The sequence below is a fragment of the Micromonospora sp. NPDC050695 genome, assembly GCF_040654415.1.
In the GTDB taxonomy this organism is placed as follows: Bacteria; Actinomycetota; Actinomycetes; order Mycobacteriales; family Micromonosporaceae; genus Micromonospora.
The window spans coordinates 1-49,281 of sequence record NZ_JBFAHZ010000040.1; the positions used below are offsets into that span (position 1 = coordinate 1).

Genomic DNA, 49,281 nt, shown 5'->3' on the forward strand with positions numbered 1-49,281 from the left:
AGAACCCCCAGCAACCCACCGGCTGCGATCACCAGCCTGCCGCACTGGCCCTGACCGCATAACCCCCGAAGGATTTACGGAGCGGACCACTTAGCGATGCAAACCGGCCGCTCAACCCGTGAGCGCACTAAGAGGTTCATGGGTTGAGCGGCCGGCGGCGGCTATCGGCGCGCCTGGCTGGGCGACCGCCGGCACCAGTCCCGGTAGGCGGTGGGGGCGATCACGGCGCCGTCGGGAGCGATGAGGGCGTCGCCGGGTACGGCGGCGAACATGCCGGCGCTGTTGTCGGTGGTGACGGTGCGCTGGTCGCCGTGGGCGGCGAGGGTGATCCGCCCCAGGTCGTCGAGGCCGAAGACGTCCGGGCCGGCGACGTTGCGGACGCCGCCCAGAGGGGCGCCCATGCTGACGTCGGCGACGGCCTGTGCCACGTCGGCGGCGGCCATCGGCTGCACTGGGGTGGCGGGCAGCCGGACGGTGTTCTCGTCGGCGGTCCAGGACAGGATCGCGTCGACGAACTCGAAGAACTGGGTGGCGCGGACGATCGAGTACGGGATGGGGCCGGCCTTGAGGAGGTCCTCCTGCAGGACCTTGGCGCGGTAGTAGGCCAGGTCGGGCACCTCGTCGACGCCGACGATGGACAGCACCACGGCGTGGCCCACGCCCGCGTTCGCGGCGGCGGCGAGCAGGTCGTCCATGGTCGTCTGGAAGAAGGCGGGGGAGGCGTCGTCGAAGGTCGGCGAGTTCGTCAGGTTGACGACGACGTCGGCGCCGGTGAGGGCGTCGGCCAGGCCCTGCCCGGTGAGGAGATCCACTCCGGTGGATGGTGAGAGCGGCACGGCGTCGTGTCCGGCCGTCTGCTCTCCGGAGCGCGGGTCTGCTCGACGTGGTCCGGGCCGTCGACGGCCCCGGCCCCACGTTCGTCTGCACGGAGATCCGCCAGCGCGGCCCGCTGTCCACCCCGGCCGCCGCCTGCACCAGCCCGTGCCCGATCGCCCGCGCCATGTGGGCGGCGGAGGACGCGTGGCGCCAGGCGCTCGCCGGGGTCACGATCGCCGACCTGGCCCGCGACGTCGACGTCGACTCCGGCCCCGAGGCCCTGGTCAGCGTCAGCGCCTGGCTCGGCGGCGACAAGGACGGTTGAGCACGGGTCAGCCCGTGTGGCGTACCTCGGTGTCCCAGATCTGCGCCCACGGACGCCGCAGCCCCCGGCACACGTAGATCGGGCCGCCGTTCTCGTCGTTGTCCACCTCGACCCGCTGGTCCACCCGCCCGGCGAGCGCGCACGCGTCGAACCAGGCGGTCAACCGGTCGGGGCGCTCCCAGCCGACGGCGACCACCACGTCCGCGTCGGCCGGCGGTCGGCCGAAGTCGGCCATGCTGTTGTGCCCCGAATAGGCGCGGGGCAGGCCACGGGCCGGACCGTACCGGGCCACGGCACCGGCCTCGCCGTAGTTGCCGGTGAGGATGACCGCTCGCGAACGCTCCTGCGCCGGCAGGCCACGATGGACGGCGGCGAGAGAGTCGGCGAACGCCGGCCAGCCGATCGTCTCAGCGGCGTCGTAGTTGACGTCGACCACGAAACCGGGCAACCGCTCGGCCGGCAGCACCGGCAGCAGCAGAACCACGGTGGGCAGGAGGAACGGCACCGCGCCCACCGCGAGCAGTCCCCGACGGAGCAGGACCGACCCGCGCGAGGCCCACGCCACCGTCACGACCGCGCCGGCGGCGGTCAGGACCAGCAGCAGCGGCGCGTCGTAGTAACCCTTGCCGCCGGCGATCAGCACGACGCCGATCACGACCAGCCAGGCCCAGCCCACCGCCCGGTACGCCCGCCACACCGGCCGGCGCAGCAGCGCGACGAGACCGGCGATCCAGATCGGCACGGCGTACGGGCTGATGATGACGAACTGGAGGACGAACGCGTCGAGGCGACCGCTGTAGGAGCTGTCGCCCTCGGAGATGGAGGCCGCCACTCCGAGCTGCGGGAAGCCGTGCGTCGCCTGCCAGATCAGGTTCGGTGTGGCCAGCAGCACGGCGACCCCGGCGGCGGCGAGCACCCACCGGTCGCGCAGCAGCCGACGCGGCCCGGCGATGAGCACCCCGGCGATGAGACCCACGGCCAGCAGGGCGGGCAGCAGCTTGTTGAGCATGCCCACGCCGAGCGCCAGCCCGATACCGAGCGCCCAACGGCTGTCACCGGTGCGCAGCAGCCGTACCGCGCACCAGGCCGCGGCCAGCCAGGCCAGCAGGTCGACGGTGGTGGTGCTGAGCAGGTGCCCGCCGGCGAGGACGATGCCGGACAACGCGGCGAGCACCGCCGCGAAACTCTGCCCGCCCCGGCCGGCGCCCAGTTCCCGGGCGATGGCGGCGACCAGGAGCACCGCCACGCCGGCGAGCACCGCCGAGGGGGTACGCAGCAGCACCAGGTTGCCCGGCGCGATCGTGTCGAGCAGCCGGGCCAGCGCCGGAACCAGCGGACCCTGGTCGACGTAGCCCCAGTCGAGGTGTCGGCCGGCGAGCAAAAAGTACAGCTCGTCGCGGTGGTAGCCGTAGCGGCCGGCGAGCAGCAGCAACGTCAGGCTGGTCGCCGCGACCGCCAGCCACGGGCCGAGCGCGCGCGGGCCGGGCTGCGGTGGCCGACCCGGTAAGGGCTGGGCCGGTTGGTGAGGTCGGTCGATGCCGATCGCGGACTCGCTCACCCGCCCATCATCGCCCCCGTGGCCACCGCGCGGGTGCCCGCGAGCCTCCGGGTGCAGGTGCCCCGGCCGGGTGCGAAGATCAGCTTCGTCACTCGGACCGGAAGGACGACATGCGATATCGCACTCTGGGCGCCACCGGCACGGTGGTGTCGACCCTGTGTCTGGGCACGATGACCTTCGGCGCCGAGACCGACGAGGCGGGCACCTTCGCGCAGCTCGACCGCTTCGTCGACGCCGGCGGGACCTTCATCGACACCGCTGACGTCTACTCCGCCGGCATCTCCGAGGAGATCGTCGGGCGGTGGCTGTCGGAACGGCCGGGCGTGCGGGACCGCCTGGTGATCGCCACCAAGGGCCGCTTCCCGATGGGTCCCGGCGCGAACGACGCCGGCCTGTCCCGGGTGCACCTCACCCGCGCCCTGGACGCCAGCCTGCGGCGGCTCCGTGTCGAGGCCGTCGACCTGTACCAGGCGCATGCCTGGGATCCGCTGACCCCGCTGCCGGAGACGCTGCGGTTCTTCGACGACGCGGTCCGCGCCGGCAAGATCCGCTACGCCGGGGTCAGCAACTTCACCGGCTGGCAGTTGCAGAAGGCGGCCCTGCTCACCCAGCACCTCAACCTCACCCCGGTGGTGACGCTGCAACCGCAGTACAACCTGCTGGCCCGCGAGATCGAGTTCGAGCTGGTGCCGGTCTGCGAGAACGAGGGCATCGGCATCCTGCCATGGTCGCCGCTGGGCGGCGGCTGGCTGACCGGCAAGTACCAGCGCGACAGCACGCCCACCGGCGCCACCCGCCTCGGTGAGAACCCGCAGCGCGGCGTCGAGGCGTACGCGGGTCGCAACGCCGACGAGCGCACCTGGCGGGTACTCGACGCGGTCGGCCAGGTCGCCGGGGAACGTGGCGTGTCCATGTCGGCGGTGGCGTTGGCCTGGCTGGCGGCCCGACCGGCGGTCACCTCGGTGATCCTCGGCGCGCGCACCATCGAGCAGCTCGACGACAACCTGACCGCCGCCGACCTGGTCCTCGACGCCGAGCAGATGCGGCTGCTGGACGAGGCGAGCGCCCCGCCCGTGGGTGACTACCCGTACGGCGGCGCGGGGGTGCGCCAGCGCGGCCGCGACCTGCCGACCGCACCGTGATCCCGTTTCCCGAGCCCACCGCGGCGGCCGGCAGTCGCAGCGAGGTCTTTCTGCGCTACCTGGACTACTTCCGGGAGTCCGTGCTGGCCAAGGTGTCGGCGTTGGACGAGACGGAGGTGCGGCGCAGCCGGCTGCCGTCGGGCTGGACGCCGCTGGAGCTGCTCACGCACCTGCGCCACGTCGAGCTGCGCTGGATCGAGTGGGGCTTTCAGGGCCGGCAGGTCGCCGAGCCGTGGGGTGACCGTCGTGGGGAGCGCTGGTACGTGGCGCCCGAGGAGACCCGCGCGGACCTGGTGGCGGCACTGCGCGCGCAGGGCGCGCACACCAGCTCCGTGGTGACGGGCCACGACCTGGCGCAGGTCGGGGCGCCGGGCCCGCGGTGGAACGGTGCCGAACCGGCGTCGCTGGAGCGTGTGCTGTTCCACCTGGTGCAGGAGTACGCCCGTCACCTCGGCCACCTCGACGTGGTCGCCGAACTCGCCGGCGGCCCGACCGGCGAGTGAGGCCAGCCGCGATACTGGGACGATGCCGCTGCTCGTCGCGCCTGCCCTGCCCGCCGGGAGCGTCGGCGGGCAGGAGCAGCCCCACCTTCCGGTACGCCCCGGGTTGGCGTTGCGACCGTGGCGTGACGGCGATGCCCCGCTCGTCCGGGTCGCCTTCGACTGCCCGGACATCCAGCGGTGGCATGTGCGCCGCTTCGACGGCGACGACGAGGCGCGGGCGTGGACGGCGCAGTGGGCCGGCCGGTGGCGTGCCGAGACGGCCGCCAGCTGGGCGATCGTCGACGCCGACGACCGGCCGGTCGGTCAGGTGGGGTGGCGGGGTGTGCTGCTCAGCGAGGCGTCGGCGCACCTGTCGTACTGGGTGTTGCCCACCGCCCGTGGCCGGGGTGTCGCCGCCGCGGCGGCGCGGACGCTGACCCGGTGGAGCTTCACGCGCGCCGGGCTGCACCGGCTGGCCCTGGAGCATTCGACCGCCAACGCGGCGTCGTGCCGGGTGGCCGCGCGGGCCGGGTTCACCGTGGAGGGTGTGCTGCGCGGGTCGGTGCGGCACGCCGACGGCTGGCACGACATGCACCTGCACGCGCGGCTGCGCACCGACCCGATGTGACGCCTCAGCGGGCGGCGACAGGTTCGGCCGGTTGCGGGGTGGTCGCCGGCCAGGTGAGCCGGCGGGCGCGCCGAGGGTGAAACCCTCGGCCCGGCACCTCCGCACCCACCCCGAGCGGACAAAACGGTCAAGCCGACATGCTCAGACAGGTCGCGAAGCCTTTAGAGAGCTAGCCGACGAGGCGGCGGTTCAAGCTCGCATCCGAGCTGCAGAAGCGCGCCGCCAGGCTCGGGTGGCGGCTGCTGCTGCGAGCCGATCTCAACGGACAGTGTTTGGCAAAGCGCGGGGTGGTGGGCCTGAGGCAGGTGCTGGCGGCCGCCTTTCCCGTCTATCGAATGCGTTCCCATTTGGCCGCAACAGATGGTCGGTGACTGGGGGCCCTCGCCCTTGGTGAAGGGCTGCCCTAAGACCGTGTGTCAGTTGGGAGTGGACCCGTCCGTAGTTTCCAGACCATAAACAACTCCAGCGCTGGTCACACGGGCTGATCATGCCGGGCTCCAGACGTCCGAGCAGGGTCGCCTTGACCAGCGCTGGAGTTGTTTTTCGCGGGAAACTACCGCGCGGCCAACTGGAGGCAGGCCTGGTTGATCGCGAAGACCTGGGACGGGATCGGCCGAAGCCGGTGTTCTTGCCGGTGCGGATGCGGTAGCGCCCGGCCTCGGCGCGCCTGCACCGCCAACCCATCCGAGCCTGAGAACATTTTTCACATGGTCTCCTCCGACGCTCCGGTGCTCGTCCGCCCCGCCGCCCGCCCCGCCCTGCCCGGCGGGCCGGTCGACGTCACCGAGGCGTGGCTGCGCAACCGGCGGCTGTCCGAGCACACCCGCGACGCGTACCGGCGGGACGTCACCGGCTGGCTCACCTGGTGCGCCGGCCGCGACCTCGATCCGCTGCGGGCCACGTTCCTGCATGTCAACGAGTACGCCCGGGCGTTGGAGTCCACCATCGGGGCGCGCAGCGGCCGACCGCTGACCCCCGCCACCGTGGCGCGTCGGCTCTCCGCGCTGTCCAGCTGGTACGACTTCCTCGTCAAGCTCGGCGCGGTGCCGGCCAACCCGGTCGCCGGCGCGGACCGTCCCCGCGTCGACCGGGACCACTCGGCCACCGTCGGGCTCACCCCCGAGGAGGTCGACGCGCTGCTCGGCGCCGCCGACGCGGAGACCGGCCCAACCGCCGCGCGCAACCGGGCCGCCATCGCGCTCCTCGCCGACCTGGGCCTGCGGGTCGGCGAGCTGATCTCGCTGGACCTGACCGATCTCGGCACCGAACGCGGCCACCGCAGCGTGCGCTTCGTCGGCAAGGGCGGCAAGCAGCGCCGCCGCGCCCTCACCCCCGGCACCGGGTACGCCGTGGACGCCTACCTGGCCGAACGGGCCGCCGCCACCGGCGTGCCGGTGCCGCAGCTCACCGGACCGCTGCTGGTGACCGCCAGCGGTGCCCGGCTCGACCGACACTCGGTGTTCCGGATGGTCCGCCGGCTGGCCCGCTCGGCCGGCATCCCGGCCTGGGCGAGACTGTCCCCGCACTCCCTACGCCACGCCTTCGCCACCACCGCCCGCTCCGAGGGCGTCCCTCTGGAGGATGTGCAGGACGCGATGGGGCACGCCGACCCACGGACCACCCGCCGCTACGACCGCGACCGGCACAACCTCGACCGCGATCCGGCGTACGTGGTGTGGGCGGCGCGCTCGCGGCGACGCGGCTGAGCGTCGTACCCCCTTCCCAGGGTCGGCGGATGAGACACGGTCTGGAGATCTCCGATCCGTCGCGGTGTCCACCCTCGTCGAGTTGGGCGAGCTGGCCGAGCACGCCGGGTGGGACGGCGTGTTCCTGGAGGACTATCTGATCCACTACGACGGCGACGACCGCTGACCGACCTGCTCAGCGGCGAGCGGGTCCGTCACCGGGGCACCCACTACCGCGCCGATCAGGTGGCGCTGCGGCCGCCCCCGGTGCAGTCGCCCCGGGTGCCGGTCTGGGTCGGCGGCAGCACCCAGGCCGGCGCGGTACGACGTCGGGCGGCCCGCGCCGACGGCATCGTGCCGTACAAGCTCACCGACACCGCCGGCTGGTCCGACTTCACCCCCGACGAGGTGCACGAGCTGGTGGCTGCTCTGCCGCCGACGCGTGCCGACGGTCAACCGTTCGACGTGGCGATCGGCGGTCGACGGCGCCGACCCGACGAGCGCGCCGAGCGGGCGTACCTCGGCGAGCTGGCCGCGGCCGGCGCCACCTGGTAGCTGGAATTCGTCCCGGCGGCCGATGCGGCGACGATGCGCGCCGCGGTCGCCCGTGGCCCCCTGCGCTGACCGCCGCGTCAGCCCTTCGGGCGGGGGCAGATGCAGAACGGCTGGCCGATCGGGTCGATGAGCACCACCCACTGTTCGCCGCCGGGCTGGAACTCCGGCTTCGACGCACCGGCCGCGACGAACTCCTTCTCGGCCACCGCCGGGTCGTCGACGTAGAGGTCGAGGTGGTAGCGCTTGGCGGCGGCCGGGTCCGGCCAGGACGGTGGCTGGTAGCCCTCGACCAGCCCGAAGCCGATCGAGACGCCACCACCGCTGATCATGGCGTACTCGGTGTGCCTGTGGGTGATCTCCCAGCCCAGCACCCGGTGGTAGAACGCGGCGTGCGCGGCCGGGTCGGAGCTGTCCAGGTTGACCATCGCGAGGTCTGCGGTTGTCGTCATGCCGGCAGTCTGCCCCGGCGTACCTGCCAGCCACTGTCAGGTACGCCGGCGATTCCCGACCCGCCGCGCATCGTGGGTCAACGCACGTCGAGCGGCCACACCGACACCCGCGCGGCACTCTCGCGGCAGACCAGCCGGGCGCCGGCCCGGCGGCAGTCGGTGATCCCGGCCGGGAGGACGCCGCGCACCCGAGGGCCGTCACGACCCACCGTCGCGACCAGGGTCCGCCGCCCGTCCGCCGCCGTCCCGAACAGCACCAGCGTGTCGGTGGCACCCCGGGCGCCCGCCACCGTGCGCCACCGCTGCCCGGCCGGCCACGTCCAGGCGCGCGTCCCGGATCCCGGGTCGAACGCCCACCGGCCGCCCCGGTCCTGCGCGCAGAGCAGACCCTGACAGGCCCGCAGCGTCAGGTCACCCGCCTCGACCGGCATCCGCCAGCGCGGCACCAGGCCGGGCAGGTCGTACCCGGTCAGCGTCACCCCCGCACCACTGGGGTGGCGCAGCACCAGGTGCCCGCCGACGGCCTGCGGGTTGTCCGGGCCGTAGTCCGCAGGCGGCAACGACCCCTGCCCGTGCACCCTGCCGTCACGCGCGTCGAGCAGCCGGGCCAGCCCGTCGTCCTGCACCAGCAGCACCCGCGCGGGCGAATCGGGCAGCACCTCCAGCACGGCCGTCGAGGGCACCGGCACCGACCACCGGGTGGCGCCGGTGCCGGCGTCGACGCCATGCACCACCCCCTCCACCCGCCGCCCCGGCTCGGACGCGCTGCGCACCTCGCTGACCGCCACCGCCGTGTCGCCGACCGCGTACACCCGCTCGGGTCGCCGCCACAGCGGCAGGCCGGTCCGCACCGACCGGGCCGTCGTCGCCGACGCCCGGCGCAGCTGGTCGCGTTCGGTGATCAGCAGGAGGTCGCCGGCGGTCTCGGCGGACCATCCGGTGGCCGGCGACATGCCGACCCGCCACCGTGGCGTGCGGTACGACGCCGCCGTGTCGTACGCGCTCAGCGTCGGCGGGTCGGCCCCCGGATCGACGAGCAGCAACAGCGGGCCCGCGCTGAGCAGGATCGCCCGGCTCGGCAGTGCCGGCCCCACCTGGGCGCTCAGCCGCGCCGGCGCGGCGGCACCGCCGAGCAGGGCACACATCGCCAGCAGCAGCGCCACCCGCCAGCGCGGCGACGGCCCGGCCGGCGGCCGGTGCTCGTCGTCCGGGGGCGCACCCCGGGTGTCGCCCAACTCGATCAGCACCGACACGGGTGCCCGCCCTCCGCTCGCGCCGGCCGTTCAGCAGAGCAGGTCCAGGTGGTGGTGGGCGTCCTCGGCGATCTCCTCGTGCCGCAGCCAGCGTCGCGCCCACAGCCGGGCGGCCAGCTCCGCCTGCTCGTCACCCCAGGCGGCGTGCTCGACGAGCAGGGCGGTGGTCAGCGCGTACGACAGGCGCAGCGCCAGCCCACGGGCACCCGCGACGACCGCCTCGGCGCCCGCGTCGGCGGTCACCGCGGCGATGGTGTCCCGCAGCTGCGCGGTCGCCACGGCCAGCGTGTCGGCCAGCGCCGGCGACAGCGGCCGGGCCAGGTCCACGGCGGCGGCGAGCCGGCTCAGCAGCGGCGCCCCCGCGTCCTCCCGGGTCAACGCGCGCAGCACGTCCAGGGCCAGCACGTTCGTGGTGCCCTCCCAGATCGGCAGCACCTGCGCGTCGCGCAGCAGCCGGGGCACCCCGGTGTCCTCCACGTAGCCGGCCCCGCCGAAGCTCTCCACGTACTCGCTGGCCGAGCCGACGGCGAGCCGGCCGGTGGCGAGCTTCGCCAGCGGTGCCACGATGCGCAGCTCCGCCGCGGCCGCCGGATCGGCGCCCACCTCGACGCGTCCGAGCAGCGCGAACGCGTGCCCGGCCAGGGCGAACGCACCCGCCGCGTCGACCGCGAGGGTGCCCAGGGTGGCCCGGTGCAGTGGCGAGGACGCCAGCGCGCCGCCCGCGACGTGCCGCACGTCGGCGTACGCCTGGGCGTAGGCGAGACCGCGGCGCATCCCACCGGCCGCCGCCGCGGCGTTGTGCACCCGGGTCACCACGACCAGGGTCATCGCCCGGACCAGGCCGGGCACCGCCGGGTCGCCCAGCGGCAGCGCGTACGCGTCGTGCAGGCCGATCTCGGCCGTCGGCAACGCCCGCGTGCCGAGCTTGTCCTTGAGCCGGTGCACGGTGACACCCGGCGCGGGCGCGTCGGCGGCGGCCCCGTCGGCCAGGGGCGAGTCGGCCGCGTAGCGGGGCACCAGGAACGGGGCGAGCACCCGGCTGCCCCGTCCGGCGCCGTCGGGTCGGGCCACCGCCACCGCCATCGCCGCGTCGGCGGCCGAGCAGAACCACTTCTGGCCGGTCAGCCGCCACGACCCGTCGGCGGCGGGCCGGCCGACGGTGCTGGATCGGCCCAGGTCGGAGCCGCCCTGCGACTCGGTCATCCACTGCCCGCTGGTGATCGCCGTGGCCGGGTCCGTGGCGATCAGCCGGGGCAGCCACGCGTCGCGGACCACGGCGTCGACGTCGGGCATGCTGAGCAGCGCCGCCGCACCGTCGGCCATCGCCACCGGGCAGGAGAACGTCGCCGACTCCGGGCCGTACAGGTGCAGCAGGGCGTGCTGGACGACCCGCGCGGCGGCGCCCCAGGTGCCGCGCGCGTCCGGCAGGTAGGGCAACGCGACCACGGCGTGCCGGGCGGCGGCGGCCCGCTGCGCCTGCCAGCCGGCGGACGTGTCGATGCGGTCGATCCGGGCGCCCCACGGGTCGTAGCGGACCAGCGTCGGCGGGTGCGCCTCGGCGTCGGCGTGCGCCGCGCGCAGCGGCCCGCTGACGTCGGCCGCCAGGTCGGCGAGGCGGCCCTTCGCGGCGGCGTGCCCGGCCGGGCCGAGGTGACGTTCCAGCCAGGACCGCAGCAGGGTGTCGTCGGCGTACGGGTCGGCGGGGGGTGGTACCGGCTGCACGAAGCGGTTCATCGATCGGCTCCTGGCACTGCTCGGGGGTGTGCGCCGACGGTAGACGATCCGTGGCCGGTCCGAACAGGGCGCACCGGCGCACCGGATTTCTGACTTGTCCCGCTGCGGCGTGATGGTGTTCTCTACGGTCGGTAGTCGTGGGTGCCGGCCAGTCGTGGAGCCGACCGGCCCGGCGGACCCGTCCGATGCGTACCGGGCTGGCGTTCGCCGGGTTCGGCGTGGCGCTGTGCTGCGTCGGGGTGGCGGGGCTGGCCGCCTGGAACCTGCAGACGGTTCGTGGGGCCGCCGGCCCGATCCGGGAGACCGCCGACGGTTTCCTTAACGAGGTGACCCTCGGCGACACCACCGGCGCGTACGACCGGTTGTGCAAGGACGCGCGCAGCCGCTGGAGCGCGATCGGTTTCACCAGCTGGGTGCGTACCCCGCCGATGGTCACCGACTACGAGATCACCGACGTGTCGGTGGCCACCAGGAGCGGGCGCCCGCACGGCACGGTGACGGTGACGGTGACCCGCGACGGCGGGATCAGCGAGGAGCGCCGCCTGCCGGTGGTCCGTGAGGGTGGCGACTGGCGGGTGTGCGGTGACCCGTTCTGACCCGCCGGTCCGCGAGCATTGCCGGGGCTGGTGTGGCACGCAAGAAGCCCCCGGCCTGCGCCGGGGGCTCTGCGGTCGGTCGGTCAGCGAGCGGTCTTCGCCATCGCGACGAAGCCGCGCCACGACGCGGGGGTGAAGGAAAGGGTGCCGCCGTCACGGTTCTTGGTGTCGCGGACGAGGACGACGCCCGGGAGGTTGTCGGCGACCTCGACGCAGTCACCGCCGTTGCCGCCGCTCTTTGTGCTCTTACGCCACTGCGCGCCGGTCATGTCCATGATGCTGCCGCTTCTCTGAGAAATTCCAAGGAGCGCCCTCGGGGAAGTGCCTCGCCTCGAATGCGTTCCCAACGTCGTTCGAGCGTAACAAGATCTGCCGGCTGGTCGAGGATCTGAGCGCGTGCCGGGCTGTCGACGTGTGCCACCCGGGTCCCGTCCGGCATGTCCGCGATCGTGAAGGGACCGTCCAGCCCGGGGTAGCTGGGGGCGTCGGCCGGCACGATGTGAAGCTGAACGGTCCCCCGTTCGGCGTAGGCGAGCAGGTGCGCGAGCTGGGCAGCCATGAGGGCGCGATCATCGCCGACCCGACGGCTGAGCACTCCGGCGTCGAGCACGGCGACCAGCAGAGGTCCACCGTCGCGGGTCAGGATCGATTGCCGGCTCACGCGCGCTTCGGCTAGCTCGGCGACCTTGTCTGCCGCCAGCACGCCGCCGGCCAGGGTCGCGCGGGCGTACGCCTCGGTTTGCAGCAGACCGGGTATCCACGCGAGTTGAAAGGCCCGCAACGTCACCGCCTCGCGTTCGATGTCGACCCAGGGCCGGAACCAGACCGGTTCCCGTCGCGTCATCACCTCCGGCCACAGGTCGGCTACGTCCCGGCTGAGCACCCGCGCCACGTCGGCGCGGTGCCGGCTGCGCGGCGTGCGTCCCGGGTTGGCCCAACGCGCGGCGGTCTTCGGATCGACTCCCACCTGACCTGCGAGGCTTTCAGCGGTTACTCCCGCCTCAGCCATCGCGGCAATGAGTCCCTGATTCATCGCGTCCCCTCCTGACGTCCCGAACGTCCCAGAGGAACCCTGCTACGGAGTGTATGCGTACCGCAACCCCTGGCAAGGTTCTTTGTAGACGACGTGACTGACGGTAAGGGGCCCCTGTCCGCGGGCGCGTCGTGACCGGGGGCCCGGCTGGCACGACGGCGAGCACCGAGGCCGGGCCCCCTTCCCGACCACACGCAGGGGGACAGCCGTGCCGCAAGCGCCGAAGCCCGCAGAACCCGAGAAGCCGGAACCGCCGAGCCTCCCGCCGGAACACCCGATCGGGTTTCCCGTTCCACCGTTGCCGCGACCCGATCGGGTGTTCCGCAACCTCGCCCCCGCGCACCGCTGGGTCACCGGATGACGGCGGCCGCGCGAGCACACCATCCCGGTCTGCCGCACTGGCGGTGCCGGCGCTGCGGTGCCCCCTGGCCGTGTTCGCCCGCACGCCTGTCGCTGCTCTCCCGCTGGCACGGCGACCGTGTCGGGATGGTGCTGATGCTGACGACCCTGCTCGATGAGGCGTACACCGACGCGGTGAAGCTGGGTTTGACGCCCGACCCGGCGGCGTACGTCGAACGGTTCCTGCAATGGGTCCGTCCGCGCGGCGACGGCGGCGGGAGTGGTCAGACGCGGGGGCCGAGGTCGCCGCTGCGGTAGTGCCGGCGGCACAGCACCTGGTAGCGCACGTCGGCGGTGTCGACGGTATCGCCGATGACGACCTGGGCGCCCTCGCGGACCACCCGACCGTCGACGACGCGGGCGTTGAGCAGCCCCTCCCGGCCGCACCAGCAGAGCACCTCGACCTGGATGCGGGCCACCTCGTCGGCCAGCTCGAACAGACGCTGCGCGGCGGGGAACAGGCTGGAGCGGAAGTCGGTGGCCAGGCCGAACGCGAACACATCCACGTCGTAGCTGTCGACCAGCTCGGCCATCTGCTCGACGTGCTCGACGGTGTAGAAGCACGCCTCGTCGCAGATGAGGTAGTCGACGCGTACCCCGTCGGCCCACCGGCCCCGCACGAGAGCCCGCAGGTCCAGGTCGTCGGTGACCTCGATGGCCTCGTGGGCCAGGCCGATGCGGGTGGTGACCTGCGGGCCCAGCGACCGGTCGATGCGGGTGGTGACCAGCCCGCGGCGGCCCTGCCGGGCGTGGTTGTAGTTCATCTGCAACGCCATCGTGGACTTGCCACAGTCCATCGGCCCCCAGAAGAACTTCAACGCCGCCGCGTGCACCGGACGCCCGTCAAGACCGCGTGCCGCCGCGCACCCCGCCGGAGCGTGCGGCTGGCCGGGGAACGGGTGGGCCAGGCAGGTCGGGGCGGCAGCGGCGTCGTCAGTCACGGTCGGGCAGCCTAGCCGATCGACCGTGCCTGATCTGTCGGGTGCGGGATGCGTGCTCAGAGCACCCGGGGTGGCGTGTTGCCGGCCGCGACGATGGCCCGGCGGATCGGCACGGCCGCCAGGAGCAGGAACCCGACCACGAAGAAGATCAGCAGCGAGACCAGGCCCACCCGGTAGGAGGCGGTGAGTTGGAACACCAGCCCGAAGGCGAGTGGCCCGAGCCAACTGGTGCCCTTGTCGCTGATCTCGTAGAAGCCGTAGTACTCGCCCTCCTTGCCGGCGGGGATGAGCTGGCTGAACAGTGACCGGCTCAGCGCCTGGCTGCCGCCGAGGACCAGGCCGATGGCCGCGCCGAGGACCATGAACGGCACCGGCGCCTCGGCGGGAAGCCGGAACGCGGCGATGATCACACCGGTCCAGAGAACCAGGCTGAGCAGCACGGTCTTCCACGCGCCGATGCGCCGGGCCAGCGCGCCGAGACTCAACGCGCCGCCGAATGCGAGGAACTGCACCAGCAGGATCGTGACGATCAGGGTGCTCTGCTCCAGCCGCAGCTCTTCGGTGCCGTACTGGCTGGCCAGGGTGATGACGGTCTGGATGCCGTCGTTGTAGACCAGGAACGCCAGCAGGAAGAACAGCGTCAGCGGGTACGCCTTGATCTCGCGCAGGGTGCGGCCCAGTTGCCGGAACCCGTCGAGGAGCACGTTGCCCCGCTGCCCCAGGGCCGCCTCCGCGCTGGGGCGTTCCCGCAGCCAGCGCAGCGGCACCAGGGTGAACACCGCCCACCACACCCCGGCGGAGACGATCGACCAGCGGGCCAGGTCCAGGGTGCGCTGCGGGTTGTCGTCCTCGCTGAACCGGGTGACCGCGACCAGGTTGAACGCCAGCAGCAGCCCGCCGCCCAGGTAGCCCAGCGCCCAGCCGCGACTGGAGATGCCGTCGCGCTCGTCGGGGCCGCCGAGCTGCGGCAGGAACGAGTTGTACACCACGATCGCGGCGCCGAAGGAGATATTGGCGATCAGGAAGAGCGCGCCACCGAGCAGGTAGCGGTCGCCGGTCACGAAGGCCATCGCGATGGTCGCGCCGGCACCGGTGAACGCGGTGCCGCCGAGCAGCCGCTTCTTGTGCGCCGACCGGTCCGCGATCGCCCCGATCACCGGCAGCACGAACACGGTGAGGAACACCGACAGCGAGATCAGGTACGGGTAGTACGACCCCGCCGCCACCCGGATGCCCAGCGGGTGCACGTACCCGTCGCAGGTGTCCGCGCCCAGCTCGCACCCGGCGGCCAGCTCGGCGACGGTGGTGATGAACGGGCCCAGGAACACCGTGATGACGGTGGTCTGGAACGCCGAGTTGGCCCAGTCGTAGATGTACCAGCCGCGCCGCTCCCGGCGAGTGCTCGCCGGAGGCGGGGTGTCGTGCACCGTGGGGGTCACGGTCTCGGCCATCGGGGGTCCTTGATGGTCAGGCGGCCCAGTGGCCGCGGCTGCGGTAGACGTCGCGCAGCACGCCGACGTGATCGGTCATGATGCCATCCACGCCACGATCCAGTAAGTCGTGCATCTGGGCGGGTTCGTCGATCGTCCAGACGTGCACCTGCAGGCCGAGGCGGTGGCAGTAGTCGAGGAACCGGCGGTCCACCACGGGCACCCGCCCGTAGCGCGGGGGCACCTGCGCGGCGACCACCGAGGGGGGCAGGCGCAGCGGACGTCCGTGCAGGGAGGCCAGCCGCAGCCGGGCGACCCCGCGCATGCCGAGGCTGGTGGCGACCCGTCCCTCGGTGAGGGCGCGCAGCCGGGTCAGCCGGGCGTCGCTGAACGAGGCGAGCAGCACCCGGTCGGCGGCGCCGACCTGGGTCACGGTGGCGACCGTCGGCTCGACGCCGCCGTCGGCCTTCACGTCGATGTTGAAGCGGACCCGCGGCCAGGCGCCCAGCACCTCGTCGAGGCGGGGTACGACGGCAGCACCGCCGACGCGTACCGAGGCGAGGTCGGCCCAGCGCAGGTCGGCGATGCGCCCCGGTTCGCCGGTGACCCGCGCGAGAGTCGGGTCGTGGAAGATCACCGCGACGCCGTCGGCGGTGGCGTGCACGTCGGTCTCCACGTACCGGTAGCCGAGCCCGATGGCGCGGGCGAACGCCTCGGTGGTGTTCTCGTCGCCGTCTGCGGCGCCGCCACGGTGGGCGAACGCCAGCGGCGCGGGCGCGTCGAGGTAGCCGAATCGGGTCAGCACGCGACGCAGTATGCCTGCCGCCGGTGGAGGCCGGGTGACCTCCCGGCGACTTTCGTCGTCCGGCGTGACGACGTTCAGGCCAGCCAGCCGCCGGTCATCCGGGCCACCGCGGAGCCGTCGAGGTCGGCGAGCTTGACGCCGACGAACTGCCGGGCGCCGTCGGAGGTCTGCACCCGCACCGGCGGCGTCGGGTCGGTCAGGGTGGCGACCACCACCGCAGCGGCGTCGGCCGCGGACTGCGCGGCGGCGAACGCCTGCCCGGTGCGGGCGAGGTACGCGCGCAGCGCCGGCCCGTACACCCCGGCGGCGGCGCTGGCGGCGTCGGAGTCGATGCCGATGTTGGCGACGAACTCGCTGGCCACCGCGCCCGGCTCGACGACGGTGACGCGTACCCCGGTGGTGGCGGCGAGCGGGGCGAGGGACTCCATGTACCCCTCGACGGCGAACTTCGCGGCGCAGTACGCCTCGTTGAACGGCTGCCCGACGATCCCGCCGACGCTGGAGACGGTGATCAGGCGGCCCCGGCTGGCCCGCAGGTGCGCCAGGGCGGCCCGGCTGACGTGCAGGACCCCGAAGAAGTTGACCTCCATGACGGCCCGCACGTCGTCGACGGTGTCCTGTTCCAGGGTGCCGACATGCCCGGCGCCGGCGTTGTTGATCACCGCGTCGAGCCGCCCGTACGTGCCGACGACCTCCTCGACGCAGGCGCTCACCGAGTCGGGGTCGGTCACGTCGAGGCGGCGTACGTCGATCAGGTCGGCGACCCCGGCGGCGTCGGCGGCGGCGCGCAGCCGCTCGGCGCGGCCGACGTCGCGCATGGTGGCGACGCTGCGCCAGCCGGCGCGGGCGCAGCCGAGTGCGATCTCCAGCCCGATGCCGGTGGACGTGCCGGTGATCAGCACCGTCTGCTCGCTCATGATCTCCTGCTTTCCTGCCCGGGCGGCTGCGCGTGACCTCTGGTGAGGGTCACCGCATGGTATGGCCGGGGCTGGCGTCGGGTGCCGGGAGATGCCCGGCACCCACCCGATCGCGGGGGCGGCGGGGTGCTGGTTCAGGCTGGGCGGCGGCGGTGGGCGCGGCTGGGGTCGCTCGGGCGGCCGGGGTCGACGTGGCGGGGCAGGTCCGGTTCGTCGGGCCGCAGCGGGGCCAGGGTGTCGGTGAGCGCGTCGATGATCCGGTCGGTGGCCCGGCGGGCCGCCCCCGGGGTGGCGGCGGTCGTCTCGGCCAGGTCGACGGGCGTGCCGAAGTGCACCCGGATCACCGGGCGGCGCCACAGTGCGCGGGCGACGCCGCGCAGCATGCCCCGGGGCGCCTGGTAGGGCAGCACCTCGTGGGAGCCCCACTGGGCGACCGGGATGACGGGGGCGGCGCAGGCCAGGGCGAGTCGGGCGGCGCCGGTCTTGCCGCGTTCGGGCCACATGCCGGGGTCCAGGCCGATGCGCCCCTCGGGGTAGATGAGGATCACCGACCCTCGGGCGACGGCGGTGGCGGCGTCGTCGAGGGCCCGGTGCACGGCGCTGGTGCCCCGGTCGACGCGGATGTGGCCGGCGTGACGCATGGCGGCGCCGAGCACCGGGGCGCGGAACAGTCCGGCGGTCGCCATGATCCGGGGGGCGATGCCGCGGGTCTGGCAGGCGGCGGCCATCACGACGGGGTCGAACGGGCTGATGTGGTTGGCGGCCAGCACGAGTGGGCCGCGGCGTAGGTGTGCGGGCACGTCGCCGCTGACCTCGAGGCGGGCGAGCAGGCCGACCAGGGCTCGGGCCAGCAGGAGGGCGGCACGCCAGATCAGCGGCGGCTGCCAGGTGGAGTTCGCGGTGTCCATCAGCGCGACATCGTCGCACGCGTCGGCCCGGTCGCGAGGGCTGGTTGGCCGGGGTGATCAGGGTCATTGGTCCCGGGCCGGTTCGGGCCGCCCGACCCTGCCCGATTCTCTACGACGAGCAGTAGTATTTACTACGTCTCGTAGTACGCATAGCTGGGGGTATTCAGGTGGACGCGTTGGACGTCGCCCGGTGGCAGTTCGGTGTCACCACCGTCTACCACTTTCTCTTCGTTCCGCTGACCATCGGCCTGTCCGTGCTGGTGGCCATCCTGCAGACGATGTGGCACCGCACGGGCAACGAGCGCTACCTCAAGCTCACCAAGTTCTACGGCAAACTCTTCCTGATCAACTTCGCGATGGGCGTGGTCACCGGCATCGTGCAGGAGTTCCAGTTCGGCATGAACTGGAGCGACTACTCCCGCTTCGTCGGCGACATCTTCGGCGCGCCGCTGGCCATCGAGGCGCTTGTCGCGTTCTTCCTCGAATCCACCTTCATCGGCCTGTGGATCTTCGGCTGGGACCGGTTGCCCAAGCGGGCGCACCTGGCCAGCATCTGGGCCGCCGCGATCGGCACGAACCTGTCCGCGTACTTCATCCTCGCGGCGAACTCGTTCATGCAGAACCCGGTCGGCTTCCGGATCAACCCCGACAGCGGACGCGCCGAGCTGACCGACTTCCCGGCCGTGCTGACCAACAAGGTCGCCCTGATCACCTTCCCGCACACCCTGGCCGGCTCGTTCCTGGTCGCCGGGTCGCTGATCGTCGCGGTCGGGCTGTGGCACGTGATCCGCAACCGCGACTCCGCCGACACCGGCGCGTACCGCTTCGCCACGAAGTTCGGCTCCTGGGTGGTCCTGGTCGCCTCCGCCGCCGTGCTGTTCACCGGCGACATCCAAGGCAAGATCATGACGGACGTGCAGCCGATGAAGATGGCCGCCGCCGAGGGCCTGTACACCACCGAGAGCCCCGCCTCGTTCTCCGTGCTCACGATCGGCAGCCTCGACGGCAGCCGCGAGGTGTTCGCCCTGAAGATCCCGTACCTGCTGTCGTACCTGGGCACCGGCGACCCGCACGGCACCGTGCAGGGCATCAACGACCTGCAGGCCCAGTACGCCACCCAGTACGGCGCGGGCAGCTACACCCCGATCATCCCGGTCACCTACTGGAGCTTCCGCTTCATGATCGCCTTCGGGATGGCCGCCGGCGCGATCGCCCTGCTGGTGCTCTGGAGCCAGCGCAAGGGCCGCACCCCGAGCAGCCGGTGGCTGCTGCGCGCCGGGCTGGCCATGCCGGTGCTGCCGCTGCTGGCCAACTCCTTCGGCTGGATCTTCACCGAGATGGGCCGCCAGCCGTGGATCGTCTTCGGCGAGATGCTCACCCGCAACGGCGTGTCCCGCAGCGTCTCGCTGACCGAGGTGCTCACCTCGTTCACCGCCTTCACGCTGATCTACGCCACCCTCGCCGTGATCGAGGTCAAGCTCCTGCTGCGCTACGCCAAGGCCGGGGTGCCCGACGTCAGCGAGGAGAACCCCACCGACGACACCGACGACGCCGAGCGTCCGCTCGCCTTCGCCTACTGACCCCGGAGCCCATCGTGGACCTGACCACCATCTGGTTTCTCCTCGTCGCCGTGCTGTTCACCGGGTACTTCATCCTGGAGGGCTTCGACTTCGGCGTCGGCATGCTGCTGCCCGTGCTGGGCCGCGACGACCGCGAACGCCGCGTGCTGATCAACACCATCGGCCCGGTGTGGGACGGCAACGAGGTGTGGCTGATCACCGCCGGCGGCGCCATGTTCGCCGCGTTTCCCGAGTGGTACGCCACCCTCTTCTCCGGCTTCTACCTGCCGCTGCTGCTGATCCTGCTGGCGCTGATCGCCCGCGGGGTCGCCTTCGAGTACCGGCACAAGCGGCCCGAGGCGTCCTGGAAGCGCCGCTGGGACGCGGCGATTTTCCTCGGGTCGCTGCTGCCGGCGATCCTGTGGGGCGTCGCCTTCGCCAACATCCTGCGCGGCGTGCCCCTGGACGCCGACCACGAGTACGTCGGTGGCCTGGTGGACCTGCTCAACCCGTACGCCCTGCTGGGTGGCGTGACCACCCTGGCGCTGTTCCTGACCCACGGCGCGGTGTTCCTCGCCCTGAAGACCACCGGCGACATCCGCGAGCGCGCCGGCGCGCTCGCGGTGCGCCTGGGCGTCGGCGCCGCCGTGCTCGCGGTCGGGTTCCTGACCTGGACGTTGAGCATCCGCTCCAGCGCGGCCGCCGTCGTGCTCGCCGTCGGCGCGGCCCTCGCCCTGCTCGGTGGTCTCGCCGCCGCCCGGGTACGACGGGAGGGCTGGGCGTTCACCGGTACCGCCGTGGCGATCGGCCTGGCCGTGGCGACCCTGTTCGCGGCGCTGTTTCCGAACGTGCTGCCGTCCACCCTGGACGCGGCTGGCACGTTGACGGCCACCAATGCCGCCTCCACCCCGTACACCCTGAAGATCATGACCTGGGTGGCCGTGATCTTCACGCCGGTCGTGCTGGCCTACCAGGCGTGGACGTACTGGGTGTTCCGCAAGCGCATCGGCGTGGCCAACATCCCACAGCACTGACCGGCGCGCCGACCTCTGTCGATCATGGACTTGTGGTGCCCGACTTGGGGCGTCAAGGGCATTTCGTCACCCACCACAACTCCATGATCGGCGGGGTGGGGGGCGGAGACGCGTCGATCATGCCGGCGTAAATCCGCTGCCGGGGCGGGGCCGTCTCGCTACGGTGTGCCGATGCCCGCCACCGTACACGTGCGCGAACTCACCGCCGACGACCTCGACGCCGCCTGGGAGCTGGGCCGGTTCGCGTTCGGCTCCACCTCGGAGCGACCCGCCAGCACCACCGTCGTGGTGCCCGGCATGACCCGCTACGGCGCGTTCGACGACGCCGGCCGGCTCGTCGGCAAGGCCGTCGAGCTGCACCACGAGCAGTGGTGGTCGGGCCGGGCGGTGCCCGCCGCCGACGTCGCCGGTGTGGCGGTCGCCCCCGAGGCTCGGGGGCGGGGCGTGGCCCGGGCCATGCTCACCGCCCTGCTGCGCGGCGCCCGCGAGCGCGGCGCGGCGGTCAGCGCCCTCTACCCGACCGTCGCCGCCCCGTACCGCGCCCTGGGGTGGGAGACCGCCGGCGTGCTGCGCACCGTCGACCTGGCCACCGCCGCGCTGCCCCGACACCGGCCCGCCGCGCACCTGACCGTGCGCGCCGGCACGCCTGTCGATCTGCCCGCCGTCGCCGCCCTGTACGAGGGCGTCACCCGGCACCGCAACGGCATGCTCACCCGCCGGGGCGAGCTGTTCGATCACTTCACCGCCGACGGCGACCTGCCCGGCGATGGGCTCACCCTCGTCGAGGACGGCGGTGACCTGGTCGCATACGCCACCTGGCAGCGGGGTCGCGGCTACGGCGCCGACTCGGTGCTCACCGTCGACGAGGCCCTAGCCGTCACGGCCGAGGCCGCGCGGGCGCTCGTCGGCGTGCTCGGCAGTTGGGCCAGCGTCGCGCCGACCCTGCGGCTGTGCCCGCTCGACGGTGACGTGGTCAGCACCGTCCTGCCGCTGGAGTCGGCCCGTGACCACGAGCGGGACCTGTGGATGCACCGACCGGTGGACGTGGTCCGGGCGGTCGCCGCACGCGGGTGGCCCGCCCACGCCCGGGGCACCGTCGACTTCACCCTCACCGACCCGCTCGCCGAATGGAACACCGGCACCTGGCGCCTCGCCGTCGCCGACGGTGCCGCCGAATTGACCCGGATCGGCGACGAGGCGGACCTGCGCCTCGACGTACGCGGATTCGCCCTGCTGTACGCCGGTGCCGCGCGCGCCCGGTCGGTCGCCCAGGCCGGCCTGCTGCACGGCGCCGACCCCGACGCCCTGGACCTGCTGGGCGCCGGCGGCGTGGCGCAGCTGCTCGACTACTTCTGACCGGCAGCCCACTCCGGATTTACGGTGAACCGCGCCGGTCAGGTGGGGATCGCCGCCAGTTCGGCGTTGGCCCGCTGGGTGATCAGGGTCAGCACCCGGGCGGCGGCGTCCGCCTCGTCGGCCGGGATGTCCCCGTACAGGCGGACGGTGATGCCCGCGACGGCGTCGGCGATGCCGCCCGCCTGCTCAGCGAGGGCTTCGCCGCGCACGACCTGCGCGGCTACCACTACCGGCTGCTCGCGTCACTGGCCGAGGACGGCCCCGCCAGCCAGGCCGACCTGGGCCGACGCTGCGGCATCGACCGCAGCGACGTCGTGGCCGCCATCAACGACCTGGCCGGTCGGGGACTCCTCGTACGCGCCCCCGACCCGGCCAACCGCCGCCGCAACGTCATCAGCCTCACCGACGCCGGCGCCGACGAGGCCCGCCGGATGACCGCCACCGTCGGCCGGGTCCAGGACGAGCTGCTCGCCCCGCTGTCCACCGCCGAACGCGACCAGCTCACCCGGCTGCTGGAACACCACACCCGACGCTGAGCACCCTCAGCGGGCCTCGCGCAGCTCCGCGAGCCGCGCCTCGATCTCGGCCAGCTCGGCGCGCAGCTTCTCCGCCTGCTGCTCGGCCTCGGCCCGCTCGGTGCCGAGGATCTGCTCCACCGCCTCCTGCACACCGGGCACGTCGACCAGCGCCACCATCTTCAACGCCTCGGCCGGCTTCACCACGTACGGCTTCGCGAGAGCCTTGGTGCCCTGCTGCGCGGCGACGGTCCACTCGCCGTCGGCGTACGCCAGCGTCACCGTCAGACCGGCCGGGCTCTTCGGCTTGACGGCCTTGACCGCCCGTCGCGCCGGCGCCTTCTCCGTCTGCTCCACCTTCGGCTCCCCCTGTCGCGGCGCGGGCACCCGCGGCGTGTCCAACACGAACTCCGGCGCGGCCACCGCGGGCGACGCCGGCGGCTCCGGCTCCGCCTTGGGCTCCACCAGCCGACGGCCCGCGCCCTTGGGCGCCACCGCCAGATCCGCGGGGGAGAACGGCAGCTCGTCGCGACCGAACCGCACCACCACGAACTCGTCGGACACCTCGGGGTCGGTCAGCTCGACCACCTGGCCGACCTGACCGGCGATCTGCCCCGCCGACGCGGTGAACACCACCCGCGGCCTACGCCCGGCCGCCAACGCCTCCCGGATGCTCTGCACCTCGTCAGTGGACAAACCCTGGCCGGCATCCATCACAACCCTCTTCCGTACACCTGTTTGATTGCTGTCTTGATACCAGCCCGCTGCGACACCCGCCGCACGGGGCTCAGCCGCCCAGTGCCCGCAACGCCCGGTCGGCGTGGTCGTTCATGCTGACCTCGCTGTGGATCACCTCGATGACCCGCCGGTCGGCGCCGATCACGAACGTCATCCGCTTCATGCTCAGCGGCCCCAACGGCACCCGCCGCTTCACCCCGAACGCCTGCGCCACCGTGCCGTCCACATCCGACAGCAGCGGGTAGTCGAAGCCGTGCAGCTTCGAGAACTCCGCCTGCTTCGCCACCGGATCGCGGCTGATGCCCACCCGCGACGCGCCCAGCGCCGTGAACTCCGCGGCCAGATCCCGGAAATGGCAGCTCTCCGCCGTGCAGCCCCGGGTCATCGCCGCCGGGTAGAAGAACAGCACCACCGGACCGGTCGCCAGGAACTCCGACAGCCGCCGCGGCGTGCCCGTCTCATCCGGCAGCTCGAAGTCCTCCACCACGTCGCCGACACCCACACCCGCCACCGCGCACCTCCGTTGTCCGATCGAACGCGCGGTGAGCGTAAGCGATCACGCCCAGAGCGCCGACACCTCGTCCGCCACCGCCGCCGAGCACCAACGCCCGCCGCATGTGACCCTCCTCTCGACGACTGATCCGCGCCGGTCACGGTAGCGTCGGCCCATCCCACCCGACAGCCCTGGAGGCACCGTGGCACCCGTCACCGTCATCACCGGCGGCGGCCGGGGCATCGGCGCGGCCACCGCCCGCCGACTCGCCCGCGCCGGGCACGACATCGCCCTGTGCTACCGCCGCGACGACGCCGCCGCCGACGCGGTCCTGGCCGACCTGCGGGCCACCGGTGTGCAGGCCGTCGCGGTACGCGCCGACACCACCGACCCCGAGCAGGTCGTCGCGCTGTTCGACGCCGCCGCACGTCTCGGCCCCATCACCGGCCTGGTCAACAACGCCGGTGTCACCAGCCTCATCGGCCCCTTCACCGAGCTGCGCGTCGAGGACCTGCGCCGCGTCGTCGACGTCAACCTCGTCGGCTACGTCCTGTGTGCCCAGCAGGCCGCCCGCCGGCTGGGCGACGGCGGCGCCATCGTCAACGTGTCGTCGGCCGCCGCGACGCTCGGCAGCCCGGGGGAGTACGTGCACTACGCCGCCGTGAAGGCCGCCACCGACACCCTCACCGTGGGCCTGGCCAAGGAACTCGCGCCCCGCGGCATCCGCGTCAACGCCGTCGCCCCCGGCCTGGTGCGCACCGACATCCACACCGACTCCGGCGTGCCCGATCGCGCCGACAGCGCCGCCGGCCGCATCCCGATGGGCCGCGCCGGCGAACCCGACGAGATCGCCGCCGCCATCGCCTGGCTGCTCGGCCCGGACGCCTCGTACGCCACCGGCACGGTGCTGCGCGTCTCCGGCGGCCTGTGAGCCGGGGCGTGGTGCGCCCCGGCTCACCGCCTCAGTGGGTGAACAGCTTCGCCGCCGTGATCACCGTCTGCACGACCCCGTAGCCGAGCAGCACCGCCACCACCAACCAGGAGATCCACAACCGGGCCTGCTGCCCGTGCCGACCGTCGTCGCTCATCGCGTACCGCTCCTCTCGACCGCCGTGTCCTCGTCCGCGCTCTGACCCCGCGCCGGCTCGTGGTAGCGCTGCGGCACCGGACGCACCAGCAGGTTCGCCACGAAGCCCACCGCGAGCACGCCCACCATGGTGAACAGCGCCGGCCGGTACGCCGCCGCCGTCAACGTGCCCGGTTCGCCCTGCGCGTCGAGGAACCCGTTGACGATCAGCGGGCCGGCGATCCCCGCCGCCGACCAGGCGGTCAGCAGCCGACCGTGGATCGCACCCACCTGGTACGTCCCGAACAGGTCCCGCAGGTACGCCGGCACCGTGGCGAACCCGCCGCCGTAGAACGACAGGATCACGCAGGCCAGCAGCACGAACAGCGCCGTCGCGGTCTGCCCGACCAGCGCCAGCAGCGCGTACAGCACCATGCCGACCCCCAGGTACACCAGGTAGATCGGTTTGCGTCCGATGACGTCCGAGGTGGACGACCACACGAACCGACCGGCCATGTTGAACAGCGACAGCAGGCCCACGAACCCGCCGGCCGCCGCCACCGTCACCGCCGAGGTGCCGTTGTCCCGGAAGAAGTCCTGGATCATCGGGCTGGCCTGTTCCAGGATGCCGATGCCGGCGGTCACGTTGCAGAACAGCACCACCCACAGCAGCCAGAACGAGCGGGTCTTCACCGCGTTGGCCGCCGACACGTTCGCTGTGGTGACCAGGGGCTTGGCCGCGACGCTCGCCGGGTCGAAGCCGTCCGGACGCCACCCCTCGGCGGGCACCCGCACGTTCGCCACCCCGAACATCATGATCACGAAGTAGCCCAGGCCGAGCGTCACGAACAGCCACACCAGCGCGCTGCCCGACGCCGTGGAGCCGGCGTTGGACGGGTCGTAGGCGGGGTCGTAGAACGACAGCAGTTGCCGCGACAGCGGGGAGGCCACCATCGCCCCACCACCGAAACCCATGATCGCCAGACCGGTGGCCAGACCCGGCCGGTCCGGGAACCACTTGATCAGCGTGGAGACGGGGGAGATGTACCCGATGCCCAGGCCGATGCCGCCGAGCAGCCCGTAACCCACGTACAGCAGCCACAGCTGCTTCGTGGCGATGCCCAGCGAGCCCACCAGGAAGCCCGCCGCCCAGAAGCAGGCCGAGACGAACATCGCCTTGCGGGGCCCGTTCGCCTCCACCCACGTCCCGGCGACCGCGGCGGACAACCCCAGCATCACGATCGCGATGCTGAAGATGACCCCGATCGCGGTCTGGCTGGCGTCGAAGTGGGCGATCAGCGAGTTCTTGTACACGCTGGTCGCGTAGACCTGACCGATACACAGGTGAATGGCCAACGCCGCCGGAGGGATGAGCCACCGGCTGTAGCCGGGCGGCGCGACGGTGTGCCGACGATCGAGTGCGGAAAGCATGCGCTGCTTCCTCTCCGGAGCGGACGGGAGACGTCCTCCACATGCCCACACCGCGCCTCGTCGGCAAACCTCGCCAGCGCCGGACGGTCGATGCCGTGAGCTGAGCGGTCAGTCAGCCCCTCGGGCCGAGGAACTACCGGGCGGACGCCCAGCCGGTGAACCGTTCGGTCAGATCAGCGCGCGGCACGCCGTCAGGTAGCTCGGCGCTGAGCTGTGCCACAGCCTCGTCGCGCAGCGTCGTCAGATAATCCAGCAGGGCGGCTCGATCCTCGCGGTACTCGGCGAGAAGGTTCAGCTTCGCCACCGAGCACGGCCAGGCGATGCCGCACGCCCGACACCGCCAGGTCGGTCGCGTCGGCAGATGCGCGGGCCGACGCCGGGTCACCGACCAACCCCCACCGGAGTACGGCGGACGGGCGCCGGCACCGCCGTCAACCATCGCGCGCCCGCCGGCATCAGGTACAACTCGCGCCGCGCGACGGCGTCGCCGTTGCGGCCGAGCTGGTACGCGTCGATCCACAGCCAGCCGTCGTACGTGTGCCGGTCGCTCAATGCCCGGATCACCCGCACCGTGATGGGCCGGACGAACTGCGGACTCGCGGCACGGGTCAGGTGCAGCAGGTCGCCAGAGCGCACCTCCCGTGCACTCGCGCCGGCGGGCTTCAGCTTCTCGATGGGCACGGTCTTCCCCTCGGATGTGCGGCGGTGGGAGGGGCCGCCCCGGTGAGTGCTCGCCCGTGGGGGCGGCCCCGCTACGAACGCGTCCGCCGGGTTCGGGTCCCTACCGGCCGCGCCGTCTACCTCCCACCTTCGCTGGGGGTTGCGGGACGCATACACTCCGTATAAGCATTCCTCTGGGACGTTCGGGACGTCAGAGGGAGGCGCGCAGTGAACCACGTACTCATCGCAGCGATGGCCGAGGCGGGCGAAACAGCCGAGAGTCTCGCTGGCCAGGTTGGGGTCGATCCGAAGACGGCCGCACGGTGGGCCAACCCGGGACGCATTCCCCGCGCGAGACACCGCGCCGAGGTCGCTCGCCTGCTCGGTCAGGAGGTCGGTGAACTATGGCCGGACGTCCTGACCCGTCGCGAACCGGCGTGGTTTCGACCCTGGGCGGACATCGAGCGCCAGGCAGCGTCGCTACGAACCTTCCAACTCGCATGGATCCCCGGCCTTCTCCAGACCGAGGCGTACGCCCGTGCCACGCTCGCAGGCGAGGCGATGACCCCGGCTGAGGTGGACGATCTCGCCGCCGCACGGATTAACAGGCAGGCAGTGTTGCGCCGCGAGCGCCCGCCGCTTTTTATCGCGGTGTTCGATGAGATGGTCCTGCGGCGGACGTGCGGCAACGACCGGGCGATGATGGCGGAGCAACTGGCGGTCCTCGCCGATTACGCCGCGATGCCGGCGATACGGGTCTACGTCGTCCCGTTGACGGCTGGCATGTACCCAGGACTTGGCGGCCCCTTCACACTCGCCGATTTGCCCGACGGTGGCCGCGTCGCACACATCGACAGCCAAGCGCCCGCGCTGATCACGGAGCAAACCATCGACATTGGTACGCTCGAACGGCGGTGGGAGTGTGTTCGCGGCGAAGCGCTGTCCCGAACGCAGTCCCTGGATCTCATCAGGGAAGCGGCAGCATCATGGACGTGACGGGTGCGCAGTGGCGCAAGAGCACGAAGAGCGGCAACAACGGCGGTGACTGCGTCGAGGTCGCCGACAACCTGCCTGGCGTCGTCCTCGTCCGTGACACGAAGGACCGCGACGGTGGCACGCTGAGCTTCGGCTCCGCGCAGTGGCAGGGCTTCGTCCGCTTCGCGAAGGCCCTCGACACCGCCGCCTGACCAGCGCCCGCGCGATCGACTCCGTTTCGCGGGAAATGGGGTACCGACGACGGTCGGATACCCCATTTCCAGGAAACCGAGCCGGACGGGCCGGGCGCCCTTTGATCGTTGGCAGATGAGCAATGCGACACGCCGGGCGTCGCGCGTCTGAGCTGCCACCGATCGCCGCTAGCCGGCCGGCTGCGCCCGCCACACCCAGTTGCGCCGCTCGTAGAGCAGCGTGAGACCCAGGCGGCGCATGTTGTCCAGCGACGGGTTGGACGTACCCGGATCGGGTCGGCCCGTCTCGGCGGTGACCCACCGGCAGCCCGCCGCCGCCGCGGCGGCCACCCGGGCCGCCAACAGGCCCGACTGCGCGCCCCGACCCCGGTGCGTCGGCAGGGTCGCGCCGGTGTTGAGCGAGGCGACCTCGCCGTGCACGAACAGGTTGGCGGCGGCCACCATCTGCGTGCCGTCCCAGGCCGCGAACGGACGGAAGCCGGGATCGCGCACACCGGCGGCGAGCATCGGCGCGAGGTGCTGCTCGGGCATGCCGAAGCACCGCAGCACCACCGACGTCCACTCGTCCACCAGCTCGTCGGGGACCGGTCCGACCCGCAGGTCCGTGCGGCCCGGCCGCAGCGCCGCGATCTCGCCGGCCATCTTCACCCAGACGCTCCCCGGGGTGATGGTCTCCCGCGCGCAGATCTCGTCCCAGTCCGCCGGCAACCGGTCCGGCGCGATCTGGATGACCGCACCGGGAGTGCCCTCGGCGCGGTACACGTCGCACACCCGCGCGATCAGGTCACCGGTGACCGGCTCGTCGAAGCCGAACCCGAGCGCCTTGCTCCAGTAGCCGGTCGGGTCGTGCCGCATCGACAGCACCACTCCGCCACCGATCCGGGCGGTGCGGATGCCGAGCGCGTCCCGGACGTCGGCCGGCGCCCCCGACTCGTACCGGAACATGAACTCGGCCTCCGCCAGCTCGGCGAGCGCGCGTACCGCGTCCTGACCCTGATGATCACCTGTCACCCGGCACAGCCTGCCACGACGCCGGCGGTGCCGGCACCGTGAGCAGCGCCACTACCGCAGGTCGGGGGTGTGCCAGCCGCCGGCGAGGGCGTCGGCGTCCGCCGGACCCCAGGTGCCCTTGTCGTACGGCTGCACCTCGTCGGCCAGGTCCAGGATCGGCCCGACGATGCGCCACTCCTCCTCGATCGTCTCGGCGCGCGCGAACCGCAGATGCTGCCCGTCCATCGCGTCGTCGAGCAGCCGCTCGTACGCCTCCTGACGGCGACCGAACGCCGCGCCGAAGTCCACCGACAGGTCCACTGGCCGGCTGGTCACCTCGGCGCCCGGGCTCTTCGCCTGGATCGACATCGTGATGCCGTCACCGCGGCCGAGCCGGAAGCGCAGCAGGTTCGCCGGCGCCGCGGCCCCGCCCTCGGCCGGGATGAGCGTCCGCTGGGGCTGCTTGAACTCGACCACCACCTCGGTGGCCGTTCCCGGCAGGGACTTGCCGGTGCGCAGGTAGAACGGCACTCCGGCCCAGCGGGGGGAGTCGACCGTCAACCGGGTCGCCACGAACGTCTCGGTGTTCGAGCCCGGCGCGACGCCCGGCTCGTCGCGGTAGCCCGCGTACTGTCCCCGCACGGTGCTCTCCGGCGACAGCGCCTCGATCTGGCGCAGCACCGCGCTCTCCGCCGCACGGAAGGCGTCGGTGTCGTCGGCGGCCGGCGCGTCCATCGCGATCAACGCGACGACCTGCAGGATGTGGTTCTGCAGCACGTCGCGGGTGGCGCCCACGGTGTCGTAGAAACCGGCACGGCCCTGGGTGCCGAACCCCTCGGCGAGGGTGACCTGGATGTTGTCGATGTGGTCGCGGTTCCACAGCGGCTCGAACAACCGGTTGGCGAACCGGAAGGCGTACAGGCCCTCGACGGCTTCCTTACCGAGATAGTGGTCGATGCGGAAGACGCGCTGCGGGTCGAACGCCGCGCGCAGCGTCCGGTCCAGCTCCCGCGACGAGTCCAGGTCACGCCCGAACGGCTTCTCCACGATCACCCGGCCCCGGTCGGCCAGGCCGGCCGCCGCCAGGCCCTCGACGACGGCGCCGAACACCGCCGGCGGGATCGCCAGGTAGAAGATCGGCCGCTCGGCGTCACGCAGGCGCTCGGCCAGCCGCCGGTACGTGTCGGGGTCGGCGTAGTCGCCGGAGATCATCGACAGGTTGCCCGCCAGGGCGTCGAACGCCTCGTCGTCGACCTCGTCGTTGGCCTCGGTGACCGACTTGCGGGCGGTGGTGACCAGTTGCTGATCGTCCCAGGGGGAGCGGGCCACGCCGATCACCGGGACGTCGAGGCGGCCGCGGCGGGTCAGCTCGTACAGCGCCGGGAACAACTTCTTCGAGACGAGGTCTCCCGTGACGCCGAACAGCACTACCGCGTCTGAGCGCATGGGCATGGCACTTCCATCCGATCATGTGAACCTGATCTTCCAATCGGTGAACGGCCCGGCCCACCTGCGCATTCCCCCGACAGGGTGGCCGTGAGCACGGCGACAGCCGCACCACCCGGGGACGGCGGTGTCCCCGGATCAACGATTAGGAAGGTTTACAGTCCGGTCGCGTCCCGGGTAGCGTGCGAATCGGATCGATGACCACCGATCACGACGAAGGCCTGGAGGTATCCGTGCGTCGCCGACACACCACGACGCGGCTGCTGGCCATAGCCGCGCTCGCGCTACCGCTCACCCTCTCCGCAGCCCCCGCCGTCGCCACACCGAGCACCCCGGCCCGACAGCTCACCGACGTGATCCCCGTGCCCGTCGACACCCGCCCCGACGCCCGCGCCGCATTCCGGCTCAGCCCCCTCACGGTCATCCGCACCGCACCCGGCTCCTCCGCCGCCTGGCAGGTGGGCCGCCAACTCGCCGACACACTGCGCCCCGCCACCGGCTACCCCCTGCCCGTCCTGCCCGTGCCCTCCACGCCACTGCCCGAGATCGCCCTCGTCCTCGGGGGAGCGGACCACCGCGTCGGCCAGGAGGGCTACCAGCTCGACGTCACCCGCCGCGGCGTGACGATCCGCGCCACCACCCCCGCCGGGCTGTTCGCCGGCACCCAGACACTGCGCCAACTCCTACCCGCCGACATCGAGGCACCCACCCGGCAACGAACCACCTGGACCATCCCCGGCGGACGGATCATCGACTACCCGCGCTTCGCCTACCGGGGCGCCATGCTCGACCTCGCCCGGCACTTCCACACCGTCGACGAGATCACCGCGTACGTCGACCTCATCAGCCAGTACAAAATCAACTACCTGCACCTGCACCTCACCGACGACCAGGGCTGGCGTATCCAGATCGACTCCTGGCCCCGCCTCACCACCGTCGGCGGCGGGCCCGGCACCGGCGTCGACGGCGTCGGCCCCGGATACCTCACCAAAGCCGACTACCAGGCCGTCGTCGCGTACGCCGCCGCCCGGCACGTCACCATCGTCCCCGAGATCGACATGCCCGGGCACACCAACGCCGCCCAGTCGACCTACCCCGAACTCAACTGCGACGGCGTCGCACCGCCCCCACGCACCGACATCGCCGTCGGCTACAGCTCCCTGTGCATCAACGACGAGCTCACCTACCGCTTCGTCGAGGACGTCATCCGCGAACTCGCCGCCATCACCCCCGGCCCGTACCTGCACATCGGCGGCGACGAAGCCCACGCCACCACCGACGAGGACTACCGCACGTTCATGAACCGCGTGCTGCCGCTGGTCAGCAAGTACGGCAAACGCGCCTCCGGCTGGAACGAGATCGCGCAGGCCGATCCGCCCGCCGACGCCGTCGCCCAGTTCTGGGGCACCGGCACCACCAACGCCGACCTCGTCGACGCCGTCACCCGCGGCACCAAGGTCATCATGTCCCCCGCCAACAAGTCCTACCTGGACATGAAGTACGACGCCACCACCCGCCTCGGACTGCGCTGGGCCGGCCTCATCGAGGTGTCCGACGCGTACGGCTGGGACCCGGCCACGCGCGTCACCGGCGTCGGCGAGAGCGCGGTCCTCGGCGTCGAGGCGCCCCTGTGGTCCGAGACCCTGCGCAGCCTCGACGACATCGAGTACATGGCCTTCCCCCGCCTGCCGGCGATCGCCGAACTCGGCTGGTCGACCACCACCAGCCACGACTGGGAGTCATTCCGGACCCGGCTGGGGGAGCAGGCACCCCGCTGGCGGCTGCAACAGGTCAACTTCTACCCGTCCCCCCAGGTGCCCTGGATCTGAGCCGACCCGGTGCGCCGACCGAACCCAGCCGGCGCCCCGGCATCCCTCAACGACCGCAGGAGGTGTCCGCCGACGGACTCGGCGCTGCCTGCGATCCGCTGCCGGCGACGGATCGCAGGCAGCGCAGTCGGGCCAGCACGAGCAGGCGACGCACACCCGTTCCACGTCCGCTCGCTAGGCTCCCGGAATGGACCTGGCGGTTGACGAAACAACGGGAACCGGACCGACGATTGTCTGCCTGCCTATGTTCAGCACCACCCGCGCCGCCACGGCAGCAGCCTTCAGCCCCGCCCTCGCCGGCGCAGGCCTGCACGAGACGTACCTGGACCTGCCCGGCCACGGCGACTCACCGGCGACCGACCACCCCGCCTCCCAAGCCATACTCGACACCGTCTGCGCATGGCTCGACCGCCACACCGACGCGCCCGTCCTGCTCGCCGGAGCGTCCTACGGCGCCTATCTCGCCGCCGGGATCGCCCGCCAGCGACCGGACCTGGTCCGCGGCCTGCTCCTCGTCTGCCCGGGCGTCACCATCGCACCAGCCAGCCGAACCCTGCCCGACCCCCACCCGTCAACGGCGCCCACCGGCTGGCTCGACGCCGCCCCCGCCGACCTGCACCCGCACCTCGACACCGCGCTGGGCCACCGCACCCCGGGCGTCGTCGCCACGGTCCTCGCCGCGCTGAACTCCGGCGGCCCCGGCGACGACGCATTCCAACACGACCTCCGCACAGGACCCGGGTACGCGCTGCCCGACGAGACCGCCGACACCGTCTTCGACGGCCCGGTCAGCGTGCTCACCGGCCGGCAGGACGGCATCGTCGGCTACGCCGACCAGTTCCACGCCATGCGCCGCTACCCGCACGGCACCTTCAGCGTGATCGACGAGGCCGGCCACTACCTGCCCTACGAGCAGCCCGCCCTGCTGCGCGCGCACACCCACCACTGGCTGCGCCGCACCCGCGACTGACCTGGGCGGCGAGCACCCGAGCGCGTCCCGGGCGCCCGCCGGCCGCGCGGACCTGACTTTTGTCATGAGTACCCGTGCGCCTCACATCGAAGCCGATGACTAAGCGCACTGTGGCGCGCCCCGTCCCGTCCACGAGACTCGATTCAACGCCGGCACAACAGCCGGTACGGGTTCGAGACGGGAGGCGGGACGATGGACGAGCGCTACGACAGTTACTGCGCCGCGGATCGACTGTTCTACGACTCGCTCGGCAGCGCCGTCGCCCAGCCCGTCTTCCCGGCCGCCGACCGGCCCGTCCCGACCGGCTGGCGGCGAGAGCCGCTCGACGACTGGCTGATCTACGGTCCGGACGGCGGCTCGCTGCCGCAGCAGGGCTGGAAGGTCCACATCTCGGCGGGCCTGACGAACGCCGAGCGGGTGCTGGACGCGGTCTGGGACTACTGCGTCCCCCGTGGCCTGTCCTTCAAGTTCCTGCGCGGGCCCCGCACGCTGCTGCTGCGCAACTCCAAGTACGCCGCGCGGGCCGCCAGCGGCAAGTTCATCACCGTCTACCCCCGTGACGACGCCGAGTTGGAGCTGACCTGCAAGGAGCTCGACAAGCTGCTCGCCGGCGAGTCCGGCCCGTACATCCTGAGCGACCTGCGCTACGGTGCCGGCCCGGTCCACGTGCGCTACGGCGGATTCGCCGCCCGCTACTGCCACTCCCCGGACGGGCAGGTGGTCCCGGCGATCGAGGACGACACCGGTGCGCTGGTGCCCGACCGCCGCGAACCGGTCTTTCACGTACCGTCCTGGATCACCCTGCCGGACTTCCTCGGCCCGCACCTGGCCGCCCGCAACGACACCAGCACCAACCAGGTGCCGTACCGCATCGAGCGAGTGATCCACTTCTCCAACGGTGGCGGGCTGTACGTGGGCCGGGACCTGCGAAGCGACACCGAGGTGGTGCTGAAGGAAGCCCGCCCGCACGCCGGCCTGGACGCCGACGGCGTCGACGCCGTCGCCCGACTGGCCCGCGAGGCGGCCGCACTGCGGCAACTCGCCGACCTGCCGCAGGTGCCACGCGTGCACGACGAGTTCACCCTCGGCGAGCACCGGTTCCTCGCGCTCGAATTCATCCAGGGCCGGCCCCTGAACAAGGTGCTCGTCGACAGGTACCCGCTCATCGACGCCGACGCGACGCCCGACGACCGCGCTGCGTACACCCGCTGGGCGCGGCACGTCCACGAGCAGGTCGAGTCCCTCATCGCGGCCATCCACCAGCGCGGCCTCGTCTACGGCGACCTGCACCTGTTCAACATCATGATCCGCCCGGACGACCAGGTCGCCCTCGTCGACTTCGAGGTCGCCGCCCCGATCACCGGGCACCGCCGACCCGGACTACGCAACCAGGGCTTCGCGGCCCCCCGCGACCGCAGCGGCCCGGCGGTCGACCGGTACGCCCTGGCGTGCCTGCGACTGGCGCTGTTCCTGCCCCTGACCCAACTGGTCCGCCTCGCCCCGACCAAGGCGGCCCACCTGGCCGACATCATCGCCGCGAACTTCCCGATCCCGCGATCCTTCCTCGACCCGGCCGTCGAGGAGATCACCGGCGCTCCCCGCCAGGCCACCGACCCCCACACCGACCTCGGCGCGGACGACTGGCCCGCCCAGCGCGACCACCTCACCAGAGCGATCATCGCCAGCGCCACCCCCGAACGCGACGACCGGCTCTTCCCCGGCGACATCGAACAGTTCCGCAGCGGCGGCCTCAACCTCGCCCACGGCGCCGCCGGCGTGCTGTACGCCCTCGCCGCGAGCGGCGCGGGCCGCTGGCCCGAGCACGAACAGTGGCTCACGCGGCGGGCGACCGCACCCCCGTCCGGCACCCGCTGCGGCTTCTACGACGGACTGCACGGCGTGGCGTACACCCTGGAGCACCTCGGACGCCGACAGGACGCGCTGGACGTCCTCGACATCTGCCTCCGCGAACCGGTGGACGGACTCGACCACAGCCTGGCCAGCGGGCTGTCCGGAATCGCCCTGAACCTCGCCGAACTGGCCGCCCGCACCGGGGAGCAGTCGCTGCGCGACGCCGCCTGGCGCGCCGCCGAACGGGTGATCGACCGGCTGGCCGACGACCCCGGCCCCGACATCAGCGGCGGCCGCCACCCGTACGCCGGGCTGCTGCGCGGCCGGACCGGCCCCGCGCTGATGCTGCTGCGCCTGCACGAACTCACCGGCGACGACGACCTGCTGGGGCACGCCGCCACGGCACTACGCCAGGACCTACGCCGCTGCGTGCTGCGCCCCGACGGCGCGCTGGAGGTCAACGAGGGCTGGCGGACCATGCCGTACCTGGCACACGGCAGCGCCGGCATCGGACTGGTCCTCGACCAGTACCTGCGCCACCGCGCCGACGACCGGTTCGCCGAGGCGAGCGCGCAGATCCGCCGCGCCGCACGCTCACCGTTCTACGCGCAGTCCGGACTCTTCACCGGCCGGGCCGGCATCATCGCCTACCTCGCCGCCTCGACACACGACGCCGACCGCCGGGAACTCGACGCGCAACTGCGACGGCTGCCCTGGCACGCGCTGCCCTACCGCGACGGCACCGCCTTCCCCGGCGAGCAGTTGCTGCGCCTGTCCATGGACCTCGGCACCGGCACCGCCGGCGTGCTGTACGCGCTGGCCTGCGCCCGGCACGCCGCACCACCGGCGCTGCCGTTCCTCGCGCCCCTGCCGGACGCACAGAGACTCCCTCGCGACAGCGAGGGCGACGCACTCCACGAACGAGAGGAAGGGAGGTGAACGACATGGCGCTTCTGGACCTCCAGGGCCTGGAGATGGCTCCGGCCGACCGCACGGGCGGTGGTAGCCGGGCGAGCCTGCTGCTCTGCGGCGACAGCTCGCTCTCCGTCACGACCTGCAACTGATCCATCCGCACGTGGCACCCTGGGCGGGTAGACGTACCCGCCCAGGGCAACCGCGTAGCACCCGGGAGGACCGATGCCGACGTTCGCCGTGGGGGACCGACTGCTCCGGCGCACGGTCCTGGCAGGCGGCGGCTGGACCGCCACGCTCGCCGCGGTCGCGCTCCTCGGCGCGACCGCCGAACTCCTGCTGCCCGCAGCCCTCGGCCGCGCCGTCGACGCCGCCCTCACCACCGGCCCCAGCTGGTGGATGGTGTCCGCCTGCACCCTGGTCGTCGTCCTCATCTGCGTCGACACCCTCACCGACCTGGCCACCGGATCCGGCGCCGCACGCGCCACCGCCGGCCTGCGCCGCCACCTGCTGCGGCACCTGTTCGCGCTGGACGTCCGCGCCACCCGCCACCACCCGGTGGGTGACCTCGTCGGCCGGCTGGTCAGCCAGACCGCCGACGCGGGACAAGCCGGCAACGCCGTGGTGCTGGCCACAGTCGCCGTCATCCCGCCCCTGGGCAGCGTCGTCGCCCTCACCATCATCGAACCGGTACTCGGCCTCACCCTGCTCGCCGGCCTCACCCTGCTCGCCGCCCTCATGCGGGCCTTCGTCTCCGACGCCTCCGCCGTGACCGCCAGCTACCAGCGGGCGCTGGGCACCATCGCCGGCCGACTGCTGGAGTCCCTGACCGGCGCCCGGACCATCGCCGCCGCCGCCACCACCCACCGCGAGCAGGAACGGGTCCTCGCGGCCCTACCCGAACTCGCGGCGCACGGCCGCCGCGGCTGGGACCTGCTGGCCCGCGCGAACGCACGCACCTCCGCCGTGGCCCCACTGCTGCACCTGAGCGTCGTCGCCGTCGGCGGGTACGCCCTGACCGCCGGCTGGCTGACGCCGGGACAACTGGTCGCCGCAGTCCGCTACGCGGCGATGGGCGCCGGACTCGGCGGCGTACTCGCCACACTGAACCACCTGGTCCGCAGCCGCGCCGGCGCGCACCGGGTCGCCGAACTGCTCGCCCAGCCCACCGCTCCGACCGGCGACCGACCCCTGCCACCCGGCGGCGGCGCGCTGCGACTGCGCGCCGTGAGCGTACACAGCGACGACGGCCGACCCATCCTGGACCGGATCGACCTGGACGTCCCGGCCGGCGCCACCATCGCCGTCGTCGGAACGTCCGGCTCCGGCAAGTCGACACTCGCCGCCGTGGCGGGACGGCTGCACGATCCCGACGCCGGCGACGTACGACTCGACGGCGTACCCCTGCGGCACCTCGACCCCACGGCACTGCGCCGGGCCGTCGGCTACGCCTTCGACAGGCCCGTGCTGATCGGCGCGACCATCCACGACGCGATCGGCATGGCCATGCCGGCCGAATCGGCGACGCCGCCGCCCGACCCCACACCCGCGACACCGGCAGTCCTCGACGCCGCCCGCACGGCCGCCGTCGCCGACGTCGTCGAACTGCTACCCCACGGCTACCGCACCCCGCTGGCGACCACACCCCTCTCCGGAGGCGAAACCCAACGCCTCGGCCTGGCCCGCGCCTTCGCCGCCGAACGACTGCTCATCCTGGACGACGCCACCTCCAACCTGGACACCGCCACCGAACACCGCATCGCCCAGGCGGTGACCGGACGGCCCGGCGAACGCACCCGGCTGGTGATCACCCACCGAGCCGCGACCGCCGCCGCAGCCGACCTGGTCGCCTGGCTCGACGGCGGTCGACTGCGCGCCCTCGCACCACACCAGCTCCTCTGGACCGACACGGACTACCGGGCGGTCTTCCAACCCACCAGCGGTGAACCGTGACCCGTCCCGGCGTACGCCACGAGACCTGGCGGGCGGTACGGGCCCACCGCCGCGAGCTGACCCGCCTCTGCGGCTGGTCGCTCGTCGAGTCACTGCCCGCGCTGCTCTCCGGCTACCTGATCGCCCGCGCCGTCGACCAGGGATTCCTGGCCGGACGGCCCGTCACCGGCCTGACCTGGCTGGGTGCCCTCGCCGTGGCCGTACTGCTCGGTGCCACCGCCACCGGCCGCACCTACCGGAGCCTCGGCGCCGTCGTCGAACCGTTCCGCGACGACCTGGCCACACGCGTCGTCCGGAACGCACTGCACGACGCCACCCGAACCGGCGGCCACCCCGACAGCGCCACCGTGACCCGGCTGACCCACCAGGTGGAGATCGTCCGCGACACCTTCGCCGGCCTGCTGATGGTGACCCGCGGCTTCGTCTTCTCCGCCGGCGCGGCCCTGATCGGCCTGCTCGCCCTGGCCCCGACGGTGGCGGCGCTCGCCGCCGCGCCCATGCTCGTCGGCCTGGCCATCTTCCTCGCCGCCCTGCCGGCGATGGTCGCCCACCAGCGCGCCTACGTCCGGGCCGGCGAACACCTCGGCCAGTCGGCAGCCACCGCGTTGACCGGACACCGCGACGTGCTCGCCTGCGGCGCCCAGGCACGCGTCACGGCCGACGTGCAACGCCGGGTGTCCGCGCAGGCAGCCACCGAACGCACCCTCGCCCGCATGGCCGCGATTCGCAGCCTCAGCCTCGGCATCGGCGGCTGGCTGCCACTGGTGGCACTGCTGGCCGCCACACCGTGGCTGGTCGACCGCGGCCTGACCGCCGGCGCGGTGCTCGGCGCACTGATCTACGTCTCCACCGGCCTGCAACCGGCCCTGCACACCCTCGTGCAGGGCATCGGCGGCGGGGGACTGCGCTACGTCGTGACCCTGGAGAACATCCTGCGCACCAACCCGCACACCACCGCAGCCCACCCGCCGGCACCCGCCGCCCGCACACCGACCCACCGAAGCAGCGCCGCACCGGCCATCGAGGCCCGACGACTCACCTTCCGCTACGGCCCACGCTCCCGACCCGTCCTGGAGGACTTCTCCCTCACCCTCGCCGACGGGGAACACCTCGCCGTGGTCGGCCCCAGCGGCGCGGGCAAATCCACCCTGGCCGCCCTGATCGCCGGCCTGACACCACCCCAGGCCGGCACCGTCCACCTCGCCGGAGAGCCCGTCGCCGACACCACACCGGCCGCCCTGGCCCGGATGCGGGTCCTCGTACCCCAGGAGGCCTACATCTTCACCGGACGCCTCGCCGACAACCTCCGCTACCTGCGACCCGACGCCGACGACCACACCCTGGACACCGCCCTCGACGCGCTCGGCGCACGCCCCCTGGCCACCCGCCTCGGCGGCCTCGCCGCCCCGATCACCCCGACCCTGCTCTCCAGCGGCGAACGGCAACTCATCGCCGCCGTCCGGGCCTGGCTCGCCCCCGCCCCACTGGTGATCCTCGACGAGGCCACCTGCCACCTGGACCCGGCGCTCGAAGCGACAGTCGAGCACGCCTTCGCCCACCGCCCCGGCAGCCTCATCGTGATTGCCCACCGCATCAGCTCCGCGATCCGCGCCCAACGACTGCTGGTCCTCGACGGCGACGAACCCGCGACGGGAACCCACGAGCAACTCCTGAGCCGCTCGGCCACCTACCGACAGCTCGTCGGCTGCTGGGACGAACCCGCCATGTCACCCCCGGCGCCACGAGCCTGAACCACCGCACCGGCGAGGGTCAGATCCAGCCCGCCTCCCGCGCGACACGCACCGCCTCGACCCGGGTACGCGCCCCAACCTTGCGGGCGATCCGACCGAGATGGTTGCGGACGGTGCCACAGCTCAACCCCAGCGACACCGCGACCTCCGCCACCGGCGCCCCCGCAGCGGTCAGGGACAGCACCTGCGTCTCACGATCGGTCAACGGGCCATCCGAGTGCAGCGCCGCCACCACCAGATCCGCGTCGAGCACCGGCTCCCGCCGCGCGAGCCGACGAACCCCGTCGATCACCCGCTGCGGAGCGACGTCACACCGCAGGACACCCACCATCCGGGTCGCGCAGAACATCCCCCGCAGCCGCCCCGCCCGACGCGGGTGAGCCAGCACCAGGACCGGACACGAACCCAGACGACTCGCCTCGACCCCCTGGATGAAGTCCAGGTCGGCCACCATCACATCGGGCCGGTGGGCGAGCACGGCAGCCGGAACCGCAGCGACACGGTCCACCCTGCCCACCACACGGATGTCGTCCTCGGCAGCCAAGACGAACGACAACGCACCCAGCACCAGGGCGCCGTCCAACGCGAGCAGCGTACGGATCACCTCGAACCCTTCCCTGCACCCCGACCGACGATCACGCAACCGTACGCATTCAAACACGCGAATCAAACGTCCGCACGCTGGGGGAGCGGGCCCGAGCACACCCCGCACCCGCCCCCCGGACGACTACAACCAGCCGTCCCTCCGCGCCCGCCACACCGCCTCCAACCGGTTACGAGCACCGGTCTTGCGCAAGATCGCCGACAGATGGTTGCGCACCGTCCCATGCGCCAGGTGCAGCCGCACAGCGATCTCCTTCAGCGGCAGACCCTCAGCGGCCATCCGCAGCACGTCCACCTCCCGGGGCGTCAACGGGCTCTCCGTCGGCCCCAGCACCGCCGCCGCCGCAACTGGATCGATCGCCCGCTCCCCATCGGCGAGCGTGCGGATCACCCGCACCAACTCCTCCAGCGAGCCGTCCTTCCCGACCAGGCCCCGAGCACCGGCCGCCAGCGCCGCCTCCACCAGGGCCGGACTCCACCGGGGGCTCATCGCCAGCACGGCACTCGTCGGCGCCTGCGCCCGGACCGCGGCGACCACCTCCACCGGATCGGGGAGATCCGGCGACAGCGCGAGCACCACCACCTGCGGCCGGCACCGCCGGACCACAGTCAACAACTCGCCGACACCCTCGACATCGGCGACCACCTCCATGTCCTCCTCACGCGACAGCGCGGCGCAGAGCGCCCCGCGCAACAAACCCATGTCCTCGGCGATGACAACGTGGATCACCACGTCTCTCCGATCTCAGGTACGCGCCAGACAGCCACCACCCCGGATCACCCACAGGGTCCAGCAGACCGTCCACGCATGACAGGCGGGCAGGCGTCGGACCCGGGCACCGTCTCGTGAACGGGCCCGGGCACCGGTCGACCCAGCGACTGAACCTGCCGAACAGAGCAGCCGCCAAGGGCCGACCGGCCACCTCAGCCAGGTCGGGCGATCACCGAGGGGGATCGGGTCCCGAGGACGACGAGCCCGAGATCATAGGTCTGCGCGGCGGCGGCCACCTGCCGGACGACCGCCCACACCAGCCCGGGCGTGGGCGCCGACCCGTCGTTGACACCGGCCGCGTCCTGGTCGGCGGGGGTGACGGGCAAACCCGGAAGCCCCGCCGGAGTCGACGTCCGACCGGGCCGCGCGACAGGACGACCCGCCGCAGACACCATGCGCGGCCCGTGGACGACAGACGCCGGCCCCGGCACGGCCACCGCCGGCAGCAGCTCGACGGGGCGTACCGGCGCCAGCGCAGGATCGACCGGTGGGACCGGGGCGCGCCGGTACGCCGCACCGGTCACCGGGACAGCGCGGAGCCCGGGCCCCACCAGCGGGGGCAGCCGCGCCGGCGCCGCAACGACCACCGCGCCGAGAACCGGCGACAGGACGACATCGGTGATGCGACCGAGCACGACGATGACCGGCCGGATCGGCACCCGGTCCACGACGCCCACGACCTGCGCGACCGAGGCGCTGACCAGATCTACCGTGGACGACATGACAGGCCGGATCGCCGGCGGCGCGGCCACGAGCGGGTGTGCCCGGGTCAGCGGAACCGCACCGACCGGCTCAGCCACGCCTGGTGCCGGGGGAGTCAAGCCCCGGCGCGACGGGCCGGCGTCGCGGGGGCCGGCATCGCGGGGGCCGGCATCGCGGGGGCCGGCATCGCGAGGCGGGCGATGGCCGACCCGGACGGCCGCCGCCGACCGCGGTCCAGGCCGGATCGTGTCCCGTTCGACCGGACGGTGCGTCACCGACGAGGCGACGCGGGGGAGCGCCACCGACCCAGCCGAACCTCGACTCGACCCCTCGGGCGACATCGGTGGCGGCGCGGGGGCGACCCCTACCCGCGAGGTGGGGGGCAGATCCTGCTGACGGTCGTCGGCCCCCGCATCCCGCTGACGGTGCCGCTCGATGCCGTCTCCGACGGTGAGCCGGACGACCCGCTCGACGACACCGGTCCGTTGATGACGCTCGCCGCCGACCCCGTCATCCGCGGCGGCCGGGCCCTGAAACAGAACGGCCACCACGAAGCCGGCACCGACGGCGGCCAGGATCAGCACCATCCGCCGGGCGACCCTGCGCATCCGATCGGTCACGAGCGGGACGGATCGAGTCGACACAGGACTCGGCGGGGTTCCATCGACGGGACTTCGCACGCGGGCACGACCCCTCCGCTCAAGTTTGATGACTCATCGTAGCGATGTGGACACGCCAACGCATCCGGCGGCGTGTCGCGTACCGCCCGTCCGTCACGTGACGGGCGCTCTGGTGCCTCTGCCGAGCCGAAGCTCCGATTCGATAATTCACATTATGTAAAGTTAGGCGATCCGAGGCTTCCCCCGCCGAGCGCGGACAGGTGTTCCTCGATCAGGGCGACCCGTTGCGGGACCGGCCCAGCCGGCACATGGACCAGGTGGTGCCCGTACGCCTCGTACACCTGCTCGTGCACGCGGGCGAAGGCCAGCGATTCGGCGTAGCTGATCCGGCGTGCGGCCGTGCGGGTGATGAAGCCCAGCGGGCTGACCAGAAACACCGTGCGCTGGTAGATGCGCTGCCGCGCGATCCGGTCCACCTCGGCGGCGAGCGTCGGGCCGACTGGTCTGCCCAGGTGTCGGGCCAGGGCCAGCGTGCACAGGGGCGACCGGTCGTACAGCCGCGTCGGCCGCCGCAGGAGACTCGCGTCGATCATGGAGTTGTGGTGCCCGGCGTCACCCTGATTGCGCAGTTCATCCGCCACCACAAGTCCATGATCGACGGGGGCGACTGGGGGTCCGTCGGCCTCGATCTGGCGGTGGCGCTGCACGGCGTCGACGAACGCCGGCTCGCGCCATGGTTCGGCGCAGCCCTGCGCCTGGCGCTCGGCGATGACGTCGGTGGCGGCCTCCCGCACCGTGGCGTATCCCTGGTGGCGCAGCGCCTCCAGCACAGTCGTCTTGCCGGCGCCGGGCGCTCCGGTCAGGACGTACCGCAGTGGTTCGGGCATGGTCTTCTCCCCCTCTCCCCGCGCTTCCCGGGAACGCGAAAGTGCTGCATAATATCCCTTATGCATGACAAAAAGGACGAATCGCTCGGGGTGCTGATCGAGGAGTTCCTGACCGCCCGGGCCACCCGCAAGCCCTCCCCGCACACCCTGGCGGCCTACCGGCGGGACCTGTACGCGGTGGCCGCCCTGGTCGCCGACGGGGACGCCACTCCCCTCCCCCTCGACGAGCTGTCGATCACCGACCTCTCCCCCCGCGTGCTGCGGTCGGCGTTCGCCCGGTTCGCCGCACCCCGGGCGCCCGCGTCGGTGCACCGTGCCTGGTCCACCTGGAACAGTTTCTTCACGTTCCTGGTCGCCGATCAGGTGGTGGCGGGCAATCCGATGCCCGCGGTCGGCCGGCCCCGTGCGCTACTCCCCCAGCCGAAGCCGCTGCGTGGCGCGGACACCCCCGAGGTGCTGCTGGCGTCGGTCGCGCGCGACGACGGCCGCCAGCGTGACCCGTGGCCGGAGCGGGATGTGGCGGTGCTGGCGGTGGCGCTGTGTGCGGGGCTGCGCCTGTCGGAGCTGCTGGCGCTGCGGGTCGGGTCGCTGACGGGGCGGCCCGGTGAGCGGCGGGTCGAGGTCACCGGCAAGGGTGGGCGTCCCCGGGTGGTGCCGATCGAGGCGGATCTGGATCGGGTGGTGTTGGACTATCTGGACAGTCGCCGTCGGCGTTTCGGGGCCCGGTCGGTACGCCCCGACTCGGCGTTGCTGGTGGATCGGCACGGTGAGCCGCTGCGCCGTGGTGGGCTGCAGTATCTCGTCGATTCATGCTACCGGCGGGCGGGCATCGGTGACCGGGTGCCGCGTGGGGCGCGGTTGCACGCGTTGCGGCACACGTTCGCGACGCGGTTGGCGGAGGACGGTGCCAGCGCCGCGGAGATCATGCGGTTGCTGGGGCACGCGTCGTTGGCGTCGTCGCAGACGTACATCGAGGTGACGGCCGGGCAGCAGCGCGACGCGGTGCGGGCCAACCGGACCAACCGGGCGTTGGCGGCTCTGGTGGCGGTGGACCGGGAGTGAGTGGGGTCAGTGGGCGCGGTGGCCGGTGCCGTCGGCGGTGACGGGCAGTGGGCCGAGGACGGCGTTGATGAGGTGGATGCGGGCGTTGGTGGCCCGGTAGTCGGCGCAGACGGTGTCGGCGCGGTCGGCGAGGCGGGTGGTGGGTCCGGTGCGGACGGCGGTGAGGGTGGCGCCGTCGAGGGTGGTGACGGTGCCGGTGGTGGCCAGTTCGTCGATCGAGTGGGCTCCGGTGCTGAGGTGTGGGACGCGGTCGCTGAGGGTGTCGATGGCGGTGGTGTAGGCGTACTCGTCGGTGTCGCTGGTGTACTGCGCGGCGTGGGTGGTCTCCCATGGGGTGCGCAGTTGTTGGCCGGGGGTGTCGGGTTGCCCCAGGGTGCGGTGGTGGTGGCGGTGACGGGGTCGGAGTAGGGCTTCTGGCGGTTGGGGCGCCAACTGCCGACGATGGTGGGGGTGCCGTCGGTGTCGACGGTGGTGCGTTCATTCGTGGCCGCGGTGGTCGGTGACTTCAGCCGAGGTCGACCAGCAGGGGCCGGTGGTCGGAGATGGTGGACAGCGGAGCGGTGACGGCCCGGACGGGTGGCAGTTGGTCGAGGGCGTGCCGGTCGGCGAGGACGTGGTCGAGTTGGACGCGGGGTTGCCCGGCGGGGTAGGTGGGGCGTCGGCCCAGGGGTTGCCAGCCGGAGATGAGCCGGGCCGGGCCGGCGGGCAGGTTGAGGTCGCCGAGCAGGACGCGGGGTGCGGGTAGCGCGCGCAGGGCGCGGACGGTCTGGCGGAGTTGGCGGGCGTTCCAGCCGGGGACGAAGGACAGGTGTGTGGCGGCGACGGTGAGGGGGCCGTGCGGGGTGTCCAGGACGGCGGCGAGGACGACGCGGGGTTCGTCGTGCAGCAGGATGAGGCCGCCGCGGGGGCCGGGCACGTAGACCGGGGAGCGCACGGGTGCCGGCTTGAGGCGGGTGACCTGCCAGCTGCGCACCGGGTAGCGGCTGATCAGGCCGATGCCGTAGCAGGGTTCGCCGTGGCCGTCGTCGTCGTGACGCAGGGGTCGGAACTGTTCGCCGGGGGTGCCGACGACGGCGGCGGCGAAGCGGTGGTGGGGTGCGTCGAGGGCGTGGGCGGCGATGGCGGTGAGGTCGAGGTTGCCGCTGCGGCGCTGGTCGCGGTCGACCTCCTGCAGGGCGAGCACGTCGGCGTCGAGGGCGCCGATGGCGGCGGTGAGTCGGTCGGAGTCGACGAGCCCGTCGGTGAGGGATCGTCCGTGCAGCAGGTTGAAGGTGGCCAGGCGCACTCCTGCACCCTACGTCCCCGTGGCAGGGTTGCCGGGTGGTCAAGGTGCTGCTGTGTTCCGTGCTGGTGTTCGTGGCGGTTGGCGCGTTGGGGGTGTGGTTGCGGCGTACGCGGGGTCGGTGAGTGGGTGAGGCTGGCCACTCGGGTGCTGGTCGGGTGGGGTCGGGTGGGGAGAATGGCGGCCCGTGGACGCCGTTTCGTTGAGTACGCTGCTGGCCGCCGCCGCGATGGCGGGGTGGGTCGATGCCGTGGTCGGTGGTGGTGGGTTGTTGCTGTTGCCGGCGTTGCTGGTGGCCGCGCCGGGGTTGCCGGTGGCGACGGCGTTGGGCACGAACAAGTTGGCGGCGATCTTCGGGACGGGCACGGCGGCGGTGACGTACGCGCGGCGCACGACGGTCGACTGGCGGGTGGCGGGGCCTGCCGCGGGGTTGGCGGTGCTCAGCGCGGGGGTGGGTGCCGCGCTGGCCGGGGCGGTGCCGGCGTCGGCGTACCGGCCGGTCGTGCTGGTGGTGCTGGTGGCGGTGGCGGTGTTCGTGCTGCTGCGCCCCCGGCTGGGGGTGGTGGCGGCGCCGGCGAAGCGGACCCCGCGGCGGGTGGTGGCCGTGGTCGCGGTGGCCGGGGTGGGTGTCGCCCTGTACGACGGTCTGATCGGCCCGGGTACGGGCACCTTCCTGGTGTTGGCGTTCACGGCGCTGGTCGGTGCGGATTTCGTGCACGGTTCGGCGATGGCGAAGGTCGTCAACGCGGGCACGAACCTGGGTGCGCTGGTGGTGTTCGGGGTGACCGGGCACGTGTGGTGGTTGCTGGGCGCGGGCATGGCGGTGTGCAACATCGCCGGCGCGGTGCTGGGGGCGCGGATGGCGTTGCGTCGCGGGTCGGGGTTCGTGCGGGTGGTGCTGCTGGTGGTGGTCGTGGCGTTGGTGGCGAAGCTGGGCCATGACCAGTGGGTGGCCCGCTGATGCCGGTGCGCGCCGAGCACGACCGGGTGGTCCTGGCCGGGCTGCTGGGTCGTGATCCGGTGCTGCACGCCTACCAGTTGGGCGACCTGGACGACTTCTTCTGGCCGTACACGTCGTGGTTTCGTCGGGGTGAGCAGGTGGTGTTGCTGTACCACGGGGTGGATCCGCCGACGGTGCTGGCGTTCGCCGCGCCGGCGGACACCGCGGCGATGGCGGCGTTGCTGGCCGACCTGGCGCCGGTGCTGCCGGCCCGGCTGTACGCGCACCTGTCCCCCGGGCTGGTCGACGCCCTGTCCGGGTCGTTCCGGTGCGACTCCGGTGGACGGCATCACCGGATGGCGTTGACGGACCCGGCGCGGCTCGCGGCGGTTGCCCCGCAGGGTGTGGTGCTCGGCGCGGCGGACCTGCCGCAGGTGCGTGAGCTGTACGCGCGGTCGTACCCGGGGAACTGGTTCGACGCGCGGATGCTGGACACCGGGCAGTACCTGGGGGTCCGTGCCGGTGGTGAGCTGATCGCGGTGGCCGGGGTGCACGTGTTCTCGCCGGCGTACCGGGGGGCGGCGGTGGGCAACGTGACGACGCATCCGCGCTGGCGGGGGCGGGGTGTGGGCGCGGCGGTGGTGGCCGGGTTGTGCGGCCGGCTGCGGGACAGCGTCACGCATGTGACGTTGAACGTGAAGGCGGACAACGCGGCGGCGGTGCGCCTGTACGAGCGGGTGGGCTTCACCCGGGTGGCCGACTACGACGAGTGGACGGTGACGGCCCGGTAGGGCGTCAGCGGCGGCGGCTGGGTGAGTCGAAGCGTCCGGCGCGGATCTCCCGTAGGGCGCGGCGGCGGATGTCGCCGCGCAGCGTGTCGACGTACAGGGTGCCGCGCAGGTGGTCGGTCTCGTGTTGCAGGGCGCGGGCGAGGAAGCCCGTGCCGGTGATGCTGAGGGGTTCGCCGTTCTGGTCGACGCCGTGTGCGGTGGCGTGCAGGGCGCGGGCGGTCGGGAAGTACAGCCCGGGGATGGACAGGCAGCCCTCCTCGTCGTCCTGGAGTTCGTCGGACAGTTCGAGGGTGGGGTTGATGAGGTGCCCGCGGTGCCCGTCGGCGTCGTAGACGAACACCTGGGCGCTGACGCCGATCTGGGGTGCGGCGACGCCGGCGCGGCCGGGCGCGCCGAGCAGGGTGTCCATCAGGTCGGTGACCAGGGCGCGCAGCTCCGCGTCGAAGGTGGTGACCGGGTCGCATTCGGTGCGCAGGACGGGGTCGCCGATGATCCGGATGGGCCGCATGGTCATGCGGGTCAGCGTATCGCCGGCGGTGGCGGGCTCAGCGGCCGGCCAGGGTGGCGCGGATCGGGGCGGTCTTCGCGGCGGCCTCGGCGACCTCGGCGGCCGCGTCGCTGTCCCAGGTGATGCCGCCGCCGGCCCAGGTGTGCAGCCGCTCGCCGTCGGCGGCGGCGGTGCGGATGGTCAGGCCGAGGTCGATGTGGCCGGGGGCGACCCAGCCGAGGGCACCCATGCTGGCGCCCCGGCCGACGGGTTCGAGGGCGGCGATCTGGTGCAGGGCGGCGAGTTTCGGCGCGCCAGTGACGGAGCCGCCGGGGCAGGTGGCGCGCAGCAGGTCGGCGAGGCCGAGGCCGTCGGCGACGGTGGCGCGCACGGTGGATTCGGCCTGCCACAGGTCGCACCAGCGGCGTACGGCGAACAGGTCGTCGACGGTGACGGTGCCGGTGCGGGCGATGCGGGCGAGGTCGTTGCGTTCCAGGTCGACGATCATGATGTGTTCGGCGCGTTCCTTGGCGCTGGCGAGCAGGTCGGCGCGGCCGGCGGCGGTGGCGGGGCGGGTGCCCTTGATGGGCCGGGTGATCAGGTGCCCGTCGGTGACCTCGATGAGGGTTTCCGGGGAGGCGCAGCCGATGGCCCACCCGTCGCCGGTGAGGACGCCGCCGTAGCGGGCGCCGGGGAGCGCGCCGAGGCGGCGCAGGCCGGGCAGCGGGTCGCCGGTGTAGCGGGCCGCGGCGTGGCCGACGAGGTTGCTCTGGTAGACGTCGCCGCGGCCGATGGCGGCGCGGACGGCGTCGACGGCGGCGGCGTGCTGGCGTGGTGTCCAGCTGTCGGTCCACGTGCCGAGCCACCAGGGTGTCGGGGGGCCGCTCGGGGTCGCTCGGGCGGGTCCGTGGTCGTAGACGACGACGGCGAGGTCGGGCACCCTCGGCGCGGGTTCGGGTGCCCCGGTGGGGGCGCCGGCGAGCAGCGCCCCGGCGGCGGCGGAGAGGTAGAGCGCGGCGCCGCAGGGGTTGGTGTCGTGGTGGGTGGGGGTGGGTCGGCTCAGGTCGTGCAGGGCCAGCCCGTGGGCGGCGAGGAACTCCTCGGCGAGCGCGGCGGGGTCGCCGCCGTCGGTGCGGCGCCAGTGCAGGCGGGCCCGTTCGACGAGAGTGTGGCGGCACGCGCGCGGTGCCGCGGGTGCGTCGACCAACGCCGCCGGGTCGCGGGACGCGGCATACACCTGTGGGAGCGTTTCCACGCCGTATGGTCCGACCTTCCTCATCCGTTCAGTGGATTTCCCGTGCGCCAGGCCGACACCTGCTCGATGCTGGACACTTTCGCTTGGTACTGTGCGTCACTGGTCATGTGAACCATGACACAGTGCCCCCACAGTCCGGAGAACCCGATGTGCCAGCACCAACCGACCTGCCCCTCCGCCGCAGCGACCGACCGCGAAGCCGCCCGGGTCCTCGCCTGCTTTCCTGAGCAGGGCTGGAGCCTGCTCTGCAACGGTGTCATCGTCTTCGAGGACACCGGCGAGCTCCTCCCCGACGGCAGCAGCATCGCCCCGCACCGCGGCCCTGCCCGTCACGCCCTCGTGGCCTGATCGACCACTCAGCGTCACCGTACAGCCGCCGTCGACCAGGCTAGTGCAGCAGGTCGCAAGTCCTGTTCTGGTTGCTGGTGACGCTGTGTGAGGGTCATGCGGCTTTGGTGAGGTTGTCCCGGGTGGGCTTCTGGT

General features: G+C 72.7%; 55 protein-coding genes. 26 read left to right on the plus strand and 29 right to left on the minus strand.

The window, feature by feature from the left end; translation table 11 throughout:
• Positions 1-161: 161 nt before the first annotated feature.
• Positions 162-812: an NAD(P)H-binding protein gene (locus AB0H52_RS24050; RefSeq protein WP_225854686.1), complete on the minus strand. Its 651-nt coding sequence runs from the start codon at positions 810-812 to the stop codon at positions 162-164.
• 8 nt (positions 813-820) lie between these two features.
• Here AB0H52_RS24050 and AB0H52_RS24055 point away from each other — a divergent pair, with 8 nt between their 5' ends.
• Positions 821-1,141 carry an Rrf2 family transcriptional regulator gene (locus AB0H52_RS24055; protein WP_192580403.1) on the plus strand — a complete coding sequence of 107 codons (321 nt, stop codon included), beginning with the start codon at positions 821-823 and terminating at the stop codon, positions 1,139-1,141.
• Positions 1,142-1,148: 7 nt separating this feature from the next.
• On the opposite strand, the gene AB0H52_RS24060 is transcribed toward AB0H52_RS24055, so the two are convergent.
• Entirely contained in the window at positions 1,149-2,699 is a 1,551-nt protein-coding gene (locus AB0H52_RS24060) for a glycosyltransferase family 39 protein (RefSeq protein WP_151491748.1), read from the minus strand.
• 110 nt (positions 2,700-2,809) lie between these two features.
• Between AB0H52_RS24060 and AB0H52_RS24065 the strand changes: the two genes are divergently transcribed.
• From AB0H52_RS24065 to AB0H52_RS24085, 5 genes are all read left to right on the plus strand, one after another.
• A complete protein-coding gene (locus AB0H52_RS24065; RefSeq protein WP_357950119.1) occupies positions 2,810-3,841 on the plus strand; it encodes an aldo/keto reductase in 1,032 nt (343 codons plus the stop codon).
• Positions 3,838-4,344, plus strand: coding sequence for a DUF664 domain-containing protein (locus AB0H52_RS24070; RefSeq protein ID WP_151491746.1), 507 nt, complete (start codon positions 3,838-3,840; stop codon positions 4,342-4,344). Before AB0H52_RS24065 ends, AB0H52_RS24070 begins: the two co-directional genes overlap by 4 nt.
• A 22-nt stretch (positions 4,345-4,366) precedes the next feature.
• Positions 4,367-4,951, plus strand: coding sequence for a GNAT family N-acetyltransferase (locus AB0H52_RS24075; protein WP_151491745.1), 585 nt, complete (start codon positions 4,367-4,369; stop codon positions 4,949-4,951).
• 707 nt (positions 4,952-5,658) lie between these two features.
• Positions 5,659-6,657, plus strand: coding sequence for a tyrosine-type recombinase/integrase (locus tag AB0H52_RS24080; RefSeq protein ID WP_151491744.1), 999 nt, complete (start codon positions 5,659-5,661; stop codon positions 6,655-6,657).
• A 225-nt stretch (positions 6,658-6,882) separates the two neighbouring features.
• On the plus strand, positions 6,883-7,191 hold the full coding sequence (locus AB0H52_RS24085) for a hypothetical protein (protein WP_255473720.1): 309 nt from the start codon (positions 6,883-6,885) through the stop codon (positions 7,189-7,191).
• 77 nt (positions 7,192-7,268) lie between these two features.
• Here the strand turns inward: AB0H52_RS24085 and AB0H52_RS24090 are convergent, their stop codons facing one another.
• The 3 genes from AB0H52_RS24090 to AB0H52_RS24100 all read right to left on the minus strand — a co-directional run bounded on the left by AB0H52_RS24090 (position 7,269) and on the right by AB0H52_RS24100 (position 10,627).
• Positions 7,269-7,640 carry a VOC family protein gene (locus tag AB0H52_RS24090; RefSeq protein WP_151491742.1) on the minus strand — a complete coding sequence of 124 codons (372 nt, stop codon included), beginning with the start codon at positions 7,638-7,640 and terminating at the stop codon, positions 7,269-7,271.
• A 77-nt stretch (positions 7,641-7,717) separates the two neighbouring features.
• Complete coding sequence (locus tag AB0H52_RS24095) at positions 7,718-8,893, minus strand: hypothetical protein (protein WP_151491741.1); 1,176 nt, start codon at positions 8,891-8,893, stop codon at positions 7,718-7,720.
• 30 nt (positions 8,894-8,923) lie between these two features.
• Positions 8,924-10,627, minus strand: coding sequence for an acyl-CoA dehydrogenase family protein (locus tag AB0H52_RS24100; RefSeq protein ID WP_357950125.1), 1,704 nt, complete (start codon positions 10,625-10,627; stop codon positions 8,924-8,926).
• 185 nt (positions 10,628-10,812) lie between these two features.
• Between AB0H52_RS24100 and AB0H52_RS24105 the strand changes: the two genes are divergently transcribed.
• Positions 10,813-11,223: a hypothetical protein gene (locus AB0H52_RS24105; protein ID WP_151491750.1), complete on the plus strand. Its 411-nt coding sequence runs from the start codon at positions 10,813-10,815 to the stop codon at positions 11,221-11,223.
• Positions 11,224-11,306: 83 nt separating this feature from the next.
• Here AB0H52_RS24105 and AB0H52_RS24110 read toward each other — a convergent pair whose 3' ends face one another.
• Together AB0H52_RS24110 and AB0H52_RS24115 are read right to left on the minus strand one after the other, a co-directional pair.
• On the minus strand, positions 11,307-11,492 hold the full coding sequence (locus AB0H52_RS24110) for a DUF397 domain-containing protein (protein WP_151491739.1): 186 nt from the start codon (positions 11,490-11,492) through the stop codon (positions 11,307-11,309).
• Positions 11,489-12,256 (minus strand): DUF5753 domain-containing protein, encoded by a 768-nt coding sequence (locus tag AB0H52_RS24115; protein WP_357950128.1) that lies wholly within the window; start codon positions 12,254-12,256, stop codon positions 11,489-11,491. The genes AB0H52_RS24110 and AB0H52_RS24115 overlap by 4 nt, the downstream gene beginning before the upstream one ends.
• A 486-nt stretch (positions 12,257-12,742) precedes the next feature.
• Between AB0H52_RS24115 and AB0H52_RS24120 the strand changes: the two genes are divergently transcribed.
• The gene (locus AB0H52_RS24120; protein WP_192580401.1) at positions 12,743-12,913 is read left to right on the plus strand and encodes a hypothetical protein; all 171 of its coding nucleotides are present in this window, start codon (positions 12,743-12,745) and stop codon (positions 12,911-12,913) included.
• Here the strand turns inward: AB0H52_RS24120 and AB0H52_RS24125 are convergent.
• The 5 genes from AB0H52_RS24125 to AB0H52_RS24145 all read right to left on the minus strand — a co-directional run bounded on the left by AB0H52_RS24125 (position 12,880) and on the right by AB0H52_RS24145 (position 17,656).
• On the minus strand, positions 12,880-13,488 hold the full coding sequence (locus AB0H52_RS24125; protein ID WP_225854687.1) for a thymidine kinase: 609 nt from the start codon (positions 13,486-13,488) through the stop codon (positions 12,880-12,882). The genes AB0H52_RS24120 and AB0H52_RS24125 overlap by 34 nt on opposite strands.
• Positions 13,489-13,652: 164 nt before the next feature.
• Positions 13,653-15,047 carry an MFS transporter gene (locus tag AB0H52_RS24130; protein ID WP_151491736.1) on the minus strand — a complete coding sequence of 465 codons (1,395 nt, stop codon included), beginning with the start codon at positions 15,045-15,047 and terminating at the stop codon, positions 13,653-13,655.
• Between the two features lie 16 nt (positions 15,048-15,063).
• Positions 15,064-15,831 carry a glycerophosphodiester phosphodiesterase gene (locus tag AB0H52_RS24135; protein WP_151491735.1) on the minus strand — a complete coding sequence of 256 codons (768 nt, stop codon included), beginning with the start codon at positions 15,829-15,831 and terminating at the stop codon, positions 15,064-15,066.
• Positions 15,832-15,905: 74 nt separating this feature from the next.
• Complete coding sequence (locus AB0H52_RS24140) at positions 15,906-16,748, minus strand: SDR family NAD(P)-dependent oxidoreductase (protein ID WP_357950131.1); 843 nt, start codon at positions 16,746-16,748, stop codon at positions 15,906-15,908.
• Between the two features lie 134 nt (positions 16,749-16,882).
• Positions 16,883-17,656, minus strand: a complete 774-nt coding sequence (locus AB0H52_RS24145; RefSeq protein ID WP_278122642.1) for a lysophospholipid acyltransferase family protein — start codon at positions 17,654-17,656, stop codon at positions 16,883-16,885.
• Between the two features lie 167 nt (positions 17,657-17,823).
• Here AB0H52_RS24145 and AB0H52_RS24150 point away from each other — a divergent pair, with 167 nt between their 5' ends.
• From AB0H52_RS24150 to AB0H52_RS24160, 3 genes are all read left to right on the plus strand, one after another.
• On the plus strand, positions 17,824-19,236 hold the full coding sequence (locus AB0H52_RS24150) for a cytochrome ubiquinol oxidase subunit I (protein ID WP_151490234.1): 1,413 nt from the start codon (positions 17,824-17,826) through the stop codon (positions 19,234-19,236).
• 14 nt (positions 19,237-19,250) lie between these two features.
• Positions 19,251-20,249, plus strand: coding sequence for a cytochrome d ubiquinol oxidase subunit II (gene cydB, locus AB0H52_RS24155; protein ID WP_151490235.1), 999 nt, complete (start codon positions 19,251-19,253; stop codon positions 20,247-20,249).
• A gap of 171 nt (positions 20,250-20,420) precedes the next feature.
• Positions 20,421-21,605: a GNAT family N-acetyltransferase gene (locus tag AB0H52_RS24160; RefSeq protein WP_151490236.1), complete on the plus strand. Its 1,185-nt coding sequence runs from the start codon at positions 20,421-20,423 to the stop codon at positions 21,603-21,605.
• Between the two features lie 38 nt (positions 21,606-21,643).
• Here the strand turns inward: AB0H52_RS24160 and AB0H52_RS24165 are convergent, their stop codons facing one another.
• On the minus strand, positions 21,644-21,832 hold the full coding sequence (locus AB0H52_RS24165) for a hypothetical protein (RefSeq protein WP_225854535.1): 189 nt from the start codon (positions 21,830-21,832) through the stop codon (positions 21,644-21,646).
• Positions 21,833-21,883: 51 nt separating this feature from the next.
• Here AB0H52_RS24165 and AB0H52_RS24170 point away from each other — a divergent pair, with 51 nt between their 5' ends.
• A complete protein-coding gene (locus AB0H52_RS24170) occupies positions 21,884-22,141 on the plus strand; it encodes a MarR family transcriptional regulator (RefSeq protein ID WP_357950174.1) in 258 nt (85 codons plus the stop codon).
• A gap of 6 nt (positions 22,142-22,147) precedes the next feature.
• On the opposite strand, the gene AB0H52_RS24175 is transcribed toward AB0H52_RS24170, so the two are convergent.
• Positions 22,148-22,834, minus strand: a complete 687-nt coding sequence (locus AB0H52_RS24175) for a hypothetical protein (protein ID WP_151490237.1) — start codon at positions 22,832-22,834, stop codon at positions 22,148-22,150.
• A gap of 73 nt (positions 22,835-22,907) precedes the next feature.
• A complete protein-coding gene (locus tag AB0H52_RS24180) occupies positions 22,908-23,369 on the minus strand; it encodes a peroxiredoxin (RefSeq protein WP_278122638.1) in 462 nt (153 codons plus the stop codon).
• 184 nt (positions 23,370-23,553) lie between these two features.
• Between AB0H52_RS24180 and AB0H52_RS24185 the strand changes: the two genes are divergently transcribed.
• On the plus strand, positions 23,554-24,282 hold the full coding sequence (locus AB0H52_RS24185; RefSeq protein ID WP_151490239.1) for an SDR family oxidoreductase: 729 nt from the start codon (positions 23,554-23,556) through the stop codon (positions 24,280-24,282).
• A gap of 31 nt (positions 24,283-24,313) precedes the next feature.
• Here the strand turns inward: AB0H52_RS24185 and AB0H52_RS24190 are convergent, their stop codons facing one another.
• The 4 genes from AB0H52_RS24190 to AB0H52_RS24205 all read right to left on the minus strand — a co-directional run bounded on the left by AB0H52_RS24190 (position 24,314) and on the right by AB0H52_RS24205 (position 26,523).
• A complete protein-coding gene (locus AB0H52_RS24190) occupies positions 24,314-24,439 on the minus strand; it encodes a hypothetical protein (protein ID WP_255473694.1) in 126 nt (41 codons plus the stop codon).
• Positions 24,436-25,848, minus strand: a complete 1,413-nt coding sequence (locus AB0H52_RS24195) for an OFA family MFS transporter (RefSeq protein WP_278122637.1) — start codon at positions 25,846-25,848, stop codon at positions 24,436-24,438. The genes AB0H52_RS24190 and AB0H52_RS24195 overlap by 4 nt, the downstream gene beginning before the upstream one ends.
• A gap of 133 nt (positions 25,849-25,981) precedes the next feature.
• A complete protein-coding gene (locus tag AB0H52_RS24200) occupies positions 25,982-26,233 on the minus strand; it encodes a flavin reductase (protein ID WP_151490241.1) in 252 nt (83 codons plus the stop codon).
• Positions 26,230-26,523 (minus strand): hypothetical protein, encoded by a 294-nt coding sequence (locus AB0H52_RS24205; RefSeq protein ID WP_225854533.1) that lies wholly within the window; start codon positions 26,521-26,523, stop codon positions 26,230-26,232. The genes AB0H52_RS24200 and AB0H52_RS24205 overlap by 4 nt, the downstream gene beginning before the upstream one ends.
• A gap of 213 nt (positions 26,524-26,736) precedes the next feature.
• Between AB0H52_RS24205 and AB0H52_RS24210 the strand changes: the two genes are divergently transcribed.
• Together AB0H52_RS24210 and AB0H52_RS24215 are read left to right on the plus strand one after the other, a co-directional pair.
• On the plus strand, positions 26,737-27,504 hold the full coding sequence (locus AB0H52_RS24210) for a Scr1 family TA system antitoxin-like transcriptional regulator (protein ID WP_357950139.1): 768 nt from the start codon (positions 26,737-26,739) through the stop codon (positions 27,502-27,504).
• Positions 27,495-27,695, plus strand: coding sequence for a DUF397 domain-containing protein (locus tag AB0H52_RS24215; RefSeq protein ID WP_357950142.1), 201 nt, complete (start codon positions 27,495-27,497; stop codon positions 27,693-27,695). Before AB0H52_RS24210 ends, AB0H52_RS24215 begins: the two co-directional genes overlap by 10 nt.
• 168 nt (positions 27,696-27,863) lie before the next feature.
• Here AB0H52_RS24215 and AB0H52_RS24220 read toward each other — a convergent pair whose 3' ends face one another.
• Both AB0H52_RS24220 and zwf read right to left on the minus strand, forming a co-directional pair.
• Positions 27,864-28,706, minus strand: coding sequence for a hypothetical protein (locus tag AB0H52_RS24220; protein WP_278122634.1), 843 nt, complete (start codon positions 28,704-28,706; stop codon positions 27,864-27,866).
• Between the two features lie 51 nt (positions 28,707-28,757).
• The gene (zwf, locus tag AB0H52_RS24225) at positions 28,758-30,137 is read right to left on the minus strand and encodes a glucose-6-phosphate dehydrogenase (RefSeq protein ID WP_357950145.1); all 1,380 of its coding nucleotides are present in this window, start codon (positions 30,135-30,137) and stop codon (positions 28,758-28,760) included.
• 191 nt (positions 30,138-30,328) lie between these two features.
• On the opposite strand from zwf, the gene AB0H52_RS24230 reads away from it, so the two are divergent.
• The 6 genes from AB0H52_RS24230 to AB0H52_RS24255 all read left to right on the plus strand — a co-directional run bounded on the left by AB0H52_RS24230 (position 30,329) and on the right by AB0H52_RS24255 (position 39,397).
• Positions 30,329-31,960, plus strand: coding sequence for a beta-N-acetylhexosaminidase (locus tag AB0H52_RS24230; protein ID WP_357950148.1), 1,632 nt, complete (start codon positions 30,329-30,331; stop codon positions 31,958-31,960).
• Between the two features lie 244 nt (positions 31,961-32,204).
• Positions 32,205-32,930 (plus strand): alpha/beta hydrolase, encoded by a 726-nt coding sequence (locus tag AB0H52_RS24235; protein ID WP_357950151.1) that lies wholly within the window; start codon positions 32,205-32,207, stop codon positions 32,928-32,930.
• A 192-nt stretch (positions 32,931-33,122) separates the two neighbouring features.
• A complete protein-coding gene (gene lanKC / locus AB0H52_RS24240; RefSeq protein WP_357950154.1) occupies positions 33,123-35,720 on the plus strand; it encodes a class III lanthionine synthetase LanKC in 2,598 nt (865 codons plus the stop codon).
• Positions 35,721-35,725: 5 nt separating this feature from the next.
• Entirely contained in the window at positions 35,726-35,845 is a 120-nt protein-coding gene (locus AB0H52_RS24245) for a SapB/AmfS family lanthipeptide (protein ID WP_013734295.1), read from the plus strand.
• A 73-nt stretch (positions 35,846-35,918) separates the two neighbouring features.
• A complete protein-coding gene (locus AB0H52_RS24250; protein ID WP_357950157.1) occupies positions 35,919-37,646 on the plus strand; it encodes an ABC transporter ATP-binding protein in 1,728 nt (575 codons plus the stop codon).
• Positions 37,643-39,397, plus strand: coding sequence for an ABC transporter ATP-binding protein (locus tag AB0H52_RS24255; protein ID WP_357950160.1), 1,755 nt, complete (start codon positions 37,643-37,645; stop codon positions 39,395-39,397). Before AB0H52_RS24250 ends, AB0H52_RS24255 begins: the two co-directional genes overlap by 4 nt.
• A 19-nt stretch (positions 39,398-39,416) precedes the next feature.
• Here AB0H52_RS24255 and AB0H52_RS24260 read toward each other — a convergent pair whose 3' ends face one another.
• From AB0H52_RS24260 to AB0H52_RS24270, 3 genes are all read right to left on the minus strand, one after another.
• A complete protein-coding gene (locus tag AB0H52_RS24260) occupies positions 39,417-40,001 on the minus strand; it encodes a response regulator transcription factor (protein WP_151490250.1) in 585 nt (194 codons plus the stop codon).
• 123 nt (positions 40,002-40,124) lie between these two features.
• Positions 40,125-40,730, minus strand: coding sequence for a response regulator transcription factor (locus tag AB0H52_RS24265; protein ID WP_357950163.1), 606 nt, complete (start codon positions 40,728-40,730; stop codon positions 40,125-40,127).
• Between the two features lie 194 nt (positions 40,731-40,924).
• Positions 40,925-41,494 carry a hypothetical protein gene (locus AB0H52_RS24270; protein WP_151490252.1) on the minus strand — a complete coding sequence of 190 codons (570 nt, stop codon included), beginning with the start codon at positions 41,492-41,494 and terminating at the stop codon, positions 40,925-40,927.
• 405 nt (positions 41,495-41,899) lie between these two features.
• Here AB0H52_RS24270 and AB0H52_RS24275 point away from each other — a divergent pair, with 405 nt between their 5' ends.
• Complete coding sequence (locus AB0H52_RS24275; RefSeq protein ID WP_151490253.1) at positions 41,900-42,196, plus strand: hypothetical protein; 297 nt, start codon at positions 41,900-41,902, stop codon at positions 42,194-42,196.
• Between the two features lie 110 nt (positions 42,197-42,306).
• On the opposite strand, the gene AB0H52_RS24280 is transcribed toward AB0H52_RS24275, so the two are convergent.
• Positions 42,307-42,981: an AAA family ATPase gene (locus AB0H52_RS24280; RefSeq protein WP_151490254.1), complete on the minus strand. Its 675-nt coding sequence runs from the start codon at positions 42,979-42,981 to the stop codon at positions 42,307-42,309.
• Positions 42,982-43,041: 60 nt separating this feature from the next.
• On the opposite strand from AB0H52_RS24280, the gene AB0H52_RS24285 reads away from it, so the two are divergent.
• The gene (locus AB0H52_RS24285) at positions 43,042-44,043 is read left to right on the plus strand and encodes a tyrosine-type recombinase/integrase (RefSeq protein WP_151490255.1); all 1,002 of its coding nucleotides are present in this window, start codon (positions 43,042-43,044) and stop codon (positions 44,041-44,043) included.
• A gap of 6 nt (positions 44,044-44,049) precedes the next feature.
• Here the strand turns inward: AB0H52_RS24285 and AB0H52_RS24290 are convergent, their stop codons facing one another.
• Complete coding sequence (locus AB0H52_RS24290) at positions 44,050-44,475, minus strand: fasciclin domain-containing protein (protein WP_151490256.1); 426 nt, start codon at positions 44,473-44,475, stop codon at positions 44,050-44,052.
• Positions 44,476-44,548: 73 nt separating this feature from the next.
• A complete protein-coding gene (locus AB0H52_RS24295; RefSeq protein ID WP_151490257.1) occupies positions 44,549-45,328 on the minus strand; it encodes an endonuclease/exonuclease/phosphatase family protein in 780 nt (259 codons plus the stop codon).
• 184 nt (positions 45,329-45,512) lie between these two features.
• Between AB0H52_RS24295 and AB0H52_RS24300 the strand changes: the two genes are divergently transcribed.
• Together AB0H52_RS24300 and AB0H52_RS24305 are read left to right on the plus strand one after the other, a co-directional pair.
• On the plus strand, positions 45,513-46,286 hold the full coding sequence (locus AB0H52_RS24300; RefSeq protein ID WP_278122626.1) for a TSUP family transporter: 774 nt from the start codon (positions 45,513-45,515) through the stop codon (positions 46,284-46,286).
• Positions 46,286-47,056, plus strand: a complete 771-nt coding sequence (locus AB0H52_RS24305) for a GNAT family N-acetyltransferase (RefSeq protein WP_357950169.1) — start codon at positions 46,286-46,288, stop codon at positions 47,054-47,056. Before AB0H52_RS24300 ends, AB0H52_RS24305 begins: the two co-directional genes overlap by 1 nt.
• Positions 47,057-47,060: 4 nt before the next feature.
• On the opposite strand, the gene AB0H52_RS24310 is transcribed toward AB0H52_RS24305, so the two are convergent.
• Positions 47,061-47,570, minus strand: coding sequence for a peptide deformylase (locus tag AB0H52_RS24310; protein WP_151489629.1), 510 nt, complete (start codon positions 47,568-47,570; stop codon positions 47,061-47,063).
• 31 nt (positions 47,571-47,601) lie between these two features.
• The gene (locus tag AB0H52_RS24315; RefSeq protein ID WP_192580244.1) at positions 47,602-48,849 is read right to left on the minus strand and encodes a chorismate-binding protein; all 1,248 of its coding nucleotides are present in this window, start codon (positions 48,847-48,849) and stop codon (positions 47,602-47,604) included.
• 96 nt (positions 48,850-48,945) lie between these two features.
• On the opposite strand from AB0H52_RS24315, the gene AB0H52_RS24320 reads away from it, so the two are divergent.
• Entirely contained in the window at positions 48,946-49,146 is a 201-nt protein-coding gene (locus AB0H52_RS24320) for a DUF5999 family protein (RefSeq protein ID WP_139582101.1), read from the plus strand.
• The last annotated feature ends 135 nt before the right edge of the window (positions 49,147-49,281 follow it).

What these genes read in the sequence shown, in the direction of transcription:
- AB0H52_RS24280 (WP_151490254.1), bottom strand. Translation starts at nt 42,981, where the DNA reads ATGCCCGAACCACTGCGGTACGTCCTGACCGGAGCGCCCGGCGCCGGC.
- zwf (WP_357950145.1), bottom strand. Translation starts at nt 30,137, where the DNA reads ATGCCCATGCGCTCAGACGCGGTAGTGCTGTTCGGCGTCACGGGAGAC.
- AB0H52_RS24160 (WP_151490236.1), top strand. Translation starts at nt 20,421, where the DNA reads ATGCCCGCCACCGTACACGTGCGCGAACTCACCGCCGACGACCTCGAC.
- AB0H52_RS24190 (WP_255473694.1), bottom strand. Translation starts at nt 24,439, where the DNA reads ATGAGCGACGACGGTCGGCACGGGCAGCAGGCCCGGTTGTGGATCTCC.
- AB0H52_RS24215 (WP_357950142.1), top strand. Translation starts at nt 27,495, where the DNA reads ATGGACGTGACGGGTGCGCAGTGGCGCAAGAGCACGAAGAGCGGCAAC.
- AB0H52_RS24120 (WP_192580401.1), top strand. Translation starts at nt 12,743, where the DNA reads ATGGTGCTGATGCTGACGACCCTGCTCGATGAGGCGTACACCGACGCG.
- AB0H52_RS24075 (WP_151491745.1), top strand. Translation starts at nt 4,367, where the DNA reads ATGCCGCTGCTCGTCGCGCCTGCCCTGCCCGCCGGGAGCGTCGGCGGG.
- AB0H52_RS24320 (WP_139582101.1), top strand. Translation starts at nt 48,946, where the DNA reads ATGTGCCAGCACCAACCGACCTGCCCCTCCGCCGCAGCGACCGACCGC.
- AB0H52_RS24305 (WP_357950169.1), top strand. Translation starts at nt 46,286, where the DNA reads ATGCCGGTGCGCGCCGAGCACGACCGGGTGGTCCTGGCCGGGCTGCTG.
- AB0H52_RS24130 (WP_151491736.1), bottom strand. Translation starts at nt 15,047, where the DNA reads ATGGCCGAGACCGTGACCCCCACGGTGCACGACACCCCGCCTCCGGCG.
- AB0H52_RS24080 (WP_151491744.1), top strand. Translation starts at nt 5,659, where the DNA reads ATGGTCTCCTCCGACGCTCCGGTGCTCGTCCGCCCCGCCGCCCGCCCC.
- AB0H52_RS24270 (WP_151490252.1), bottom strand. Translation starts at nt 41,494, where the DNA reads ATGTCGTCCACGGTAGATCTGGTCAGCGCCTCGGTCGCGCAGGTCGTG.
- AB0H52_RS24175 (WP_151490237.1), bottom strand. Translation starts at nt 22,834, where the DNA reads ATGGATGCCGGCCAGGGTTTGTCCACTGACGAGGTGCAGAGCATCCGG.
- AB0H52_RS24115 (WP_357950128.1), bottom strand. Translation starts at nt 12,256, where the DNA reads ATGAATCAGGGACTCATTGCCGCGATGGCTGAGGCGGGAGTAACCGCT.
- AB0H52_RS24065 (WP_357950119.1), top strand. Translation starts at nt 2,810, where the DNA reads ATGCGATATCGCACTCTGGGCGCCACCGGCACGGTGGTGTCGACCCTG.
- AB0H52_RS24245 (WP_013734295.1), top strand. Translation starts at nt 35,726, where the DNA reads ATGGCGCTTCTGGACCTCCAGGGCCTGGAGATGGCTCCGGCCGACCGC.
- AB0H52_RS24055 (WP_192580403.1), top strand. Translation starts at nt 821, where the DNA reads ATGGTGAGAGCGGCACGGCGTCGTGTCCGGCCGTCTGCTCTCCGGAGC.
- AB0H52_RS24285 (WP_151490255.1), top strand. Translation starts at nt 43,042, where the DNA reads ATGCATGACAAAAAGGACGAATCGCTCGGGGTGCTGATCGAGGAGTTC.
- AB0H52_RS24100 (WP_357950125.1), bottom strand. Translation starts at nt 10,627, where the DNA reads ATGAACCGCTTCGTGCAGCCGGTACCACCCCCCGCCGACCCGTACGCC.
- lanKC (WP_357950154.1), top strand. Translation starts at nt 33,123, where the DNA reads ATGGACGAGCGCTACGACAGTTACTGCGCCGCGGATCGACTGTTCTAC.
- AB0H52_RS24110 (WP_151491739.1), bottom strand. Translation starts at nt 11,492, where the DNA reads ATGACCGGCGCGCAGTGGCGTAAGAGCACAAAGAGCGGCGGCAACGGC.
- AB0H52_RS24105 (WP_151491750.1), top strand. Translation starts at nt 10,813, where the DNA reads ATGCGTACCGGGCTGGCGTTCGCCGGGTTCGGCGTGGCGCTGTGCTGC.
- AB0H52_RS24090 (WP_151491742.1), bottom strand. Translation starts at nt 7,640, where the DNA reads ATGACGACAACCGCAGACCTCGCGATGGTCAACCTGGACAGCTCCGAC.
- AB0H52_RS24230 (WP_357950148.1), top strand. Translation starts at nt 30,329, where the DNA reads ATGACCACCGATCACGACGAAGGCCTGGAGGTATCCGTGCGTCGCCGA.
- AB0H52_RS24310 (WP_151489629.1), bottom strand. Translation starts at nt 47,570, where the DNA reads ATGACCATGCGGCCCATCCGGATCATCGGCGACCCCGTCCTGCGCACC.
- AB0H52_RS24145 (WP_278122642.1), bottom strand. Translation starts at nt 17,656, where the DNA reads ATGGACACCGCGAACTCCACCTGGCAGCCGCCGCTGATCTGGCGTGCC.
- AB0H52_RS24250 (WP_357950157.1), top strand. Translation starts at nt 35,919, where the DNA reads ATGCCGACGTTCGCCGTGGGGGACCGACTGCTCCGGCGCACGGTCCTG.
- AB0H52_RS24235 (WP_357950151.1), top strand. Translation starts at nt 32,205, where the DNA reads ATGTTCAGCACCACCCGCGCCGCCACGGCAGCAGCCTTCAGCCCCGCC.
- AB0H52_RS24195 (WP_278122637.1), bottom strand. Translation starts at nt 25,848, where the DNA reads ATGCTTTCCGCACTCGATCGTCGGCACACCGTCGCGCCGCCCGGCTAC.
- AB0H52_RS24140 (WP_357950131.1), bottom strand. Translation starts at nt 16,748, where the DNA reads ATGAGCGAGCAGACGGTGCTGATCACCGGCACGTCCACCGGCATCGGG.